We start from the raw sequence: 57,503 nt of genomic DNA on the forward strand, positions 1-57,503 counted from the left end.
CGTGTGGGTGACGTCGATGCTGTCCTCGCCGGTCGCCTTGCGGCCGGCGAGCCAGAATGCGGTGGGGGTGCTCACAGCGGCCCGGCCCTTCCGATGGGGTGGTGATCCCGATGGGTGGTGATCGATCACGTACGTCCACGGTAGGCCGGGCGGGGCGCGGGGGCGTTTGTCCACTGCGGAGTACCGCTCGTGGCGGGTACTCCGTTGTGTCACTCGCCGGGCGGCAGCGTCTTCATCGCCAGCCACAGCTCCATCCGGACGTCGGGATCGTCCAGCGAGCGGCCGAGGATCTCCTCCACGCGGCGCATGCGGTAGCGCAGGGTGTGCCGGTGAACGCCCAGGTCGGACGCGGCCGCGTCCCACTGGCCGTGCCGCGAGAGCCATGCCTGGAGGGAGGCGACGAGGTCGCCGCGGCTGGTCGCGTCGTGCTCGCGCAGCGGGCGCAGCAGCCCCTCGGCGAACGCCCGGACCGCGTCGTCGCCGAGCAGCGGGAGAACCGATCCTGCACCGACCTCGCCGTGCTCGACCAGGTTGCGGCCGCGCCGCAGCGCGACGGCCAGCGCCCGTTCCGCCTGCCGGTTGGCGTCCGGCAGCTCCGCCACCGGGACGGCCCCGGACAGCCCGGCGGCCAGGGTGTCGTCGGCCTCGGCGAAGTCGGTGCAGGCCTTGAGCACGGCCGAACCGTCGGCGGCGAGCACCACCAGCCGGGGGCCCTCCCGTACGGCGATGACCGGCTCGCCCGAGCGGGCGCCGGCGGCCTCCGCGCGCTCGGCCAGCAGCGCCACCGAGTCCAGCGCCACCGCCGGGCGGCCGGTACGGGCGGCGGGCCTGGCCGTCTTCACGGGCTTGGCGGTGAGTTCTGCGGGCTCCACGACGAGCAGCCGCACCGGCTGCGCCAGCAGGTCGCCGTAGAGCCGGCCCGCGACGGTACGGGCGTGCTCGCTCTCCCCGGTGAGCAGCATCCGCAGCAGGGCGGCCGCGAGCCGCTGCTCGGTGTCCTGGAGCGCCCGCGACTGCTCCAGGGAGAGCGTGAGCAGCGCGACGGCGGCGTGCACGACATAGCGGGCGGGGGTGTCGAGGCGCTCCTCGGTGCCGACGGCGAGAAACCCGCGGGCCCGGCGCGCGGTGCCCAGCGACTGCAGTTCGACACGGTCCTCGGTGCCCGCGGGGCCCGCCACGGCCGCGCTGGCGGGCGCCGGTTTGTCCCGCAGCCGGTCGATCTCGCCGGTCAGCCGGGCGGCGCGGCGGCCCGCCCACTCGGGGGCGGCGGCGAGCACCGCGCCGGACGCGTCGTAGAGCGCGGCCCAGCCGTTGAGGTGGTGCGCGAGCCGGCCGAGCAGCGCGGAGGTGCCGTCCGGGGCGAGGGCCGCCCGGGTCAGATCGCGCTGGGCCTCGAAGCCGGCGGTGACGGCCTGGTACTGGTCGGCCGCGACCGCCGCCGACACGGCCTTGCTGATCGCGATGAACGGCGTGCGGCGCGGCACTTCGAGCAGCGGCAGATCCAGTTCCGCTGCGGCGTCGACCAGCGCGGGCGGCACCGCGTCGTGCCCCACCCCGACGCCGAAGCCGAGCCCGACCACCCCGGCGTCCGCCAGCCGCCGCACGTAGCCGCGCAGGCTGTCCGGGTCGTCGACGGCGAGTTTGAGTCCGGTGGTGAGCAGCAGTTCGCCGCCTTCGAGATACGGTCCCGGGTCGTCCAGCTCGCTGGTGTGCACCCAGCGCACGGTGGCGTCCAGATGGTCGCCGCCGGCCAGGACCACGAGCTTGAGTGCCGAATGGTGGACGAGAGAGGCGAGAGTGAGGGGCATGACGCGCTGTCGCCTCCGGCGGGGGCTTCCGGCGGCGCCGGCGGGGTCGCGGGGACCCACCGGGCCCGGAAGGCCCAAAGGACTCGGGTTTTGGCCGACCGGTAGTGGTGACCGGTTCCGATTCTGCCTCACCGTCCAGATCCCGGCATCAGGCGTCCGATATCGGACGTGCGATGTCAGGAATCAGGTGTCGGACAGCCGGGAGCAGGCGTCAGGCGTCAGCCGCGGAGGTCGACCAGTATCGGCGGGGCGTGCTCGCCGTCGGTGGCGGTGAGCGAGACGACGGCATGCCCGGCCGGCACCGAATGGGCCAGCTCGGAGGCGGACCAGCGCTCACGCTCGACGCTGCGGACGGTCACCGACTCGGTGGTGACGGCCTCCCCGGTGAACAGCCGCCGCACCCCGCGGTTGAGGCGGCGCAGCAGACCGCCGGACTGGTCGGGCGTACGCGTCACGTCCCGGGTCTCGACCCAGGTGGTGCCCCAGGCCTCGGCGAACCGCTTCCCGTCCCACGTGGTGATCCCGGACAGCGCCATCCGGCAGCCGACCGCGCCGAGCAGCGCGGTGCGCAGCGCCTCGGGGACGTCGTCGAGCGTCCGCAGCGCCAGCACGGCCCCAGCGTTGGCGGACCGCAGCCGCTGCAGTCCGCGCACCGACTCTCCGGTGATGGTGTGCGCGGCGTCGTCGAGGACCAGGCAGGCGAAGAGCGACCGGTCGCGGCGGCCGGTGACCGCGGCGGTGAACTGGGCCAGCACGAGCCGCGCGAGGATCCGGGACGCCTCGGCGTGACCGCGTTCGGGCAGGTCGATACGGACCCGCAGCGGGTGCTCCAGGGTGTGCATGGAAAACGGCCGGGTCCGGCCGGTGACGTCGAAGAAGCCCGCGAAGGCCGGCCGGTCGAGCAGCGCGATCCGGTCGGCGAGCAGGGTGCCGATGTCGTCGGGCCGCCCCGCCTGCCGCTGCCGTGCCTCCAGCTCACGGACCGGACCCGGCTCCCCGGCCAGGTCCAGCGCGCCGCGCAGCGCGGCGAACGCGTGCGGGATGCCGTCGAGCAGCTCGCGCAGCTCGGTCACGGCGGGGAAGCGCCCGTGGGCGGCGCGGTAGGGGCCGAGCAGCTGGGAGAGCGCGGTGGCGGCCCGCCGGATGTCGGCCTCGTGCGTGGGGCCGTCGTCGATGAGCGCCTCGGCGAGGGTGCTCCCGGCCGCGTCCGGGTCGGGGCTGCCGCCGTACAGGTCCAGGTCGTAGCGCGAGGAGGGGTCGCCGAGCGAGATGACGACGTCGAACGCGTCGGCCGGTCCCAGGTCGGTGCCCGCGGAGCCCACGGCGATCACCGCGGCGGTGCCGGACAGCGCCTGCAGGCACAGCGACTCGACGACCGGCCGGACCAGCTGCCGGGTCTTCCCCGAGCCGGGCGGGCCGACGGCGACCAGGCCGGTGCCGAGCAGCGACGGGTCGAGCGCCAGCCCCGCGCCCCGGTGCTGGTACGGATTGCGGTCGTCGGCCGGCGCCAGGCCGATCCGCACCTGGCCGCCGAGCAGATCGTGCGTCGCGGAGCGGAACGGCAGATCGCGCGCGCCGGAAGGATGCAGACACGCCGCGGCGCCCTGCCGCAGCACGGTGTCGGCGAACGCGTCGATCCGCCGCGGGTCCGCCAGTACCGACGTCCAGGCCCGCTGGATCCGCGTGTAGTCGACGTCGTTCATCCGCCCGCTGCGGATCTCGCCCGCGAGCCGGTCCGCCACCGCGTGCTGCCCGGCCGCCCGCAGCTCGGGCCACTGGACGGGATCGTCCTCGACGGGCTGCCCGTCGGGCCGCAGCCCCGGCTGCGCCGGCTCGTCCCACAGCCGGCTCAGAGCGGGCGCGGCATACCGGCGCCAGACGTCCGGCCAGTGCCCGGCCCGGCCGAACACATAGGCCAGCAGACCGATCCAGATCAGGTAGTAGGTGTTGGAGACGATCGTGTAGGCGACCCGGTCGCCGGTGTACGCCCAGTCGTCCGGGATGAGCCAGAACATCGGCTTGAGCCAGAGGCTGCCGAAGTAGTTCCAGAGCAGCGACCAGACCAGCAGCCCGCACAGCAGGGCCAGCAGCGCGCCGCCGATCAGCCGGCGGCCGGCGAGCCGGCCCGGGTCCTCCGGGGGACGCGGGACGTGGCCGTACGCGAAGATCCCCGGGGCGTCGTGGTGGCGCGGGGTGCGCAGCCAGGTCTCCAGCGCGGACACCGGTGGCGCCTGTGGCATCGGCGGCGGTCCCGCCGGCCTCGGTACCGGGGTCGCGGGCGCGGCCTTCCGGAATCCCTGCGTACCCTCGATATCCACTACCGGCCGCCCCTCAGCCTCGTCGCCAGCGACGGAACTCAATGTAGTGGAGCGGACACCGGTCCATAAGGATCATGGCGCTTCGCGAGGCGCGGGTGCCGAAATCGGCCGCCAGGACTACGGTCTGCCGGGAAGCGGACTGTCCGCCGTGTCGAATGATCACCCGCCACTGCGCCCTATCGGAGTAAGCGGGTCCGCGCGGCCCCCGCTTAGCCTGCGGGAAAAGCCCGTGGACATATAAGAGGAGTACGCCCGCCATGACCGAACTGTCCCAGGAGCGCCGGCTCGTCACCTCGATCCCCGGCCCGAAGTCGCAGGAGCTGATGGCCCGCAAGGTCGCCGCGGTCCCCAACGGCATCGGCGTCACCCTCCCCGTCTTCGTGACGCGCGCCGGCGGCGGCGTGCTCGAGGACGTGGACGGCAACTCGCTCATCGACTTCGGCTCCGGCATCGCGGTGACCTCGGTCGGCAACAGCGCCGAGGCCGTGGTGCGGCGGGCGACCGCGCAGCTCGCGGACTTCACCCACACCTGTTTCATGGTGACCCCGTACGAGGGTTACGTCGAGGTCGCCGAGCAGCTCAACGAGCTGACCCCGGGCGACCACGACAAGCGCACCGCACTGTTCAACTCCGGCGCCGAGGCCGTCGAGAACGCGGTGAAGATCGCCCGCTCGTACACCAAGCGCACCGCGGTCGTCGTCTTCGACCACGGCTACCACGGCCGCACCAACCTGACGATGGCCCTCACCGCCAAGAACATGCCGTACAAGGAGGGCTTCGGGCCGTTCGCACCCGAGGTCTACCGCGTACCGCTGGCCTACGGCTACCGCTGGCTGACCGGCGCCGAGAACTGCGCCGAGGAGGCGGCGGCCCAGGCGATCGACATGATCACCAAGCAGGTCGGCGCCGAGAACGTGGCCGCGATCGTGATCGAGCCGATCGCGGGCGAGGGCGGCTTCATCGAGCCGGCCAAGGGCTTCCTGCCGAAGATCGCCGAGTTCGCGAAGGCGAACGGCATCGTGTTCGTCGCGGACGAGATCCAGACCGGCTTCTGCCGCACCGGCCAGTGGTTCGCCTGTGACGACGAGGGCGTCGTCCCGGACCTGATCACCACCGCCAAGGGCATCGCGGGCGGTCTGCCGCTCGCCGCCGTCACGGGCCGCGCCGAGATCATGGACGCCGCGCACGCGGGCGGCCTCGGCGGCACCTACGGCGGCAACCCGGTGGCCTGCGCCGCGGCGCTCGGCGCGATCGAGACCATGAAGGAGCTCGACCTCAACGCCCGCGCGCGGCGCATCGAGGAGGTCATGAAGGGCCGTCTGCACGCGATGCAGGAGAAGTTCGACGTGATCGGTGAAGTACGCGGCCGCGGCGGCATGATCGCCGTCGAGCTCGTGGAGCCGGGCACCAAGACCCCGAACGCCGCGGTGACCGCCGCCCTGGCGAAGGCCTGCCACGCCGAGGGCCTGGTCGTTCTGACCTGCGGCACCTATGGCAACGTGCTGCGTTTCCTGCCGCCGCTGGTCATCGGCGAAGATCTCCTGAACGAGGGCCTGGACATCATCGAGGAGGCCCTCACCCGGGTGTGACTCCCGGTGTAACTCTGGGTAAGGGGGCGGCATCGGTGAAGAAGGTGTGCGGGCCTGATGGCGGAGGGGTAATCGCTCTCCCGGCAGCCTCGCCGGTGACGTACGGTTTCCGCAGATACACCGCACCATCCCGCTCGTGGGTGACCATGGGCGACACCGCGCCGGCGACCCCCCATTGCCGGCACAGCAGTGCCCTCGCGCACGACAGCGCCGGAACGAAGCGTTTCGGCACTCTTCGCCGATCGATCGACCGCTCGTCCCAAACCCCCCGGGCCGAGCGGCACGGAGATCGACCTGGCCGCCTCGGAACTCTCCCCCCTGTTCCGGGGCGGCCGATTTTTGCCCTGAACCTGGTCCTGGCCGTCAGCCTGCTGCTCTTCGCGCTGATCACCTGGCAGGTCGTCGCCGGTGGCCCGTTGGTGGACGCCGACCGGTGGCTGCTCCGGCGTTTCCAGCACGCCGCCGCGCGGCACCGGAGCCTGCACGGCACCGGGCAGTTCTTCTGCGACCTCGGCAACGCGCAGATCGCGGTGCCGCTCCTCGCCGCCGCCATCGGCGCAAGCGCCTGGCGCGGCCGCCGGGCCGGGCTGTCGCGGTGGTGGGCGCGCCCGCTGGCCGCGGCGCTGGCCATGGCCGCGGTCCCGCTGATCGTCAGCGTCACCAAGACCCTCGTCGCCCGCCCCTCCCCCGGCCACCGCCGCCTCGGCCCCGGCTCCTACCCCGGCTTCTTCCCGTCCGGGCACACGGCGTCGGCGTCGGTCGCCCTCGGCGCCGCCGCCCTTCTCGTACTCCCGCTCGTCCGGAACGCCGCCCTGCGACGGCTGCTCGCCGCCGCGGTCCTGCTGGTGGTGGCCGCCGTCGGGGTGTCGCTGGTGTGGTGCGGGTACCACTGGCCGCTGGACGTCCTGGGCAGCTGGTGCCTGTGCGCGGCGCTGCTGTCGGGAGTGGCCATGACCCCGGCCGGCTCATCCGACAGCAGCGCCGGCCAGGCCCGGAGGACGGACCTGCCCGGCGCTGACGGCTAGCGAGCGGTTCAGCTGTTCGTCGGGAAGCCCAGGTTGATGCCGCCGTGGCTCGGGTCCAGCCAGCGCTGCGTCACCGCCTTGCCGCGGGTGAAGAACTTGACGCCGTCCTCGCCGTAGGCGTGCGTGTCGCCGAAGAGCGAGCTCTTCCAGCCGCCGAAGGAGTAGTAGGCGACCGGGACCGGGATCGGGACGTTGATGCCGACCATGCCGACCTCGACCTCGTACTGGAAGCGGCGGGCCGCGCCCCCGTCGTTGGTGAAGATCGCGGTGCCGTTGCCGTACGGGCTGCTGTTGATGAGCTCCAGACCCTCGTCGTACGAGTCGACCCGCACCACGGACAGCACCGGGCCGAAGATCTCGTCGTCGTACACGGACATGCCCGGCTTGACGTTGTCGAAGATCGTCGGGCCGAGCCAGAAGCCATCGGCGGTGTTTTCGCCCGAGATCGGGTGCTTGCGGCCGTCGACGGTGAGCGTGGCGCCGTCGGCGAGGCCCGCGTCGAGGTAGGAGGTGACCTTGTCGCGGTGCACGCCGGTGACCAGCGGGCCCATCTCGGAGTCGCCGTTGCAGCCGGGGCCGACCTTCAGACCGGCGATGCGCTCCTTGATCTTCTCGACGAGCTCGTCACCGACCGGGTCGACGGCGACGAGGACGGAGATGGCCATGCAGCGCTCGCCTGCCGCGCCGAACCCGGCGTTGACGGCGGCGTCGGCCGCGAGGTCGAGGTCCGCGTCGGGCAGCACCAGCATGTGGTTCTTGGCGCCGCCGAGGGCCTGGACGCGCTTGCCGTAGCTGGTGCCGGTCTCGTACACGTACCGGGCGATCGGCGTGGAGCCGACGAAGGAGACCGCCTTGATGTCCGGGTGCTCCAGCAGGCGGTCGACGGAGACCTTGTCACCGTGCACGACGTTGAAGACGCCGTCCGGCAGACCGGCCTCCTTCCACAGCCCCGCGATGAAGTTGGCGGCCGAGGGGTCCTTCTCCGAGGGCTTGAGGACCACCGTGTTGCCCGCGGCGATGGCGATGGGGAAGAACCACATCGGCACCATGGCCGGGAAGTTGAACGGGGAGATGATCGCCACCGGGCCGAGCGGCTGGCGGATCGAGTAGACGTCGACACCCGTGGAGGCCTGCTCGGTGAAGCCGCCCTTCGACAGCTGCGGGATGCCGCACGCGTACTCGACGACCTCGATACCGCGGGCGATCTCGCCCAGCGCGTCCGAGTGCACCTTGCCGTGCTCGGAGACGATGATCGAGGCCAGCTCGTCACGGCGGGAGTTGATCAGCTCGCGGAAGGCGAAGAGCACCTGGCTGCGCTTGGCCACCGACGCGCTGCGCCAGTCGGGGAACGCCTCGACAGCGGCGCTGACGGCCTGGTCGACCTCACGGATCGACGCGAAGTCCACCTGTCCGGTGACCGCCCCGGTGGCCGGGTCGTACACATCGCCGCGCCGCTCCGCGGTGCCGGTCCATGCCTGGCCGGCGATCCAGTGGGTGATGTTCTTGGTGGACACGGGGGGACCCTTCTCTCGTAAGCCTGCTGCCAGTCTTGCGAGGGCATGGCGAGGCGTACAAGCAGCAACGTGTCGGCGGCGCGTCGCGGGGCCTTACAGATCGTCGGACAGCCGGTGTCCGCGGAAGGATTCCGGGCCGGTTCCGGAGGGAACCCGAGCGGAGTCCAGGGGGAACCCAGGGGGGAATCCGGGGATCCCGGCGGGTCAGCCGTCACCCGCGAGCTGCGCGACGGCCTCGTGCATCGCCAGTTCCAGAATCACCGGATCGGTGAGGTGCCCGGTGCCGTCGGGCGGGATGAGCCAGCGGACGCCGCCGGTGGCCCGGCCGGGGTAGGGGACGACGATCCAGGTGCCGCGGCCCGCGCTGCGCACACCGGTGGCGATCCAGCGGGCGGCCGTTCCCGGAGGTACGAAGAACCCCATGCGGGAGTCCCCGAAGTCGGACAGGACCGGCCCGGGCCGGTCGACGAGCCGGGTGAGCACGTCCAGGGTCGGATAGCCGAGCTCGCCCGCCAGGATCAGAACGTCCCAGAGCCTGCCGGCGGGCAGCAACGTCACCCCGAGGGGGTTGCGTTCCCAGTCCCACCGGCAGGCCTCCGGATCGGGTGCCGCGGATACCAGCCATTCGACCGCACTCTTCGCACCGGCGCTGCCCATGCCGGTTCCTCCGTTCCGTGAAGCTGATACTGCTGACACGGAAGAGAGGGCCGGAAGCGCGGATCATTACGCGGGTTCGGCTACTGATTGGTAGTGCGGCGGCTCACGGCCTCCGGGCAGGGGTGCGCCTGGGGGGCGCGAGGCGCACACGACGAGTGCCCCCGGGCGCACTCCCCCAGGTCGTGTCGTCGAATGACCCGACGACGGTCCCTAGCTGTCGAAGCCCAGTCCCGCCTTGTCCATCGCCTTCAGCCACAGGTTGCGCCGGCCTTCGTTGCGGTCGGCGCGGTCCAGCGACCACTTCGTGAGGCCGATCCCGACCGAGGTGAACGGCTCGGGCGGGAACGGCATCGGCTTGCTGCGGACCATCTTCAGTTCGGTGCGTTCGGTGCGTTCGCCGGACAGCAGGTCGAGCATGACGTCCGCGCCGAAGCGGGTGGCACCGACGCCCAGGCCGGTGTATCCCGCCGCATAAGACACCTTTCCGCCGTGGGCGGTTCCGAAGAACGCCGAAAAGCGCGAACAGGTGTCGATGGCGCCGCCCCAGGTGTGGGTGAAGCGCACGTCCTCCAGCTGCGGGAAGCAGCGGTAGAAGTGCTGGGCGAGCTTGAGGTTGGTCTCCGGGCGCTGGTCGCGCTCGGCGGAGAGCCGGCCGCCGTAGGGGTAGATGGCGTCGTAGCCGCCCCACAGGATCCGGTTGTCGGCCGAGAGCCGGAAGTAGTGGAACTGGTTGGCGCTGTCGCCCAGTCCCTGGCGGTTCTTCCAGCCGATGGAGGCGAGCTGCTCCTCGCTGAGCGGCTCGGTCATCAGCGCGTAGTCGTACACCGGGACGATGTACGGCCGTACCCGCTTGACCAGCGACGGGAACACGTTCGTGCCGAGCGCGACCTGCCGGGCGAAGACCCGGCCGTACGGGGTGCGGACGGCCATGCCGGCGCCGTTCGCGGTGAGCGCGGTGGCGCGGGTGTGCTCGTGGATGCGGACACCCAGCCCGAGGCAGGCGCGCTTGAGGCCCCAGGCGAGCTTGGCCGGGTGCACCATGGCGACGCCGGTGCGGTCCCACAGCCCGCCGAGGAACGTCGGGGAGTCGACCTCGGCGCGCACCTGGTCCTGGTCGAGCAGTTCCAGCGCGATGCCGTGCTCCATCGCCTGCCCGGCGGCCTCGTGCAGTTCCTCGAGCTGGTGCGGCTCGGTGGCCACGTCGATCTCACCGGTGCGCTCGAACTCGCAGTCCAGGGAGTAGCGGGCGACCGCCGCCTCGATCTCGTCGAGGTTGCGGTCGCCCAGCTCCTCCAACCGGGCGAACTCGCCGGGCCAGCGGGTGAGTCCGTTGGACAGCCCGTGGGTGAGGCTGGCGGCGCAGAAGCCGCCGTTCCGCCCGGAGGCGGCCCAGCCGATCTCGTTGCCCTCGATCAGCGCCACGTCGCGCGACGGGTCGCGCTCCTTGGCGAGCAGGGCGGTCCACAGCCCGGAGTAGCCGCCGCCGACGACCAGCAGGTCGCAGTGCTCGTCACCGGTGAGCGCGCCGAGCGGCTGCGGCTTGCCGGGATCCTCCAGCCAGAAGGGTGTCGGCCGCGCGTCTGCGAGCGAACGGGCTGGGTCCATCTGTTCTCACACCTTTTGGTGATCGGTTCGGTTCCGGTCGATCGGGTACGGACGTGCGGTGTTACGCGCGGGCCTTGCGCCGGCTGCCGAGCAGCTGCCCGGCGACGACGACGAGGACCGCGATCACGAACATCGCGGTGCCGATCACATTGATCTGCACCGGGGTGCCGCGTTGCGCCGAGCCCCAGACGAACATCGGGAACGTCACCGTCGAGCCGGCGTTGAAGTTCGTGATGATGAAGTCGTCGAAGGACAGGGCGAAGGACAGCAGGGCGCCGGAGGCGATACCGGGTGCCACCAGCGGGAGGGTAACCCGCAGGAAGGTCTGGAGCGGGGAGGCGTACAGGTCCTGCGCGGCCTGCTCCAGGCGCGGGTCCATGCTCATCACGCGGGCCTTGACCGCGGTGACGACGAAGCTCAGGCAGAACATGATGTGCGCGATGAGGATGGTCCAGAAGCCGAACGGGACGCGCATGTTGAGGAAGAGCGTCCCCAGCGAGGCGGCCATCACGACCTCGGGCATCGCCATCGGCAGGAAGATCAGCATGTTGGTCGTGCCGCGCGCCTTGAAGCGGTAGCGGGCGAGCGCGAAGGCGATCATCGTGCCCAGCACCGTCGCGCCGATCGTGGCGTACAGCGCGATCTGCAGGCTGAGGCCGAGCGAGCCGCACATGTCGGCGACGTCGCAGGGGTGCTCCCAGGCGTCGGTGGAGAAGCGTGTCCACTCGTAGTTGAAGCGCCCGTTCGGCTTGTTGAACGAGAACACCATGACGACGAGGTTCGGCAGGATCAGGTACGCGAGGCAGAGCACACCCGCGAAGACCACCAGGTTCTTCCGTATCCAGCGCATCAGACCAGCTCCTCCGTTCCGGCCTTGCGGATGTAGAACATGACCATCGCGAGGATCACCGCCATCAGGATGAAGGACAGGGCGGCGGCCGTCGGGTAGTCGAGCACGCGCAGGAACTGGGACTGGATGACGTTGCCGATCATCTTCTGGTTGGTGGTGCCCAGCAGTTCGGCGTTGATGTAGTCGCCGGTCGCCGGGATGAAGGTGAGCAGGGTGCCCGCGACCACGCCCGGCATGGACAGCGGGAAGGTCACCTTGCGGAAGACTGTGAAGGGCTTGGCGTACAGGTCGCCGGCCGCCTCGTGCAGCTTGCCGTCGATGCGCTCCAGCGAGGTGTAGAGCGGCAGGATCATGAAGGGCAGGAAGTTGTACGTCAGACCGCAGATCACCGCGAGCGGTGTGGCCAGTACGCGGTCGCCCTGCGTGATGCCGAGCGAGGACGTCAGATCCAGGATGTGCAGCTGGTTGAGGGTCTGCACCACGAATCCGCCGTCGGCCAGGATCGTCTCCCAGGCGAGGGTGCGGATCAGGAAGCTGGTGAAGAACGGCGCGATGACCAGGATGAGGATGAGGTTGCGCCAGCGGCCGGCCCGGAAGGCGATGGTGTACGCGAGCGGGTAGCCGATCGCCAGGCACAGCACGGTCGCGATGGCGGAGTACTCGAACGAGCGCAGGAACTGCGGGTAGTACTCGGTCAGCGCGTCCCAGTAGGTCGCGAAGTGCCAGGTGACCTTGAAGCCCGCTTCCAGCGAGCCGGTCTGCACGGACGTGGACGCCTGGTAGATCATCGGCGCCACGAAGAACACCAGCAGCCAGGCGATGCCCGGCAGCAGCAGCCAGTACGGCACCCGGCGCTTGCGCCCGGCGGCCCGGCGCATCGCGGCCGGGACCGGCGCCGGGGTCTCCGGCGGGGCGGGCGGCCGGTCGGTGACGGTGCTCATGCGGCTTCCACCTCCTGCACACCGGCATCGATGTCCTGGGCCGCGTCGAGGCCGAAGGTGTGCGCGGGGTTCCAGTGCAGGACGACGGGGGCGCCGGGCACCAGCCGCGAGTCACGGTCGACGTTCTGCACGAAGACCTCCAGCTCCGGGCAGACCGGGCTGTCGATCACGAACTGGGTGGAGACGCCGATGAAGCTGGAGTCGACGATGCGGCCGGGTATCCGGTTGCGCCCGTCGGCGATCGAGTCCTCGTCGTCGCGGTGCGCGACGGATATCTTCTCGGGGCGCACGCCGGCCAGCACCCGGCCGCCCACGGCCGTCTTCGCCGAACAGCGCGCGGTGGGCAGCGCGAGCTTCTGGCCGCCCGCGACGAGCAGCAGATCGTCGCCCGAGGTGCCGGTGACCTCGGCCTCGATGAGGTTGGAGGTGCCGAGGAAGTTCGCGACGAACGTCGATCCCGGGTTCTCGTACAGGTCGGCGGGGGCGCCGAGCTGCTCCACCCGTCCGCCGTTCATCACCGCGACGGTGTCGGCCATGGTCATGGCCTCCTCCTGGTCGTGGGTGACGTGCACGAAGGTGATGCCGACCTCGGTCTGGATGCGCTTGAGCTCCAGCTGCATCTGGCGGCGCAGCTTGAGGTCCAGGGCGCCGAGCGGCTCGTCGAGCAGCAGCACCTTGGGGTGGTTGATGAGAGCGCGGGCGACCGCGACGCGCTGCTGCTGGCCACCGGAGAGCTGGTTCGGCTTGCGGCGGGCCATCGAGCCCAGCTCGACGAGCTCCAGCATGTCCTCGACCTGCTTCTTCACCGACTTGATGCCGCGCCGGCGCAGGCCGAAGGCGACGTTCTCATAGATGTCCAGATGCGGGAAGAGCGCGTAGTTCTGGAAGACGGTGTTCACCGGGCGCTTGTACGGCGGGAGGGCCGTGACGTCCTCGCCGGACAGGGACACGGTGCCGGAGGAGGGGTCCTCGAGGCCCGCGATCATGCGCAGGGTCGTGGTCTTGCCGCAGCCGGAGGCGCCGAGCAGGGCGAAGAAGGAGCCCTGCGGGATGGTGAGGTCGAGCGGGTGGACGGCGGTGAAGGCGCCGTACCGCTTGCTGATCCCGGAGAGGATGACCTCGCCGCCGGAGGAGTCGTGTGTCATGGGGTCGCTTCCCGTAAGTCGTCAGTCGTCAGGTGCGGTCAGGCGCCGATGAGTTTGGAGAACTTCTGCTCGTACGCGGTCTCCTCGGCGGAGGACAGCAGGCGGAAGGAGTGCGTCTTGGCGGCCATCGCGGCGTCCGGGAGGATCAGCGTGTTCGCGGCCAGCGCCGGGTCGATCTTCGCGAGTTCGTCGCGTACCCCCGCCACCGGGCAGACGTAGTTGATGTAGGCCGCGAGCTGGGCGGCGACCGGCGGCTCGTAGTAGTAGTCGATGAGCCGCTCGGCGTTCTTCTTGTGCCGCGCCTTGTTGGGGATCACGAGGTTGTCGGTCGACGAGAGGTAGCCCGCGTCGGGGAAGACGTACTCGATGTCCGGGTTGTCGATCTTCAGCTGGACGAGGTCGCCGGCCCACGCGAGACACGCGGCCATGTCGCCCTTGGAGAGGTCCGCGGTGTAGTCGTTGCCGGTGAAGCGGCGGATCTGCTTGGAGTCGACGGCCTTCTGCACCCGGGCTATCGCCGCGTCGAAGTCGTCGTTGGTGAAGGAGGCGGGGTTCTTGCCCATGTCCATCAGCGTCATGCCGACGGTGTCCCGCATCTCGGTGAGCATCCCGACCCGGCCCTTGAGCGTGGGGTCGTCCAGCAGCTGCGAGACCGAGGTGACCTTACGGCCGTTGGTCGCCTTCTTGTTGTAGGCGATGACGGTGGCGATACCGGTCCACGGGTACGAATAGGCGCGGCCCGGGTCCCAGTCGGGGCTGCGGAACCGCTGCTCCAGGTTGGCGTACGCGTGCGGCAGGTTGGACGCGTCGAGCTTCTGCACCCAGCCGAGGCGGATCATGCGGCCGGCCAGCCAGTCGGTGAGCACCATCAGGTCGCGGCCGGTGTCCTGGCCGGCGGCGAGCTGCGGCTTGACCTTGCCGAAGAACTCGACGTTGTCGTTGATGTCCTCGGTGTACTTGACGTTGATACCGGTGCGCTTGCCGAAGGCGTCGAGTGTCGGACGGTGCTTCCCGTCGTCCGTGACGTCGATGTACTCCGTCCAGTTGGAGAAGTTGACCGTCTTCTCCGACCCGGAGTGGTCCTCGGTCGTGGCGGCGGCGTCCTTCTGGCCGCCCGCGGCGGGGATGCCGCAACCGGTGAGGCCGGTCAGCCCTGCCGTCGCCACGGCGCCGAGTCCGGCGGCGCGCAGCAGCGACCGGCGGGCGAGCGCACCACGCCCGTTGGTCATGGTGCGCCGTATCGCCGCGAGCTGGGGAGGCGAGAGTGTCTCGTACTGCTCCATGCGCTGTGCCCTTTCACGGGAGGCCGGCCGGGAACCGCCTGGGGTCCGGCCGGAGTCCGGGGTCCGACCGGGTTATCGGTCTCCGAAGATCGTGCGGTGCCAGTCCTTGCGGACGATCGCGGTGTTGTCGTACATCACATGCTTGACCTGCGTGTACTCCTCGAAGGAGTACGCGGACATGTCCTTGCCGAAGCCGGACGCCTTGTAGCCGCCGTGCGGCATCTCGCTGAGGATCGGGATGTGGTCGTTGATCCAGACACAGCCCGCCTTCATCTCGCGGGTGGCCCGGCTGGCGCGGAAGACGTCGCGGGTCCAGGCGGACGCGGCCAGGCCGTACGGGGTGTCGTTGGCGAGCGCCAGGCCCTCGTCGTCGCTGTCGAAGGGCAGCACGACGAGCACCGGGCCGAAGATCTCGGACTGGACGATCTCGCTGTCCTGCGCGGCGCCCGTGATGAGGGTGGGGCGGTAGAACGCGCCCGCCGCCAGCTTGTCGCCGGGGGCCTCGCCGCCGGTAACGACGGTGGCGTACGCGCGGGAGCGGTCGACGATCGCCGCGACGCGGTCCCGCTGGAGGTGCGAGATGAGCGGGCCGAGGTCGGTCGACGGGTCGAACGGGTCGCCGAGCCTGATGCCCGCGAAGAGGTCGGCCACCCCGGCGACGAACGCGTCGTACAGCGGCCGCTGGACGTAGGCGCGGGTCGCGGCGGTGCAGTCCTGGCCGGTGTTGATCAGAGAGCCGGCGACCGCGCCGTGCACGGCCGCTTCCAGGTCCGCGTCGTCGAAGACCACGAAGGGCGCCTTGCCGCCGAGTTCCAGGTGCAGCCGCTTGACGGTGCGGATGGCGATCTCGGCGACGCGCTTGCCGACGCCGGTGGAGCCGGTGAAGGAGGTCATGGCGACGTCGGGGTGGCCGACGAGGTGTTCGCCGGCCTCCTTGCCCGCGCCGCTGACGATGTTGACCACACCGTCCGGGATACCGGCCTCGGTGGCCGCGCGGGCGAACATCAGCGAGGTCAGCGGGGTCAGCTCGGCGGGCTTGAGCACGATGGTGTTGCCCGCGGCGATGGCCGGCAGGACCTTCCAGGCCGCCATCTGCAGCGGGTAGTTCCAGGGCGCGATCGAGCCGACGACGCCGACCGGCTCACGGCGCACGTAGGAGGTGTGGTCGGCCGAGTACTCACCGGCGGCCTTGCCCTCCAGATGGCGGGCGGCCCCCGCGAAGAACGCGGTGTTGTCGACGGTGCCCGGTACGTCGAACCCGGCGCTCAGCCGCAGCGGCTTGCCGCACTGCAGCGACTCCACGAAGGCCAGGTCGTCGGCCTGCTCGGCCAGCACCTCGGAGAAGCGGTGCATCGCGGTGGAACGCTCAGCCGGGGTGGCACCGGACCAGCCGGGGAGGGCGGCCTTCGCGGCGGCGACGGCGGCGTCCACGTCCGCGGCCCCGGCGAGCTCGTAGGTGTACACCGCGTCACCGGTGGCCGGGTCGACCACGGAGTGCTGGTGGCCTGAGGTGCCCGGCCGCGAGGCTCCGGCGATGTACTGGGCCCCGTCCGCGAACCGGTTCTTCACGTCGAAACGGTGGTCCATGGTGTCTCCTCGCATCCGCTTGGCGCCGTGGCCGAAGACTGGATTGATGGCTGATCCTGGCAGAGTAGCCTTGGGCCAACAAGGGATTCCGTTGTTGCCTTTTGGTTACGCGACGAAATCTGTCTTCCGTGATCTGCCACACAGTGGCTTTCCCCGGCGTCCCGAGGCACGATGCCGGAGCGCTGCGCGCGGCGTAACCGTCACACCGCAACCGGTGGCGCGGAGAGCTTTACACTCTGCCCCCGGCAGTGGCGTCAGGCCACGCCGGACGCCGTCCCGACCGGAGGTCACACCGTGTTTCCCACCGTCGCCCAGGTCCTGGAACTCGACGCGCTGCGCCGCGGCGCGCCGCGGGTCGTCGCGGGCGCCGCCGGGCTGCACCGGCCGGTGCGCTGGGTGCACATCAGCGAGCTGGCCGACATCGCGGGGATGCTGCAGGGCGGCGAGCTGGTGCTGACGACCGGCGTGATGCTCCCGGAGGACAAGGAGTCGCTGGCCCAGTACATCGACGCCCTCGCGGACGTCGGCGCGGCCGGGCTGGTGGTGGAGTTGGGCCGGCGGTACGCCGATGTGCTGCCGCGGCCGCTGGTCAGGGCCGCCGAGCGGCGCGGCCTCCCGCTGGTGGCGCTGCGCACCGAGGTGCGGTTCGTGAGCGTCACCCAGGCGGTGCACGCCCATGTGGTGGACGCGCAGCTGACCGAGTTGCGCGCCTCGGAGGCCGTGCACCAGACCTTCAACGAACTGTCCGTCGAGGGCGCGGAGGCCGACGAGGTCGTCCGGGAGGTGGCCCGGATGGCGGGCGCGCCGGTCGTGCTGGAGAACCTCTCGCACCAGGTGCTGGCCTTCGACCCGGCCGGCCACGACCCGGAGGCGCTGCTGGACGGCTGGGAACGGCGCTCGCGCGGGGTGGCCCCGGCCGGCAGGACCGGGTACGACCGGCGGGCCGGCTGGCTCGTCACCTCGGTCGGCGCGCGCGGCCGCGACTGGGGCCGGCTCGTGCTGGTGGGCGAGCCCGGTCCGCCGCCGCGCACCTCGGGCGAGGGCCGCCCGGTCACGACGACCGGTCCGCACCGGCACGCGGTCCTCCTCGAACGGGGCGCCGCCACCCTGGCCCTCAACCGGCTGCTGGAGCGCGACCGCGAATCGCTGGAACGCCAGACCCACCGCACCCTGCTCTCCGGGATCCTCACCCACGCGCTGACCGTCTCCGACGTGGCGCTGCGCGCTCGGGCGCTGGGCGTGCCGCTCGAAGGGCGCCGGCTGGTCGGCGTCATGCTGCGGCTGCGCGGCGGGCCGGCGTCGGCGGCGCTGGAGGCGCAGTCCCGGCTGCGGGACTTCACCGAGAACGTGGCGCTCGCGGTGCGCGAGCGCGGGCTGACCGCACTGACCGGGGCGCTCGACGACGGCGCGGTCGGCGTCCTGGTGTCGCTGGGCCCGCACGACGAGGAGCACCGGTCGCTGGAAGGCTTCGCCGCCGCGCTCGACCGGATCGTCGACCCGGCGTCCGAGGCGCCCGCGTTCGTGATGGCGGCCGGCTCCTCGGTGGGCTCGCTGCGCGACGCGCGGCGCACCCTGCTGGAAGCGGCGCAGGTCGCCGACGCGGCGCTGCACGGTTCACCGGGGGGTGCGGAGCGGCGCAGGGCCGGGACGTACTACCGGCTGCCCGACGTGCGGCTGCGCGGACTGCTGCACCTGCTGCGCGACGACGCACGGCTGCAGACCTACGTCGAGCGCGAGCTGGGCCCGCTGCTCGCCCATGACGCGGAACACGGCTCCGACCTGGTCCGCATCCTCTCCGTCTATCTGGACAACGGCCGCAACAAGTCGGCGGCGGCCGATGCCGCACACCTGTCCCGCCCCTCGTTCTACGACCGGCTGCACCGGGTGGAACGGATCCTGGGCGTCGACCTCGACCAGGTGGAGTCGTGCCTGTCACTGCACGTCGCGCTGCTGGCCCTGGAGGCCGTACGCCGCTGACCGCGGTCCGCGTCAGGACCTACGAGGCGGGTACGGGAACGGGCACGTCCCAGTACGCGTAGTCGTAGGAGTCGCCCGGGGACACGTCGACCTCGACGGAATCGGTGGAGGGGTCGGGGACGACGACGATGAAGTCCAGCGACCGCTCGGCGCCCGGGGCGAGCTGGCCGCTGAAGCCGTCCTGTCCCGAGATGTCCTTGAGCGGGTTGTCCCCCGCCTGGTCCGCGTACGCGGACACGTCCGCGTAGTCCAGGTTCTGCGTGTCGCCGCCGGTGTTCTTCAGCGTGACGGTGAACTTCAGCGCGCTGTCACCGCCCTCGGCACCCGCGGCACCCTCGGCGCTCCCGGCGGTCTGCGCCGGGCCGGGGTCCTGCACATCGGCGACCGTGACCTGCAGCCCGCCGTCGTACTCGGCGGTCTCGCCGACGGACAGCGGTGATCCGTAGCTGCCCTGGTCGGGCTTGCGCATCCCGTCGCCCTCGTCCAGCCAGCCGTTCCCTATCGACACGCCTATGGTGATCAGCATTCCGGCGGAGAGCACGGTCGCGACGATGCCGAGGATCAGCCCGGCCAGGGCCTGCCCGGGATTGGTCGACTCGCCGCGCTTGGCGATCCGGCGTCCGACGATCCCGAAGATGATCGCGGCGATGCCCAGCGGAGCGCCGAGGACCGCGAAGAAGCACATGACCGACAGCACCGCGCCGACGATGCCCAGTACGAGCGCGGTGAGGCCGTAGCCGTTGCGCGGCGAGGGGGTCCAGCCGCCGTACGGGCCCATCGGGTACCCCGGGTAGCCGGGATAGCCCGGGTAGCCGCCGCCCGCGCCCGGGTACTGCTCGTACGGCGGGTACTGACCCGGGTGGGGACCCTGTTGGTCGTACGGAGGGCCGGCGGCGTAATGGTCCGTTCCCGGTGCCAGCGGCGGCAGCGGCGGGCCGGTGTCCGCCGGGCTCGGCCCCGGTCCGGCCTGCGGCGGGACGTCCGCGGGCGGCGCCCAGGGGTTGCGGGGCGCGGGGCTGTCGGGCTGGTCGGACATTGCGGCCTTCCTCTGACTACGTCCGGCAATGCTATGGCCTGCGTACGGCGGGGGAAGGCCCTCGCACGACCCGGGGCGCCGTCTACGATGGCTCCACCGCTGACTTGCCTGGAGGATCCGCATGACCGACACCGCAACCGGACGCGTACCCGGCCTCGACACCTTCATCGCCGGGCTGCCCAAGGCCGAGCTGCATGTCCACCATGTCGGATCCGCCTCGCCGAGGATCGTCGCAGAACTGGCCGCCCGGCACCGGGACTCCCGGGTCCCCAGCGATCCCGCCGCGCTGGCCGAGTACTTCACCTTCCGTGACTTCGCGCACTTCATCGACGTGTACCTGTCCGTCGTCGACCTGATCCGCGACGCCGAGGACGTGCGGCTGCTGACCTTCGAGGTCGCCCGCGACATGGCCCGGCAGAACATCCGCTACGCCGAGCTGACCGTCACGCCGTATTCCTCGACCAACCGCGGCATCCCGGACCGCGCCTTCGTCGAGGCGATCGAGGACGCCCGCAAGGCCGCCGAGTCCGAGCTCGGGGTCGTGCTGCGCTGGTGCTTCGACATTCCCGGCGAGGCGGGGCTCGCCTCCGCCGAGGAGACCGCGCGGATCGCGACCGAGCTGCGGCCGGAGGGGCTGGTCAGCTTCGGGCTCGGCGGCCCCGAGATCGGTGTGCCGCGCCCGCAGTTCAAGCCGTACTTCGACCGGGCGCGCGCGATCGGCCTGCACAGCGTGCCGCACGCCGGCGAGACCACCGGTCCGGAGACCGTCTGGGACGCGATCAACCTGCTCGGCGCCGAGCGGATCGGGCACGGCACCAGCTCGGTCCAGGACCCGCGGCTGCTGGAGCACCTGGCCGAGCACCGCATCGCGCTGGAGGTCTGCCCGACCTCCAACATCGCCACCCGCGCGGTCCGCACGCTCGAGGAGCACCCGCTGCGGCAGATGGTCGAGGCCGGTGTGCTCGTCACCATCAACAGCGACGACCCGCCCATGTTCAGCACCGATCTGAACAACGAGTACGCGATCGCCGCCCGCCTGCTGGACCTGGACGCGGCCGGCGTCGCCGGGTTGGCGAAGAACGCCGTCGAGGCGTCGTTCCTCGACGCGCCGGGCAAGACGCGGCTCACCGCCGAGATCGACGCGTACACGGCGGCGTGGCGCTAGGTCATGTCCGACACATGGCGGCGTCCGCCCGGAGGGCGGGGCCCGGGGCATCCGGTGCGTGCGATCGCAAGGCGGAGGGTCATCCTCGTACCGGGCGTACGTGGATGAGCCGACAACTGGGGGCACCTCCCAGCGGTAGCTGGGGGAGAGCGCGCGTGCCAGGCGCTCCGGGCCAGGCGGGATGGGTCGGACAGGGCCTAGCCGTCGCCCATCGCGGCGACCCGTTCCACCACCGCGAGAACACCCTGCCGTCGCTGCGCTCCGCCCTGCGGGCGGGCGCCGACGCGGTGGAGATCGATGTGCGCCTCACCCGCGACGGCGTCCCCGTGCTCCTGCACGACCCGACGCTGAAGCGGCTGTGGGGGCACCGGGACGCCGTCGCCGAACTCACCGCCGAGGAGGTGCGGCGGCGCACGGCCGGCGGCGTGCCGACGCTGCACGACGCGCTGACCGCCGTCACCGGGCACGGGACCGGCCGGGCGCTGCTCGACCTGACCGCCGCGGACCAGGCCGGGCCCTCGGTGGCCGCCGTACGGGACGCGGGAGCGGAGTCCCGCGCGTACTACTGCGGCGAGGCCGGCGCCATGCTCGCCGTGCGGCGGCACGACCCGGCCGCCGAGATCGCCCTGACCTGGAAGACCTCGGCGCTGCCCGGGCAGGCACTGCTCGACGCCGTCCGGCCGCGGTGGATCAATCTGCGGTTCGGGCTGATCGATCCGCCGCTGGTCCGCTGGGCGCACGAGCGGGAGCTGCTCGTGGCGGCCTGGACCGCCGACCTGCGCCGCACCATGGCGCGGCTGCTCGGCCTCGGCGTCGACTCGGTCACCACCAACCGCCTGGACGTCCTGCGCGGACTCCTCGACGGCCCGCCCGGATCACCGGCCCTGATCACAGGCCGACGATCAGGTTCCACCGGTTCTCGAACTCCGGGCGCTCCTCCGGCGTGATGTCGCGGGCCACCACGAGCCGCTTGCGCATCTCGTCGTCCGGGAAGATCAGCGGGTCCTCGGCGAGGGCTGCGGTGTCCTCGTCCTTGGACGAGGCGAGCACATCGCGTGCGGCCGGCACCGGGCAGACGTAGTTGACGTAGGCGGCGAGTTCGGCCGCGACCTCGGGGTCGTAGTAGTAGTCGACGAGCGCCTCGGCGTTGCTCTTGTGCTCGGCCAGGTTCGGGATCATCAGGCTCTCGGCCCACAGTTCCGCGCCCTCCTGGGGCACCACGAACTCGATGTCCGGGTTGTCGGACTGCAGTTGGACGACATCGCCCGAGTACGCCTGGCAGGCCAGCACATCGCCGGACGACAGGTCCTTGGTGTAGTCGTTGCCGGTGAAGCGCCGGATCTGCTTGCTGCGCACCAGAGAAGCCACCTGGTCCGTCATCCGGTGGAAGTCGTCCGCCGTCCACTTGGCGACGTCGACGCCCTGTCCCTGCATGAGCAGCGCGAACGCCTCGTCCATCCCGGACAGCAGCGTCACCTTCCCCTTGAGGTCCGGGGCCCACAGGTCCGACACGTGCTTGATCTCGCGGCCGAGCGCCTTCTTGTTGTAGGCGATGCCGGTGATCCCGGACTGCCACGGCACGGCGGACCGGCGGCCCCGGTCGAAGGCGGGGTTCCGCAGCAGCGGGTCGAGGTACTTGGTGACGTTGGGCTGCCGGGAGCGGTCCATCTGCTGCACCCAGCCCAGGCGTACGTACCGCGCGGCCATCCAGTCGCTGACGACGATCAGGTCGCGGCCGATGTCCTGGTGGTTCATGAGGGCCGGGCTGATCTTCCCGAAGAACTCGTCGTTGTCGTTGATCTCCTCGGTGTACTGGACCTTGATCCCGCTGCGCGCGGTGAAGGCGTCGAGGGTCGGACGCTTCTGCGCGTTCTTCTCGTCGACGTCGATGTAGAGCGGCCAGTTCGCGAAGTTCAGCTTCTTGTCCTGCGCCGAACGGTCGCGGGCCGCCCGGTCCGCCGCGTCTATGTGCGCCGGCGGTACACCGCATGCCGAGGCGGCTGCCAGCAGCCCTGCCAGCCCGAATCCACGCAGCACCGAACGACGGGAGAGATCACTCATGCGGCACACCCTCCCTTCCGCCGGATGCCCGGGGCAACGAGCGATCCGTCAGCCGTACCCCCCAACTGCCTGACACTGTGTCTCGCGGCCGGGACGTGCGACGGCCCCGGACGCGGCGTGCGCGTCCGGGGCCGGGGTGCCGCTGGGGCAGGGGCGGGTCAGCCGTCCAGGGACGTCATGACGTGCTTGATGCGGGTGTAGTCCTCGAAGCCGTAGGCGGAGAGGTCCTTGCCGTAGCCGGACTTCTTGAAGCCGCCGTGCGGCATCTCGGCGACCAGCGGGATGTGGGTGTTGATCCACACACAGCCGAAGTCGAGACGCTTGGACATCCGCATCGCGCGGCCGTGGTCCTTGGTCCACACCGAGGAGGCGAGGGCGAACTCGACGCCGTTGGCGTACTCGACGGCCTGCTCCTCGTCGGTGAAGGGCTGGATGGTGATGACCGGTCCGAAGACCTCGTTCTGGATGATCTCGTCGTCCTGCTTGAGGCCGGAGACGACGGTCGGGGCGTAGAAGTAGCCCTTGTCGCCGACCCGGTGGCCGCCCGCCTCGACCTTGGCGTGTGCCGGCAGCCGCTCGATGAAGCCGCTGACCTGGGCGAGCTGGTTGGCGTTGTTCAGCGGGCCGTAGAGCACGTCCTCGTCGTCCGCGGCGCCGGTCTTGGTGTCGGCGGCGGCCTTGGCGAGCGCGGTGGTGAACTCGTCGTGGATCGACTCGTGGACGAGCACGCGGGTGGCGGCCGTACAGTCCTGGCCGGCGTTGAAGAAGCCCGCGACCGAGATGTCCTCGACCGCCTTGGCGATGTCGGCGTCGCCGAAGACCACCACGGGCGCCTTGCCGCCGAGCTCCAGGTGGACGCGCTTGACGTCCTTGGCGGCGCTCTCGGCGACCTGCATGCCGGCCCGGACGGAACCGGTGATGGAGGCCATCGCCGGGACCTTGTGCTCGACCATGGCGCGGCCGGTCTCGCGGTCGCCGCAGACGACGTTGAACACGCCCTTGGGCAGCACCTCGCCGAGGATCTCGGCGAGCAGCACCGTCGAGGCAGGGGTGGTGTCCGACGGCTTGAGGACGACGGTGTTGCCCGCGGCGATCGCCGGGGCGAACTTCCAGACGGCCATCATCATCGGGTAGTTCCACGGCGCGACCTGCGCGCAGACGCCGACCGGCTCGCGGCGGACGATGGAGGTCATGCCCTCCATGTACTCGCCGGCGGAGCGGCCCTCGAGCAGTCGGGCCGCACCCGCGAAGAAGCGGATCTGGTCGACCATCGGCGGCAGTTCCTCGCTGGCGGTGAGGCCGAGCGGCTTGCCGGTGTTCTCACTCTCCACCGCGACCAGCTCGTCCGCCCGTGCCTCGATCGCGTCGGCGACCTTCAGCAGGGCCCGCTGGCGTACCGAGGGAGTGGCGTCGCGCCAGGCCGGGAACGCCGCCTCGGCGGCGGCCATGGCGGCGTCGACGTCGGCGGCGGCGGACAGCGGCGCGGTGGCGTAGACCTCACCGGTGGCAGGGTTCACCACATCCGTGGTCCGCCCGTCGGCGGCGTCGCGGAACTCTCCATTGATGTAGTTGCGCAGACGCTTGAGCTCGCTCACTGCACCTCTCCTGTCCTGTGTCCGATGGGTGAGACGCTTCCAGAGTAATCGAGCCTAGTCGCATCACTGCCGTGTTCGACATACCCGGATCCCCAGAACGATGGAATCAGTGAGATTCGAGCACCAGAACCACGAATTTCATCGTTCAGGGGTTGCGGGACCGTCGACCTCTCCTGCACAGTGGGACTCGTGGCCACTCGTAGTACGGATCCGAAGAGCACCACCGGCTCCGGAGTGCTCGACTCCGTCTCCAAGGCGATCATCGAGCAGCTCCAGGAGGACGGGCGCAGGCCCTACGCCGCGATCGGCAAGGCCGTAGGCCTCTCCGAGGCGGCCGTACGGCAGCGCGTCCAGAAACTGCAGGACCAGGGGGTCATGCAGATCGTCGCCGTGACCGACCCGCTCACCGTCGGATTCCGGCGGCAGGCGATGGTCGGCATCAACGTCGAGGGCGACATAGAACCGGTCGCCGACGCCCTCGCCGAGATGGGCGAGGTCGAGTACGTCGTCATCACGGCGGGTTCCTTCGATCTGCTGATCGAGATCGTCTGCGAGGACGACGACCACCTGCTGGAAATGATCAACAAGCGGATCCGCGCCCTGCCCGGCGTGCGGACCACCGAGAGTTTCGTTTACCTGAAGCTCCGGAAGCAGACCTACACCTGGGGAACCAGATAGCCATGAACGCGGACCTCTCGAAGACCGCGTACGACCACCTGTGGATGCACTTCACCCGCATGTCGTCGTACGAGAACGCCCCTGTGCCGACCATCGTGCGCGGCGAGGGCACGTACATCTACGACGACAAGGGCAAGAAGTACCTCGACGGCCTCTCCGGGCTGTTCGTGGTCAACGCCGGTCACGGCCGCCACGAGCTCGCCGAGACCGCGTACAAGCAGGCCCAGGAACTGGCCTTCTTCCCCATCTGGTCGTACGCCCACCCCAAGGCCGTGGAACTGGCCGAGCGGCTGGCGAACTACGCCCCCGGCGACCTGAACAAGGTCTTCTTCACCACCGGTGGCGGTGAGGCGGTCGAGACCGCCTGGAAGCTCGCCAAGCAGTACTTCAAGCTCACGGGTGAGCCGACCAAGTACAAGGTCATCTCCCGCGCGGTCGCCTACCACGGCACCCCGCAGGGCGCCCTGTCGATCACCGGCCTGCCGGCCCTCAAGGCTCCCTTCGAGCCGCTGGTCCCCGGTGCGCACAAGGTGGTCAACACCAACATCTACCGCTCCCCGATCTTCGGCGACGACCCGGAGGCCTACGGCCGGTACTGCGCCGACCAGATCGAGCAGGAGATCCTGTTCGAGGGCCCGGAGACCGTCGCCTGTGTCTTCCTGGAGCCGGTGCAGAACGCCGGCGGCTGCTTCCCGCCGCCGCCCGGGTACTTCCAGCGGGTCCGCGAGATCTGCGACAAGTACAACGTGCTGCTCGTCTCCGACGAGGTCATCTGCGCCTTCGGCCGCCTCGGCACCATGTTCGCGTGCGACAAGTTCGACTACATCCCGGACATGATCACCTGCGCCAAGGGCATGACCTCGGGCTACTCCCCGATCGGCGCCTGCATCATCTCCGACAAGCTGGCCGAGCCGTTCTACAAGGGTGACAACACCTTCCTGCACGGCTACACGTTCGGCGGGCACCCGGTCTCCGCGGCGGTCGGCATCGCGAACCTCGACATCTTCGAGCGCGAGGGCCTCAACCAGCACGTGCTCGACAACGAGGACGCGTTCTTCAACACGCTGAAGAAGCTGCACGACCTGCCGATCGTCGGCGACGTCCGCGGCAACGGCTTCTTCTACGGCATCGAGCTCGTCAAGGACAAGGTCACCAAGGAGTCCTTCACGGACGAGGAGACCGAGCGCGTCCTGTACGGCTTCCTGTCGAAGGCGCTCTTCGAGAACGGTCTGTACTGCCGGGCCGACGACCGGGGCGACCCGGTCGTCCAGCTCGCTCCGCCGCTGATCTCCACCCAGGAGACCTTCGACGAGATCGAGGGCATCCTCCGCGCCGTCCTCACCGAGGCGTGGACCAAGCTCTGACCGCTTCGCGGTGATCCACCCCGGCGCGCCGGGCGGCCCCTACGGGGGTCCGCCCGGCGCGCCGCCGCGTTTCCGGGGTCAGCTCCTGGGACGAGACGTCATATGCGGCCGTTCGGGCGACCCCGGCGCCGTGGCTCACCCGATCGGGTCCGGGAAATCCTTAGCCTGCCAACGCAGTGACCGGTCTCCCCCGCATTCGTTGACCGAGCCAGGGGGAACGACTCGCGGAGGTAATCGGCAATGGTGGCCCCGCCCGACAACGATGTGCTCTGGGCCCGCGCCCTGCGCCACTCCTTCCAGGGCTCTCCCGCGCTGCTCGGCGTCTCGCTGGGTGTGCGCGAGGGCGAGATCCTCGGCCTGCTGGGACCGCGCGGCTCCGGCAAGACGACCCTGCTGCGCTGCCTGGCCGGGCAGTTGCTGCCCGACCAGGGCGAGGTGTGGTTCAACAGCGCACCGGTGCACACCCTCCCGCTGGCCGCGCGCGAGCGGCTGCGCCGCGACCGCTTCGGCTGGATCGGCGGCACCCCGCAGCTGCTGCCGGAACTCACCGCCCGGGAGAACGCCGCCCTGCCGCTGCTGCTCTGCGGCATTCCGCACCGCACGGCCAAGACCACCGCACAGGAGTGGCTGGACCGCCTCGACGTCGGCTCGGTGGCCCGCAAACGGCCCGCAGAACTGCTCCAGGCGCAGCGCCAGCGGGTGGCCATCGCCCGCGCCCTGGTCACCCTCCCCGAAATCGTCTTCGCCGACGAGCCCACCGCGCCGCTGCACCGCGCGGACCGCGCCCAGGTCCTGCGGATGCTGACCAGCGCCGCGCGTTCGCACGGCATCACCGTGGTGCTCGCCACCATCGATCCCGAGGTCGCCGCCGTGGCCGACCGGGTCATCACCCTGGTCGACGGGCGGCCGGCGGCCGCCATGCCCGCCCAGGACCGGGAGGGTGCCGCGTCGTGCTCAGCCTCCGTGTAGCCCGCGGATCCGCCCCCACGGTCCTGCTCCGCCGGCTGCTGGTCGCCGCCACGTCCGCGGGTACCGGCTTTCTGCTGCTGGCCGCGCTCGGCTACGCCATGGGGCACCCCGGGAACCCGTCGGCGGCCGGCGCCCGGCTCGCCTGGTGCGTGGTCCCGTTCGCCGCCGCCCTGCAGCTCTCGGTGGCCGTCTCCCGGTCCGAGCCCAGCGGACGGCTGCACTCCGGGCTCGCCGCGGCCGGTCTCGGCCGCGGCGGGGTGCCGCTGCTGGCCGCCGCGACCACCGCACTGTCGTGCGCGCTGGGCAGTGTCGTCGCCCTGCTGGTCTTCCTTGAGGTGCGCGGCGGAACGGCCCCCGACGCGTTCGGCTCGGACCGTCCGCTGCCCGTCGCGGGCGCGCTGACGCTGCTCGCCGCCGTACCGCTGCTCGCCGCGGCGGCCAGCGCCGCCAGCCTGTGGCCGCGCCAGGCCGCCCCCTCGGCTCCGGCGTCGGCCGACGCGGAGGACCCGGGCACCCTCTCCGCGGTGACCGCCCCCGCCGGCCTGCCGTGGGGCGCCGCGCTCACCGCCATCGGTCTCGCCATCGAGGTGACCGCCGACAACCTGAGCCGCTCGACCGCGACGGACCTGCTGCCGCTGCCCGGCGGCCTCGGCAGCGCCGCCCCCACCGTGCTGGCCGGCTGGGCGCTGACCGCGGCCGGCATGGTCCTGGCCGGTCCCGGCCTCGTCCACGCCTGCGGACGTCTGCTGGCCCTCCACCGCCCTGGCGCCCTGCGGCTGCTCGCGGGCCGCACCCTCCAGGAGGAGTCGCCCCGGATCGGCCGCCCGGTCGGCGTACTGTGCGCCGTCACGGCCGGGGCGCTGGCCGCCCTGGAGCTCTACGGCACCGGCGACCGCGAACTCGGCCCGCTCACCGGCCTCGCCGCCGCCCTGATCACGATCTGCGCGCTCGGGACCGTGCTCACCGCCGCGCTCGAAGCCCGCCGCACCCGCGAGCACTCCACCGCCGCCCTCGTCCAGCTCGGCGTCCCCGCGAGCCTGCTGCGCGCCGCCGCCGGACTGCGCTGTGCGGTGGTGCTGGTGGTCGTCATCCCGCTGACCGTCCTCATCGCGCAACTCGCGGCGTCCCCGCTGGCGGTCTAGACCGTGTCGCGCGTTCGGTGCCTGCCGCTAGGGTGCAGCGGTGCTGACCGACTCCACGCCGCAGAGCGGCGCCCCTGACCACGAGATCGAATCGCCCGCGGAGTTCGACCGGGTGGCCGCCACCGGTTCGCTCGCCGGATACCGGCTGCAGGCCGTCGATCTGACGGACCGTACGGCCGCGCTGCTGGCCCTGGACCCGGTGGGGGCGGTGTTCCTGGGCTGCCCCATGGAGCCCGCTGCGCTCGCACATGTCCGGGCGTGCGGGGCGATGGTGTTCCCGCCGGTCCCGTACCTTCCGTTCGATCCGTACCGGGGCACGCTGTACACCCCCGAAGCGCTCTACGAAGGGCTGCCCGCCGGGTACGAAACGACTCCGGACGCCCGCGCCTACGAGTGGTTCCAGCGGACCAGGGCCGGCGGCGACATACTCGCGTCGATGCTGCGCAGCATCCACGACGACGCCGTCTCGGACGCGCTCGACGAACTGCTCACCGGTGAACGGGTGGTCGGTGTCATGGGCGGCCACGCGATGGCGCGCGGCAAGGACGCGTACGCGGGCGCCGCCCTCCTCGGCCGGACGCTCGCCCGCTCGGGACTGACCGTCGCCACCGGGGGCGGCCCGGGCGCCATGGAGGCGGCGAACCTGGGTGCCTACACGGCCCCGTTCGGGGACGAGGTGCTCGGCGAGGCGCTGCGGATCGTGGCGAAGGCGCCGTTGTTCACCCCGTCGATCGGCGACTGGGCGTCGGCCGCGTTCGCCGTCCGGGAGCGCTGGCCGGACGGCGGCGCGTCCGTCGGCATCCCCACCTGGTTCTACGGGCACGAGCCGCCGAACGCGTTCGCCTCGCACATCGCCAAGTACTTCGCCAACGCGGTCCGCGAGGACGGTCTGCTGGCGCGTTGCACCGCCGGCGTGATCTTCCTGCCGGGCGCGGCCGGCACCGTCCAGGAGATCTTCGACAACGCTACGCCGAACTACTACGAGTCCCGGGGCGTCCCGACCCCGATGGTGCTGGTGAACCGCGAGCACTGGACCCGTGACCTGCCCACCTGGCCACTGCTCGAAGCACTGGCGAAGGACCGCCCGATGGCTGCCCGTATCGCCCTGGTCGACTCCGTCGACGAGGCGCCGGAGGCGCTGGCCCGGCTCACCGCGTCAGTTACCGGTCGATGAGCCCGGCTGGACGCTGAGGACCACGACGTCCTGAGCGGTGAAGGTGACACCCACCTCGGTACCGGCCTCCGGGGCGTCCCGCAGCGAGCAGGCCGCCTCCAGCGGCGGCCCGTCCGCCGGGCGCAGCAGCAGGGTGACCAGGTCGCCGCGGAACGTCCTGGCCGTCACCGTGCAGGGCAGCCCGTCGCGGACGCCGGTCAGCCGCACCCCGGCGGGGCGGACCAGCAGCCGGCACGGCCCCTGGGGCGCGCCGGGCTGCACCGGCACCTTGCCCCAGGGGGTGTCGGCCGCCTCGCCGTGCACGGTCGCCTCGACGACGTTGTCGAAGCCGAGGAAGCGGGCGACGAACTCGGAGGCGGGCCGCTGCCACACCTCCAGCGGGGTGCCGGTCTGCGCGATCAGACCGTCGCGCATGACCACGACCCGGTCGGCGAGCGCGAACGCCTCGCCCTGGTCGTGGGTGACGGCCAGCACCGTCGTGCCGAGCCGGCCGAACAGCTGGCGCAGTTCGACGACGAGCCGCTCGCGCAGCCCGCGGTCGAGCTGGCCGAGCGGCTCGTCCAGCATCAGCAGCTTCGGCTCGGGGGCCAGCGCGCGCGCCAGCGCGACGCGCTGCTGCTCCCCGCCGGACAGCGCGGCGATGGCCCGCCGCTGCGCACCCGGCAGGCCCACCATGTCGAGCAGTCCGGCGACCGTGCGGTCCACCTCGTCGCGCCGGGTCCCCCGCATCCGCAGTCCGAAGGCGACGTTGCCGCCGACGTCCCGCTGCGGGAACAGCTGGTGGTCCTGGAACATCAGGCCGAGACCGCGCCGGTGGGTGGGAACGCCCGCCTGGTCACGGCCGTCCAGCAGCACCCGGCCGGCGTCCACCGCCTGCAGCCCGGCCACCGCCCGCAGCAGGGTGGACTTGCCGCTGCCGCTGGGGCCCAGGACGCACACCGTCTCGTGCGCGACGACCTCCAGGTCCACGGCGTCGAGCGCCGCGCGCTCCCCGAAGCGGACCGTCACACCGTCGAGCCGCAGCAGCGGAGTGGAGGACTGCGTCATCTAGAACTCTCCTGAACGGTCGGTGCGCAGCCGCTCCAGTGCCAGCAGCGCGCCCGCGCACACCAGCATCAGAACGGTGCTCAGGGCCATCGCCTGCCCGTAGTTGAGCTCCCCGGCACGCCCGAGGAGCCGGGCCACCGCCACCGGCAGGGTCGGGTTGTCGGGCCGCGCGATGAAGACGGTCGCGCCGAACTCGCCGAGCGAGACGGCGAACGCGAAGCCCGCCGCGATCAGCAGCGCGCGCCGCACCAGCGGCAGGTCCACCTCGCGCCAGGCGCGCCACGGCGAGGCGCCCAGCACCGCTGCCGCCTCCCGCAGCCGTTCGTCGACCGCGCGCAGCACGGGCAGCATCGTGCGGACCACGAACGGCACACCGACCAGCGCCTGCGCCAGCGGCACCAGCAGCCACGTCGACCGCAGATCCAGCGGGGGCTCGTCGAGGGTGATGAGGAAGCCGAAGCCGACGGTCACCGCCGAGGTGCCCAGCGGCAGCATCAGCAGCGCGTCGAAGCCCCGCACCAGCCTGCCCGCGCGCCGGGTCAGCGCGGCGGCGGCGAGGCCGCCCACCAGCAGCGCGATGAGCGTGGCCACCGCCGCGTACTGCAGGGAGTTCCAGACCGCCTCGATGGGCGCGACGACGAAGGTGCCGCCGGTCTCCGGGACCGAGAGCAGCGCCCGGTAGAAGGTGAGGCCGTAGCCGTCGGGCCCGTCCAGCGAACGCGCCACCAGGACGCCGAGCGGCACCAGGATCAGCAGCACGATGACGGCCAGCACCGCCCACAGCAGCGCCCATTGGGCGGCGCCGCGCGGGCGCCGCGAGGTGTGCGCGGCGTCGACGAGCTTGAGCGTGCTCTCCCGGCGGCGCACCGTCCACGCGTGCAGCGCGAGGATCGTGGCGACCGCCGCGAACTGCACGAGGGTGAGGACGGCGGCCGTCGGCAGGTCGAGGAACTGCGCGGTCTGCTGGTAGATCTCCACTTCCAGCGTGGAGTACTTCGGCCCGCCGAGGATCTGGATCACGCCGAAGGACGTGAAGGTGAAGAGGAAGACCATCAGCGCGGCGGCGGCCACGGCCGGTCCCAGCGCCGGCAGCGTCACCCGGCGCCAGGCCTCGAAGCGGCCGGCGCCCAGGACCCGGGCGGCCTCCTCCTGGCGCGGGTCGAGCTGCGACCACAGACCGCCGACGGACCGGACGACGACGCCGAAGTTGAAGAAGACGTGAGCGAGCAGGATCGCCCACACGGTGGTGTCCAGCCGGACGCCCCACAGGTCGTCGAGCATGCCGCCGCGGCCCAGCAGCGCCAGGAACGCCGAGCCGACCACGACCGTGGGCAGCACGAACGGCACCGCCACCACCGCCCGCAGCAGCCGCTTGCCCGGGAACTCGAAGCGGGCGAAGACATACGCCGCCGGGAGTGCGACCAGCAGCGTCAGCCCGGTCGAGACGACCGCCTGCCAGGCGGTGAACCACAGCACCCGCAGGATCTCCGGGTCGGTCAGCACCTCGCCGATCCGGCCGAACCGCCACCGGCCGCCCTCGCGCAGCCCCCGGGTGACGATGGCGGCCACCGGGTAGGCGAAGAAGACCGCGAAGAACGCGGTGGGCACCGCCATCAGACCGAGCCGCACCGCGGCGGCCCGCGGGGCGCGCCGCGGGCTCCTCGCCGGAGTCCCGCGGCGCGGCTCCCCGGGAGCCGCTTCGGGAGTCCCTACTTCAGGACGAGCGAGGACCATGTCTTGACCCACTGGTCACGGTTCTTGGCGATCTCGTCGGGCGCCACGGTGGGCGGGGCGTCGATCTTCACGCCGTACTTGGTGAACTCGGCGGGCAGCGCCGCGTCCTGGCGGGCCGGGTTCACGAACATCTGCAGCGGCATGTCCTGCTGGAACGTCTTGCTCAGCAGGAAGTCCAGCAGCGCCTTGCCACCCGCGTCGTTCTTGCCGCCCTTGAGCAGCCCGGCGAACTCGATCTGCCGGAAGCATGTACCGGTCGCTACACCGGTCGGCCCCTGGGCCGGCTGCGGCGTGACGCCCAGCACCTCGGCGGGCGGGCTGGAGGCGTACGAGACGACGAGCGGCTTGTCGCCCTTGCCCTTGCCGCCGGCCGAGCCGGAGAAGCGGTCGTTGTACGCCTGCTCCCAGCCGTCGACGACCTCGACGCCGTTGGCCTTGAGCTTCTTCCAGTAGTCCTGCCACCCTCCCCCAGAGGCTCCGCCCTGGGAGGTGCCCCCATCGCCGTACTTCGCGATCGTGCCGAGCTGGAAGGCCAGGCCCGGCGAGGACGTCGCGGAGTTCTCCGTGACCAGCAGGTTCTTGTACTCCGGCTTGATCAGGTCGTCGAAGGTCGCCGGCACGGCCAGCTGGTGCGCGGCGAAGTACTTGCGGTCGTAGTTGACGCAGACGTCGCCGGAGTCGACCGGGGTGACCCGGTGCTTGTCCTTGTCGAGCTGCAGCGCCGCCGGGACCTGGTCCAGGCCCTTGGCCTCGTACGGCGTGAACAGGTCGTTGTCGAGAGCCCTCGACAGCAGCGTGTTGTCGACGCCGAAGAAGACATCGCCCTGCGGGTGCCCCTTCGACAGGATCGCCTGGTTCACGGCCGCGCCCGCGTCACCGCCGGCCAGCACCTTGACGGTGTAGCCGGTCTCCTTGGTGAACTCCTTCAGCACCGCGGGCGAGGCGGCGAAGGAGTCATGGCTGACGAGGGTGACGGTCTTCGACGGCGTCGCCGTCTTCGAGCCGTCGGCCTTGTCGCCGGAGCCGCCACAGGCGGCCAGCGCTGTCGCGCCGAGGGCGGTGGCCACGACCGCTGTCGCGGCGCGCCGAAGGTTGGTGTTCATGAGCGGTTGACTCCCTACGCCGGCATTACCCGGATCAGGTCCGAGGGTCTGCGGCCGCACCGGCTTCGCCGGTGGCCGCACTCTCAGCGCTGGTGCGCTCCCCTGTCGGAAATGTTCATTTGTACGAATCTACGAGCGCCACGATAGCAGCGCGCCCGCCGACACCCGGCAGGCGTCTCAGCCTTCGGAGGCCGCCAGCTGCCCGCACGCTCCGTCGATCTCGCTGCCGCGCGTGTCACGGACGGTCACCGGCACCCCGTGCGACTCCAGCATCCGCACGAACGCCCGCTCGTCCTCCGGCCGCGAAGCCGTCCACTTGGACCCCGGGGTGGGGTTGAGCGGGATGAGGTTCACATGCACGCGCTTGCCCTTGAGCAGCCGCCCGAGCAGGTCCGCCCGCCACGCCTGGTCGTTGATGTCCTTGATCAGCGCGTACTCGATGGAGATCCGGCGGCCGGACACCTCCGCGTAGTGCCACGCGGCGTCCAGCACCTCGCGCACCTTCCAGCGGGTGTTGACCGGCACCAGGGTGTCGCGCAGCTCGTCGTCCGGGGCGTGCAGCGACACCGCGAGCCGGCACTTGAAGCCCTCGTCGGCGAACCGCAGCATCGCCGGCACCAGCCCGACCGTCGACACGGTGATCCCGCGCTGCGACAGCCCCAGCCCGTCCGGCTCCGGGTCCGTCAGCCGGCGGATCGAGCCGATGACGCGGTTGTAGTTGGCCAGCGGCTCGCCCATGCCCATGAACACGATGTTGCTCAGCCGGGCCGGACCACCGGGGATCTCGCCGTCGCGCAGCGACTTCATCCCGGCCACGATCTGGTGCACGATCTCGGCCGTCGACAGGTTCCGGTCCAGCCCCGCCTGCCCGGTCGCACAGAACGGGCAGTTCATCCCGCAGCCCGCCTGCGAACTGATGCACATGGTCACCCGGTCCGGGTACCGCATCAGCACCGACTCGACGAGCGTCCCGTCGAACAGCCGCCACAGCGTCTTGCGCGTGGTGTCGTCGTCACAGCTGATGTGCCGCACGACCGACATCATCTCGGGCAGCAGCCCGTCCGCGAGCTTGTCGCGCGAGGCCGCCGGAATATCCGTCCAGGCGGCCCGGTCGTCGTCGTACCGCGCGAAGTAGTGCTGCGACAGCTGCTTGGCGCGGAACGGCTTCTCGCCCAGCTCGACAACCGCCTCCCGTCGCTCGGCAGGGGTCAGGTCGGCGAGGTGCCGCGGGGGGTTCTTGGCCCCACGCGGCACGGCAAAGGTGAGTTCTCCGGGTACAGGCATGGTCCTACCAGTGTCGCAGACGCGCGGAGGTCAGCCGGTCCCCACGAAGACGACCATGAGCAGCCAGACCACCGGGGCCGTGGGGAGGAGGGAGTCGAGGCGGTCCATGATGCCGCCGTGGCCGGGGAGGAGGGTGCCCATGTCCTTGATGCCGAGGTCGCGCTTGATCATGGATTCGCCGAGGTCGCCGAGGGTGGCGCTGACTGCTGCGACCAGGCCCAGGATCAGGCCCTGCCACCATTTGCCGTCGTCGATCAGGTACTGCATCGACAGGGCGCCGGCCGTCATGGCGAAGGCGATGGCGCCGAAGAGGCCGGCGCGGGTCTTGCCGGGGCTGATGCGCGGGGCGAGGAGGCGGCGGCCGAAGCGCCAGCCGACGGCGTAGGCGCCTGTGTCGCTGATCACGGTGAGCAGCAGGAAGACGAGGACCCGCCAGGGGCCGTCGTCCGCGGCGAGCATCATCGACACGAAGGTGGCGAGGAACGGCACGTAGAAGGCGGCGAAGATGCCGGCGGTGACATCCCGCAGGTAGTTCTCCGGCGGCTCGGTCATCCGCCAGACGAGGATGGCGAGCGAGGTGAGCGCCATGGCGACCCACGCGCCCTCGGCGCCGCGCGCGTAGCCCGCGACGACCATGGCGACCCCGCCGACCGCGAGCGGTACGAGCGGGATGCGGATGGACGCCTTCTCCGCGAGCCGGGAGGTGAGCTCCCACAGGCCGACGACGACGGCGAGCGCCACCACACCGACGAAGGCGGCCTTGACGATGAACAGCGACGCGACGATGACCGCGCCCATGCCGACGCCGACCCCTATCGCGGCCCGCAGGTTGCGACCTGCGGACTTCTTCACGGGCGGGACGGGTTCCGGTTCCGGTGACGGCTCAGGCGGCATACGACGAGTCTGCGCTGCGTCGAGCGCATCCTGCGCGAAACCCGCCGAGCCGTCGCCCGGTCCCCCCGCCGGCGTTTCCCAGTGGCCGGAGCGCGGCGTGGCACTCCAGGAGGAGTCGTTCACTGAGTTTCGCCTCGCGTTGTTGTTCCGGACCAGGCGTCCGGCCTGGTGTTCTGGCGGGGGGTGCGGGGGTCACCCCCCGGGAGAACGAACGGTCGTACCGCGGTGTCGCAGCGGTCCGTCAGACCTCGAGCAGCTCGGCTTCCTTGTGCTTGAGCAGCTCGTCGATCTGGGCCGTGTACTTGCTCGTCGTGTCGTCGAGCTCCTTCTCGGCGCGACGCACGTCGTCCTCACCGGACTCGCCGTCCTTGACGAGCTTGTCGAGGGTCTCCTTGGCCTTGCGGCGGATCGCGCGGATCGAGATCTTCGCGTCCTCCGACTTGCTCCGCGCGACCTTGATGTAGTCCCTGCGGCGCTCCTCGGTCAGCTGCGGGAACACCACCCGGATGATGCGGCCGTCGTTGCTCGGGTTGACGCCGAGGTCCGAGTTGCGGATCGCCTCTTCGATGTTGCGCAGCGCGCTGACGTCGAACGGGGAGACCACGGCCATCCGGGGCTCCGGCACCGAGAAGGACGCCAGCTGGTTGATGGGCGTGATGGCGCCGTAGTACTCGGCCACGATCTTGTTGAACATCGCGGGGTGCGCACGGCCGGTGCGGATCGCGGCGAAGTCGTCCTTCGCGACGATGACGGCCTTCTCCATCTTCTCCTCGGCCTCGAGGAGGGTCTCTTCAATCACCATGTGCTCCTGGTTTTCAGAAGGCAGAGCCTGGCCCCTGCGCGCGTCTTTCCTGCACGGTGTCCGACCGGCAGCCTGTTGTCCATCCCCGGGTGCGGGCGGTTAGCCCCGCGTGCCCTGGTCGTTGACGAGCGTGCCGATCTTCTCACCCTTTACGGCTCGCGAGATGTTTCCCTCGGCGAGCAGCTCGAAGACGAGGATCGGCAGCTTGTTGTCACGGCACAGGGTGATCGCGGTGGCGTCGGCGACCTTGAGGTCCCGCGAGATGACCTCGCTGTACTCCAAGGCGTCGTACTTGACCGCGTCCGGGTTGTGCTTGGGGTCGGAGTCGTAGACCCCGTCGACCCCGTTCTTGCCCATGAGCAGCGCCTGGGCGTCGATCTCCAGGGCGCGCTGGGCGGCGGTGGTGTCGGTGGAGAAGTACGGCATGCCCATACCGGCGCCGAAGATGACGACGCGGCCCTTCTCCAGGTGCCGCACGGCGCGCAGCGGGATGTACGGCTCGGCGACCTGGCCCATCGTGATGGCGGTCTGCACGCGGGTCTCGATGCCTTCCTTCTCCAGGAAGTCCTGGAGGGCGAGGCAGTTCATGACGGTGCCGAGCATGCCCATGTAGTCCGAGCGGGCCCGGTCCATGCCGCGCTGCTGGAGCTCCGCGCCACGGAAGAAGTTGCCGCCGCCGATGACGATGGCGATCTCGTAGCCCTCTTGGACGACGGCCGCGATCTCGCGGGCGATCGCGTGGACGACGTCCGGGTCGACGCCCAGTCCGCCGCCTCCGGCGAAGGCCTCGCCGGACAGCTTCAGCAGGTACCGGCTCCGCGGAACCCCGGTGCCGGACGCGGTGCCGGTCCCGGAGTCGCTGGCCTTGTCGGCGGCCTTGTCGGCGCCCTCATCCATGGAGATCTCCTCATGCGCGTACGAAGAAGGCCATTGCCGTGGGTCCACATGGGTTCCCTCTACGGCAATGGCCTCCTCGTCACTACTGCGGTCGGCCGGCGGGCGGCCGACCGCGTCCGACCCTAGCGGGGTCGTCGGTCATTCGCTGGCTGGCTCAGACACCGACGCGGAAGCGCGCGAAACGCTTCAGCGTGACACCGGCCTCGTCCAGAACCTTCTGGACGGTCTTCTTGCTGTCCTTCGCGAAGGACTGCTCGAGAACGGAGTTCTCCTTGACGTAGCCCGTCACACGGCCCTCGACGATGCGGGCGAGCGCGGCCTCCGGCTTGCCCTCCTCGCGCGCGGTGGCCTCGGCCACGCGGCGCTCGTTCTCGAGCACGTCGGCGGGGATGTCCTCGCGGGACAGGAAGAGCGGCGAGAACGCGGCGATGTGCTGCGCGACGTCCTTCGCGACCTCGGCGTTCTCCTTGTCCAGCTCGACCAGCACGCCGACCTGCGGGGGCAGGTCCGGGCTGGTGCGGTGCAGGTAGGAGGCGACGTAGCCGTCGGTGAACTGCGCGAAGCGGCTCAGCACGATCTTCTCGCCGAGGGTGGCGTTGGCCTCGTCGACGAACGCCTGGACGGTCTGGCCGTCCTTGATCTCGGACGCGAGCAGCGTCTCGAGGTCGGCGGGCTTGGTGGCGGCGACGTGCGCGGCCAGCGCGTCGGCGACGGTGACGAACTTGTCACCCTTCGCGACGAAGTCGGTCTCGCAGTTGAGCTCGAGGAGCACGCCCTCGGAAGCACCCTCGGCGATCAGGGAGACGACGGCACCGTTGGAGGCCGAACGGCCTTCGCGCTTGGTGACGCCCTTCTGGCCCTTGACACGGAGGATCTCGACGGCCTTGTCCAGGTCGCCTTCGGCCTCTACGAGAGCGTTCTTGCAGTCCATCATGCCGGCGGCGGTCAGCTCGCGGAGCTTCTTGACGTCAGCGGCGGTGTAGTTCGCCATGGTCGTTGAGTCTCTTCCCGATGAGAGTCGGTTGATCTACGGGTGAACGGCGGGGGCCGGAGCCCCCGCCGTCGTCACACGTACTGGAAGGCGGAGCCTCAGGCCTTGTCAGCCTCAGCGTCGGCGGCCGGGGCCTCGACGGTCTCGGCGGCGTCGGCCACCGGGGCCTCGGCCTCGGCGACAGCCTCGACGACGGTCTCGGCCGCGGCGTCGGCGACGGCCTCGGTCTCAGCACCGGTCTCGACCGGAGCCTCGGTCTCGTCCTTGGCCTTCTCGCCCTCGAGGAGCTCGCGCTCCCACTCGGCGAGCGGCTCGGCGGCGCCTTCGGCCTTCTTGTCACCGGTGGCGGCACCGGAGCGGGCGATGAGGCCCTCGGCGACGGCGTCGGCGATCACACGGGTGAGCAGGGTGACGGAGCGGATCGCGTCGTCGTTGCCCGGGATCTTGTAGTCGACCTCGTCGGGGTCGCAGTTGGTGTCGAGGATCGCGACGACCGGGATACGCAGCTTGCGCGCCTCACCGACGGCGATGTGCTCCTTCTTGGTGTCCACGATCCAGACGGCGCTGGGCACCTTCTGCATCTCGCGGATACCACCGAGGGTCTTCTCGAGCTTGTCCTTCTCGCGGGAGAGGACCAGGAGCTCCTTCTTGGTGAGGCCGGAGGCGGCCACATCCGTGAAGTCGATCTCCTCGAGCTCCTTCAGGCGCTGCAGGCGCTTGTAGACGGTCGAGAAGTTCGTGAGCATGCCGCCCAGCCACCGCTGGTTGACGTAGGGCATGCCGACGCGCGAGGCCTGCTCGGCGATGGCTTCCTGCGCCTGCTTCTTGGTGCCGATGAACATGATGGAGCCGCCGTGGGCGACGGTCTCGCGGACGAACTCGTAGGCGCGGTCGATGTACGACAGCGACTGGAGCAGGTCGATGATGTAGATGCCGTTGCGCTCCGTGAAGATGAAACGCTTCATCTTCGGGTTCCAACGACGGGTCTGGTGACCGAAGTGGACGCCGCTTTCCAGCAGCTCCCGCATCGTGACGACGGCCATGGCCGCGCTCCTTGAGGACTCGGTTATCGCGGCGGCCGGACGGCCGTCGCGCCTGACGCCCCGACGCGCCGTGCCACGAGGGACCGAGGGGCGCGGCCACCCTTCACGAGGAAGTCGGTGGCGGGGCGTGCGAAGTCGACCCGGTGACCCGGATCGCCAGAGAAAGTGTACGTGACCGGCGGAGTGCGGAACGACAGCTTCTTCGGCCACCGGTTTATCCACAGGCCGCATTCATGATCGTCTTTCGCGGCCGGAATACGGGACCGTCGGAGCATGGTCGCTTCCCCGGTTCTTCCTTTCGTTCTGCCCTTGTGGCTCTCGCTCCTCGCCTCGCTGGCCTTCGCCGTACCGCTGCCGGTCGCGAGTCCCGGCGGGCCCGCCGGGGTGGCGTCGAACGGGGCGGCCGGGGTGCCTTCGCCCGGGGCGCTCGGGGAGCCTTCGCCCAGCGCCCGGAGCTGGCCGGTCGACGGCGGCTCGGGTGGGGCGGGGAGTGGGACGGCGGGTGGGGCTGCGGGCGGGCGGCCGGTGGTGGAGCGCGCTTTCGAGCCACCCGCGTCTCCGTGGGGCCGTGGGCACCGAGGAGTGGATCTCCGGGCGGGACCGGGCACTCCGGTGCGGTCAGCCGCGCCGGGGAGGGTGTCGTTCGCCGGCCGGGTGGCCGGCGTCGATGTGGTCTCGGTCCTGCTGCCGGGCGGTCTGCGCACCACCTATGAACCGGTACGGGCCCAGGTCGCGGTGGGTGACGAGGTGACCGCGGGCCAGGTGGTGGGAGTGCTGGAGCGCGGGCCGTGGCACTGCCCCGCGGGCTGTCTGCACTGGGGGCTGCTGCGCGGGGACGTCTACCTCGACCCGCTGACCCTGCTGCCCGACTGGATGAAGCGCGCCGGCCGGTCCCGGCTGCTGCCGGTGTTCGGCGTTCCCGAGCCGGCGGCCGGAACGGGAACTACAGCTGTTCCACGAGGGGGCTCGTGGCCGAATCCGATACCGAATCCGATACCGAATCCGATACCGGGGCCGGTTCCGGGGTCAGGGCCGGTTCCGGGGTCGGGGCTGAGGTGGTGGCCGGGCTCTGCACTCCGCGCAGGGCCATAGCCACCGCGGCGTCGACGATCCGCTCAGGGACCTCGGCGGCGCCCAGCTCGATCCGGCGCACCGCGGCGTCCACGACGCCCTGCAGCAGCATCGCCGTCAGCCGTGGCTCCTCGTGTCCGAGGTCGCCCAGCGCCTCGACCACCATGGCGACCAGACCGCCGTGCGCCGCGCGGATCTTCTCGCGGGCCCCGGCGTCCAGCTCGCCCGCCGAGATGGCCACCACGGCCCGGTGCCGCCGGTCGCCGACCAGGGTGAGCTGGCTGCGGACATACGCCTCGATCTTGGCCGCGGCGCCGTCGGCGGCCTCCATCGCCGCCTCGACCTCGGCGGCCCAGACCGGGAAGTCGACGGAGCACAGTTCCTCGACGACAGCCGCCCGGGAGCGGAAGTACTCATAGACGGACGACCGTGCGAGGCCGGTGCGTTCGGCCAGGGCGGGGAAGGTCAGCGCCTCCGTGCCGCCCTCGGTCAGGAGGGATCGGGCGGCGTCCAGCAGGGCGTCGCGCTGCATCGTCCGGTGCTCGGCCACCGAGGCCGCTCGAATCCTGGGCACCCGTCCACTGTAGGCGGTGACCGGCGTCAGCGGCCGACGTCCGCCAGCTTCGCGCGCAACTGCAGCACCGATTTGGTGTGGATCTGGCTGACCCGGCTCTCGGTGACACCGAGCACCTGGCCGATCTCGGCGAGCGTGAGCCCCTCGTAGTAGTAGAGCGTCACAACGGTCTTCTCGCGCTCCGGGAGGGTGTTCACCGCGCGGGCCAGCAACCGGCGCAGCTCGCGGTCCTCCGCGACCTCCACCGGGTTGTCGGCACCGGTGTCCTCCAGGGTGTCGACCAGGCTGAGCCGGTCGCCGCTGTCACCGCCGACGTGCAGCAGCTCCTCCAGCGCCACCACGTTGGCCAGCGACAGGGCGCTGAACACTCCGTGCAGTTCCTCCAGTCCGACGCCCATCTCGGCAGCGACCTCGGACTCGCTGGGGGTGCGCCGCAGCGAGGCCTCCAGGGTGGCGTAGGCGCGCTCCACTGCACGCGCCTTCTGCCGTACGGAGCGCGGGATCCAGTCCAGTGCCCGCAGCTCGTCGATCATGGCGCCGCGGATCCGGGTGATCGCGTACGTCTCGAACTTGATCGCCCGTTCCGGGTCGAACTTCTCGATGGCGTCGATGAGCCCGAAGACCCCCGAGGACACGAAGTCCGCCTGCTCGACGTTGGCCGGCAGACCGACGCTGACCCGTCCCGCGACGTACTTCACCAGCGGCGAGTAGTGCAGGATGAGCTGCTCCCGGAGCTTCGCGTCCGCCGTGGACTTGTAGGTCCGCCACAGCGCGTCGAGCGAGGTGGGGGCGGCGGGACGGGGGGCACTGCGCGCGGCGGTGGCCGCCGTGGCCCGGTCCGGCCCGGGGGTGTGCTGGGGCATGCGTCGTCTTGTGCCGTTCTGCCGAGACGTGGGCGGAAAATGGGGTCAATGGGAGCGTAGCGTGACCATAGTGTCGCTTATTGCTACGACTTCCGTATGGGGCATGCGCAGATACGTTCCGCTGGGGGGTTCGGGGCTGCGAGTCCGCCGCGAGTCTCCCGCGAGGGAATGTTGAGCAATCATGCATTCCCCACGCCGACTCCAAACCTCTTCACCCGATTGCCCCAGGTCAACCACCTTCCCCCGAGGTGCTCCGTGTTGACCGGGTCACTCTGCTCGGGGAACCGTCCGGTCCTGGGTGAATCGCGTCAACTTCCATCGTTCTCCGTCCCGTTCCACGAAGCCGAGTGCCTGCAATTCGTAGAGGCGTCCGAGCGTGTCGTCCTTTCCGGTGGCCGAGGCGCGGGCGATCTGCTCGACGCCGGCGCCGCCTTGGGCGGGCAGCGCCTCCAGCACCCGCGTGGCGGCGGCCTCCAGCAGATCCCTGGCCAGCACTGGACCACGTCGCTCGGGCGCCAGGTCGCCGCCGATCCGGCCGACCATCTCGACGACCTCCGCCGCGTCGGTGACCAGCGCCGCCTCATGGCGCAGCAGTTCATGCACACCGGCCGAGAGGCCCGAGGTGCACGGACCCGGCACGCCCATCGTCAGCCGCCCCAGCTCCCGGGCGCACCGCGCGGTGATCAGCGAGCCGCTGCGGTGCTGTGCTTCGACCACCACCGTGCCGCGGGTGAGGGCGGCGATGACGCGGTTGCGGAGCACGAATCTGCTGCGGGTCGGATGGGAGCCCGGTGGCAACTCCCCGACGACCAGGCCCTGTTCCGCGATCCGGGAGATCAAGTCGGCATGCCCCGGCGGATAGGGCACATCCGCTCCGCAGGCCAGCACCGCGATGGTCGCCCCGGCCGCCGACAGCGCGCCCCGGTGGGCCGCGCCGTCCACGCCGTACGCCGCGCCCGAGACCACCACCCAGCCGGCTTCGGCCAGCCCCGCGCCCAGCCGGGCCGCCATATGGGCGCCGTAGTCGGTACAGGCCCGCGCGCCCACCACGGCGACCGACCGCAGGGCCCACATCCGCAGCTTCGGCCGCCCCCGCACCCACAGGCCGTAGGGCCGCGCGGCGCCGAGATCGTCCAGCTGCGCCGGCCAGTCGGTGTCGCCCGGGCAGACGAAGCGCCCGCCGAGCGCTTCCATCGCGGCCAGATCCGCGGCGGGGTCCAGCGCTCCGGCGCGTATCCGGTACCCGGCCATCCGCCGCTCGCTCGCCCCCGGCAGCGGCACACCGGCCAGGATCTCCCGCACCACTTCCCGTGGATCACGCTCCCGCAGCCATCCGCCGACCGTCTCGTCACCCGGATCGGCGATCCGGGTCAGCGCGGCGCGGGCGAGCCGCTCCTCCTCACCGACGGCCATCAGCCACCGCCCACGACGGCCGGCACCCCGCGGGCGACACCGGTGCGCAGTTGCAGGGCCTCCGCCATCTCCCGCGGACCGGGCCGTTCGACCCCGGCGAGATCGGCGATCGTCCAGGCCACGCGCAGGACGCGGTCCAGGCCCCGGGCGGTGAGCAGTCCGCGCTCCATGTCCCTTTCGGCCTCCCGCAGTCCGGCCGGGCCCACCTGCCAGCGGGTGCGCAGCTCATGGCCGGGCACCTCGCTGTTGGTCCGCCACGGGGTCTCCGCGTACCGGACCGCCGCCCGTTCCCTCGCGAGCCGCACCCGGTCCGCGACCCGCGCGCTCGGCTCGGCGCCCGAGGCGCCCTCGATCAGCTCCGTACGGGTCACCGCCTCGACCTGGACGCGGAGGTCCACCCGGTCCAGGAGCGGCCCGGACAGTCTCGCCTGGTACCGGCGAACCGCCGCCGGCGAGCAGTCGCACCCCAGCCCCAGCAGCGAATACCGTCCGCACGGACAGGGGTTCGCGGCGAGGGCGAGCAGGAAGCGCGCGGGCAGCCGCATCACTCCCGCGGAGCGGGCCACCACGACGTGCCCTGACTCCAGCGGCTGGCGCATCGCGTCGAGCACCCGGCCGCTGAACTCCGGCGCCTCGTCCAGGAAGAGCACCCCGCGATGGGCCAGGGAGACCGCGCCCGGCCTGGGCAGACCGCTGCCGCCGCCGATGATGGAGGGCATGGTCGCCGAGTGGTGCGGGGCGCAGTACGGCGGGGTGTCGATCAGCGGTTTGCCGGGCGGGAGGATCCCGGCGACCGAGTGCACCGCGGTGACCTCCAGCGACTCCTGTGCGGTGAGCCGTGGCAGGAGCCCGGCCAGCCGCTCGGCCAGCATCGTCTTTCCGGCGCCCGGCGGGCCCTTCAGGTACAGGTGATGGCCGCCGGCCGCGGAGATCTCCAGGGCACGCCGGGCGGTGTGCTGGCCCGCGACGTCCGCGAGGTCGGGGACCACCTCCCGGCCGGAGACGCCGGTGCCCATACCGGCCCCGGGCACCGCGAGCCCGGCGAACAGCGGGTCGGGACGCCCCTCGTCCCGGTCCTCCTCCTCTTCCGGGACCGTCTCGTCGTTGAGGATCGCGACGAGCTGGCGCAGGGTGCGGATGCCGAGCACCGAGACTCCCGGAACGAGCGAGGCCTCGGCCGCGGTGCGTTCCGGAACCACGACGTGCCGGTACCCGGCGTCGGCCGCGGCGAGGACGGCGGGCAGCACACCGCGGACCGGCCGCACCCGGCCGTCGAGGCCCAGCTCGCCGATCATCATCAGATCGGCGATGGCCCGGGGCGCGATCCGTTCGTTGGCGGCGAGGACCGCGCACGCGACCCCGAGATCGAAGCCGCTTCCGCTCTTGGGGACCGAGGCGGGGCTGAGGCCCACGGTGAGTTTCTTCTGTGGCCAGGTCTCTCCGCTGTTCACCAGTTCCCTGATGATCTGATGTGTTCAAGCGCGTCAGAAGGGGCTCCCGTTGAGCGAGTGGCATGTGGTGTGGGTACCGGATCCGGGGCAGTGGCGGGGAACGCTGTCGGCCGAGAGTGTCCTGGGGGTACAGAACCTGCCGGAGGCGGTGGCCCGAATAGGTCTACTGCCGGGCGACCCGGTGTACGTAAGACCCGGCGGAATGGTGGATGGGGATTTCCTGAATTTCGTGCGGTCCGAGGTGTTCCGGAATCTTGAAAGGGAGACCAAGCGGAATTACGGAACGGATTACCGGCCGCTGCTGAATTTTCTGTCTTCGCGCGGGCTGTCGTGGTGGCAGGCGACGCCGCAGGAGTTGGCGGATTACCGGCACTGGCGGTGTGACGCTCCGGAGAACCCGGGCCGGATCAGCGGGACGAAGTGGGACCGTGAGGCGGCAGCTTTCACGAAGCTGTTCAAGTGGGGAAAGGTCCATCCACTGCCGGTGGACATCTCCCGGCGGGAGCACCAGGCAGCGGACTCAGTCAGTGCACGGGTGTCTTGGCTGACGCCGCGGACCTGGGGGTTGTGGTCGGACATCGGGCTGCGCGGCCACACCCTCGTCAGGGTCGCAGCTCCGGGGTGGGAGTCACGTACGGAGCTGCGGAACACCGCCTTCGTGCAGTTGCTGCTCAGTTCAGGACTGCGGCGGCAGGAAGGCGGGGGCCTGTTGCTCTTCGAGCTGCCGACCCAGCGTCTGCGCCACGGACGGTACATGCACGGTCGCCTTGCCGGTGCATTGACGCGTTCGAAGAACAGCCGGACGTTCTACGCCTCGGTGGACGCGGTGGGCCAGGTCGAGGCCTACATTCAGTCCGAGCGCGCCTGGGCGATCCAACGGGCCCAGAAGGCGGGCCGCTACGAGCGACTGCCGGTGATGCGGCTGGTCACGAAGGTGACCCATGGTTTGAAGCCGAAGTTGGAGTGGGTCGACCGCGATGGTGTGGTCGGGTCGCAGTCGCTGAGCCGTCTGAAGTGGCGTGAGCGGCAGTGGTTGTTCCTGGAAGGCCCGGACGGGCCGGAGCCGGCGTGGTTGTGGTTGACCGAGGAGGGATTGCCGATGCTCCCGGACCGGTGGAACGGCGTGTTCAGGATGGCGAACCTGCGCTGCGAGAAGGTGCTCCTCGCCGAGGAGGAACAGAGGATCACCCGGGATCTGCGACTGGCGGAGGTGCAGAGCAAAAGTCCTTATGCCACCCCGCACTCAGCCCGGCATTCGTTCGCGCTCTTCATGCTGATTCTGCTGAATGACCTGTTTGAGAAGCGCTACGGGCTCACCGGCAAGGACCGCCGGGACTTTGCCCTGCTGTTCGGCGACCCGTGGTGGCTGGTGAAAACGCTGCTGGGGCACGCGGACGTGGAGACGACAAAACGGCATTATCTGGCGCCTGTCGCTCATCTGCAGCTGGAGTCGATCCTCGCCGCCGCGGACACCGCGGATGAGAGTCAGGACATTGAGAACATGGACGGGATGTTCGCCCGGCTGGCCCGGGAGACAGCCGGCATCCAGGACATCGACACGCTCCTTGGGGCGACGTCGTGAGCGGGCGGGGTCGCAAGGCCGTCCCGCCGCCGCCCGACCACCGCGTCGATCCACCGCTGGCCCCGGACGGCCTCGTGGTCACGGTCACGAACAAGGCCGGCTACGCGAAGGAGTTCGATTTCGCCGAGCTGCCGGCTGCCGGGCCGATGCAGGGGGCGCTTGCTGCGGCATTCGCCGCCCGGTCCCGCGGTTGGACCAGCCACCGGACTGCCACGAGCTGCTGGACCGCCGTTGAGATGTTCACGAAGTTCGCCGCTGAGCTGGAGAGTCCTCCAGATGATCTCGACGGTCTCAGCGTGACCGCCCTGCAGAGCTGGCGGGATCTGCACATCGACACCAACAGTGGCAGGACCACACTGCGCATCGTCCGCGGCCTGCTGCAGAGGGATGCCCGACTGGCGGGTGGGCCGATCGCAGAGGAACTGGCCCGCCGGATTCCGCGGCCCGTGCCGAGCAAGCAATCCTACGAGAACAGCGAGCGGGACCGGGTTGTACTGACGGCTCAGCGTCAATTCCGCTCGGCTTGGCTGCGGATCACCGAGAACACGCGCCTGCTGCACAGATGGCGGGCAGGTGAGACCACCGAGGGCAGCCGTGAATGGAAGATCGGGAGAGTTCTCGACCACACTGCGCGCACCGGCGATGTTCCCCGCACGCTCATTCCGAGTGGTCAGTACCACGTGACGCACCACAGGGCGCTCGGCGGCACGGGTCCGGAGAACACGTGGGGGCGGCTGTTCCTGACCCGCAGGGAAATCACGGCGCTGGCCGTACTGCTGACTGACCGGTTCGCATGGAATCTGTCGGTCTATGACCGCATTCCGGTCCCGACGACGCGACCGTCGGTCGGGGAGACCGCTTCGGTGACCTACCAGATCCAGGTCGAGAAGCGCAGGGGTGGCAGCGGATGGTGGTTCTCCACGGAGAACGTTACGGACTCCGGGGCTGATTCTCCCGGGCGACTGATTACTCAGGCCATGGAAGCCACCGCTCACGCACGCGCGCTCGCCAACGATCTGAAACCGGGGGGCGATCTGTTGATGGCTGCTCGCGCCTACCAAGCCGAGCTGGAGCACACGGATCTGGACCGGCCCGCCCCGGTGGGCCCAGTGTCCTTCGGTGTCTCCTACGACATGGCTCAGGCGTGGGCCAAGAGCCATGGGCTGGGCGGGTCACCGTTCGGGCGGGTCCGCCGGACAACGGTGACTGATGAGGGCCGTCCCCTGCAGCACACTCGGGGCACCCACGAGAGCGTTTATGTTCTGCCGGACAAGCGGGTTCAGCGTGCTTCCCGGGATGTCTTCGAGGCTGGGGCCAGCGAGGCCCTGGAGCTGGCCCGGGCTTCTGTCTTCGGCGGGAAGATCACAGACAAGCCGGACCCTGGGCATCAGGAGACGGCGACGGCGGACTGCGAGGACGAGAAGGCCAGCCCGTGGCCGGCTGCCGAGGGAGGCTGCGGGGCGGATTTCCTGCTCTGTCTGGCCTGCCGTAACGCACATGTCCACCCTGGCCACCACCCCCGGCTCGCGCACTTGCACCAGCAGATCTTGAGCCTGCGGTCCGCTACGGACGACCGGACGTTCCATGAACGCTGGAACGATTCTCTGCTGCGGCTGGAGGACCTGCGCGACGACGACAAGAAAGTGGGCCCGGCAGCCTGGGAGGCGGCCCTGGCCCGTGTCAGCGATTCCGACCGCACTGTTGTCCACCTCCTGTTGAGAGAAGATCTCGCCCCGTGACTGTCCTCGCTGCCGAATACGACCCGTACATCCTGGCCATGCCCGGCCCGGACAGCTCGGTGGTGCTGCCCCAGTGGAGCAGCCCCGGCAATACGCACTACAACGCCCGCTACCGGGAGTCCGTCTGGCCCCTGGCACCGCTCATCGACAATCCCAGCACCAGTCTGTTCGAGATCCTCTGGAGGAAGTGCCCGTCCTCTCTGCTCGACGAGGTAAAACTCGTGACCTGGACGATGCTCAATGGCCAGCTCCGGCCCACCTACCTCAAGGACCGAGGGGTCCGGGCACGGGGCAGGACGTCCGCCGCCGTCATGCGGGATACCTGCAACGAGTGGATGCGGCTGGCACGTTGGCTGCATGAACGTCGCTTCACCAGCCTCGGCGACTGCACCGACGAGGTATGGCGAGCCTACATATCCGAGCGTTGGCAGGATGATGTCTCCCGCAACTACGCGGAGAAGATATGCGCTTTCTTGTCGGATCTATGGGCTTTTGACCAGATCAGTGCTCGCCACGCGAACGTCACCCGGCCCCCGTGGGAGGACGAGGGTCTCGATGACTTCCTCCCCGCGGCCGACGGCTCCGCATCCGGAGAGAACAGCAGGGAGCCGCTGGACCCTCAGACCCTAGGCCCGCTGCTGATCTGGGCGATCCGATTCGTCGACGACTTCACTGACGACATCCTCGCGGCCTGGACTGAAAGACGACGGCTGGTCGCCACGGCCACCGCCAACAAGAGTGTCCCCCAGGGACTGGCTGCCCTTGCAGGGACCCTGCTGCCTCTCGTCCGGGCGGGTGAAGCACTGCCCGCAATCCGGATGCACGGCAAGATGGCCCTGGCCCGCACCTACGTCGCCGCCGTCACCGGCGCGAGTCTCGGTCAGGTCGGCCGCTTCTCCGACCGGCACCGGCTCTCGGACCTGACCAACGAGCAGCCCGGCCCGTGTCCTTTGCAGGTGCCGGTCACCGGACAGATCAACGGGAAGCCCTGGCGCACACACATGGACTTCGACGAGGCCGCCGAACTGATGCGACACCTGGGCACGGCTGCAACGATCATCTGCCTGTATCTGACCGGTATGCGCCCGCAGGAAGTACAAGGTCTGCGGTCCGGCTGCTGCCCCGATCCCGAACCTGCCCCCGACGGCACGCGCGGTCGGCACCTAATCCGCAGTCGGCACTACAAGAACGTCACCGACCACGACGGCAACCTCATCTCCGCAGGTGCGGAACGCGAGGTCCCCTGGGTTGCTATCAGCCCGGTCGTCCACGCCATCCGCGTCCTCGAGCGGATGGTGCCGCCTGGAGAACTCCTTCTCAGTGCCACCCACCATGACTTCATGCAGCAGCGCGGCCACCACGGGGCACTGAAGCACCAGTGCCTGAACACCCGGATCGAGGACTTCGTGAGCTGGGCGAACCGCGAAGCGAAGGCCCAGGGCATGCCCGATCAGATCATCCCCGCGGACCCACACGGGGCAATCGGACTGGCCCGGTTCCGGCGAACGCTGGCCTGGCACATCGCACGGCGCCCCGGCGGACTGGTCGCGCTCGCGATCCAGTACGGACACATGCGGACGGTCCTGGATGCCCGAACCTCCAGCGGCTACGGTTCCCGCAGCCGCGGGGGTATCCACAGCGTGCTCGATGTCGAGACCGCTCTCGCTGCTGCGGACACCGCCGCCCATCTGCGCGACCGCATGGCCGCGGGGGAGAAGATCTCCGGGCCGGCGGCCCGGCGGGCTGTCACCGCCGCCGCGACGACGCCACGGTTCGAGGGCAGGATCGTCCCCGCGACGTTCGCGAGGAAGGCCGCCAAGTTCCTCGCGCGGGACGGCGTCGTGCTCTATGACAATCCGGACGCCTTCCTAATCTGCGCGTTCAAGAACGAGAACGCGCTCTGCGAGCCCGATCCGGGCGCCCCCGCGCCGAGGCAGTACGCCTGTCAGTCCGGCTGCGGCAACACAGTCCGCACCGACACCCACGCCCTCCAGATGCGACAGCGGGCCGACGAGATTGACGAGCTGGCCGCGCATGCCCCCGGTCCGGTCGGCAAGCGCCTGCGAGTCAATGCCGACCGGCTCCGCAAGAAAGCCGACACCCACGACGCGACCGCCCAACCCGCCGAGTCTCTGACATGAACCATCAGCACCAGGACGAGCGCGCCCGCATCCTCGAGGCCATGGACCGGCTTTTGGCCGGAACGGCCACCGCTTCCAACGGCAGCTTCACCGTCGTGGCCCTCGCCGCTGAGGCCGGCGTCCACCGCATGGCCCTCATGAAGCGGCATGCCGACCTGAAGAACGAGTTCTACGAACGCGTCCGCAACGAGACCCGGCAGGTCCCAGAAGCCGAGAAGCGACTGCGGGAGACCGTCACCAAGCTCAAGAAGACCATTGCCAATCAGAACAATGATCTTGAGAAGCTCCGCCAACTGGTGACCAACCTGACCCTCGCCAGCGCCGTTCTCACTCAGGAGCAGGGCTCCTCAACAGGCTCTTCCCCCACTCCCGACAATGTCGTCCCGCTCCGCCCGCCGACCACCTGAGCAGACTGGGCACGGGTGAGGATGCCGACGGACCCGTTGCCCAGTTCCAGGCCGTTGTCGAGGTCGCGGGCCTGGAGGTGGGAGGTGGCGACGATGGCTAGGCGCATGCCGACCGACTGGGTGAACACCCCGGTCGGCATGGCAGTGGCCTGCCGATTCCAGGCCAGAGCGGCCTTCGGGTTCTTCAGGTCGCGATAGACCTCGGCGGCGTCCGCCGACAGACGCGCGTGGTTATAGAAGTCGATCCACCCGGGCTCGTCGGCGCGGTCGCGGGCCCAGCCCAAGATCATCGACGGTCGGAGCACCCTCGACTCCGGCTGGTGCCGCGGAGCCGGATGGACCTACCGCGCGCTCGGCTGCTCCTGAGCTGCACTCCTTCGCGGCGCCCGGTCCCCCGGAGCGGCCGCGACGGTGCTGGAGCGACGTCTTTGTCAGATCCCCTCGCCACACTGAGGCCATGGAGTTCTCAAACACGCTGCCAGACAGTGGAGTTGACGCGAACACAGAAGCACTGACTCCAAACGGTTGGCGTGATCACGACAGTTTGAACCCCGGCGACTACATCCTGGCCATGGACCCCGTCGAGAAGCAGATCCGATGGAAACCGCTCCTGGGCATCAATCGACGTCAGTGGGACGCTGGCCGGCACGGTCCGTTGGTCCGATGGAAGCACAGGTCCGTCTCAGCGTTGACCACACCAGGACACCTATGGATGGAACGGAACGATCAGGGCCGGAAGAATGGAGACAATAGGCCCCACCAGTGGTCCACCACGAAGAATCTCCAAAAGCGGACCTGGGCCAGACTCGTCTTCGGCGGTGGAACACCCAGCGCCTTCTCAGACTCCTCGCCCTACTCCGACGAATTCGTCGAACTGCTCGGCTGGATCATCACGGAGGGCTGCTTCCCCAAACCACCGGGCGACGGCACCTGGAACCACGTGTCGCTCTCTCAGTCCGAGCGAGTTAACCCGGAGAAGACACAGCAGATTCGACGCCTTGCCGCTCACTTCACTGGCCGAGGCTTCACCTTCAAGGAACACAAGGCGAGACCCGACGGCGTCATCCCGTTCTACATCGGCGCCGACCTTGGAGCTGAGATCCGCGCCGCCCTCCCCGAGAAGCAACTGCCGCCACTGTTGATCGCTTCACTCACCCTCAGCCAGGCCGAGATCCTCTACGAGGCGCTCATTGACGGCGACGGGAACAGACACGTGGGAGGAGGCGACTACTGGATCCAGGTCGATCAAGGTCGCATCGACAGCTTCCAGATGCTCGCCGTCATGTTCGGCAGCCGCACTTCCCAGAAGACCTGGGAGGCCCTGAATGGCGTGTTCCGCATGACTGTCTACACACGTGACGGCGGCACATCGGGCAGTACCAAACCCACTCTCGAGGACTACACGGGAACGGTCTGGCACCCAGAACTGAACAATGCCTCGGCCTGGGTCGCTCGACGCGAGCGCACCACCTACTGGACCGGATCATCAGGGCTCCGCCAGGACCCGGCCCTCAAGCTGGCCGATCTTCGAACCGCCCTGAAGGCGACCGAACAGAGCGCGCTCTTCTGACCGATACCACGACTGTGGGAACGCAGCCCATGTCAGCGATCCGCACCAGTTGCCAGTGAGCCGGTCTGCCGACGGGTCGGACCGAGCGGGGTGACCTCGCCGAATGCTTCACCGCGATACGTCAACACGGTCCCTGTGCCGGGTTTCCGTCGGGGTGATGTTGGATCGAGGACAGGCCTCCGAGATCGAGGCGGCTGCGTGTCCGGGTAACGGCGACGTAGGCAAGGCGTGCTTCCGTGTCGTCGATCGACCCAAGCAAGGGACGCCCGTCGGCGCCTCTTTGGTCGCCGTCCTTGGGCGGGGTGAAGTCGTCGGCGATCCTCACATTGGCCCATTCGCGGCCCTTTGCCTTGTGGGCGGTGGAGATGGTGATCTGAGCGTGGTCTTCGTGGGCGAGTTGGTCCACAGCGGCCAGGACGGCACCGCTGCCGCGCTGGTCAATGAAGTCCACGAACGGCTTCAGATCCCGGCCGACGGGGTCATGACAGCGGGTTCCCGCACCTTTCCGCCACCGCCAGCATGTTGCAGGGCGCCCCCCGCATTGCGCAGCGACCTGCGAGACAGTGTCGATCTAGGAATGAAGCAATGCGAATCGCATACCTAACATTTCGTCCCCTTCGGTCCTCTTGGCCAGGGGACAGAAAGGGCAACCACCAGGATGAGTGACGAGCGGGCTGGCAGGGCACCTCGATTGATAGGCGCTATCACGCGTCAGGGGGCGGCCCGGCCGGACTGGAGGTAGCAGTGCTAGGGCCACGGAGCGTATGAAGATCGCTTCGGGTGGGCTGACGGACGAGTGCGTACAACTCGTCGAGGGATAGCCCCAACTCCACGGCGAGGGCAGCGACGGTGAAGAATTCCGGTGTGAATGTGCGGCCCTTTTCGATACTGCGCACGGTTTCGACGGAGATCCCCGCGCTGCGGGCCACGGCCTCGGCCGAGCGTCCGGAGGTGCGGCGGGCCTGGGTCAGGCGGAAGGCGAGCGCCTGCCCGCGGAGTTGGGCGGCGGGATCGAGCCTCCTTCGTGGCATGGGTGTAACTATACCTGTAGGGTTACACCCATGACGGCGACCGCAGCGGCCCCTTCCCCCAGTCGGCCCGAAGATGTGCTCCGGCTGAATGCCGTCTGCCCGTACTACACGATGTTTCCGCTGGACTTTCCGCTCCAGCAGCTTGCCGCCCGTCCCGATGCCACTCGTGTACTGGATCCGTTCTGCGGACGGGGAACAACTCTTTATGCCGCGCGTCTGGCCGAGCTGCCGTCGGTGGGCATCGACATCAACCCAGTGGCTGCCGCCATCGCCCAGGCCAAGCTCGTCCAGGTCACACCCGGCGCCGTGGTTCGTCTCGCGCGGCAAGTCCTCGACGGCGGTATGCGAGGAGAGGTGCCCGAGGGCGATTTCTGGCAGTGGTGCTTCGAGCGTCAGACGCTTCGCGAGCTGGTGGCGCTGCGTGAGGCCCTACTGGGGATGACCACCTCGACGGCGGCGATGCTGCGGGCGGTTCTGCTGGGCATCCTGCACGGCCCGCGTAACAAGAACCTCCCGTCGTACCTGTCGAACCAGATGCCGCGTACTTATGCTTCCAAGCCCGCATACGCGGTGAAGTTCTGGAAGAAGAGCGACATGGAGCCGGTGCGTGTTCCGACGCTGGAGGTCATCGAGCGGCGGGCTAAGCGCCTGTTGGATGCGGCTCCGTTGGCTCACGGCGGCCGGGTCTACCTCGGCGACTCCGTCGAGACTCTCGGCGGCCTGCGACAGAAGTTTGACCTGGTTGTCACCTCGCCCCCGTACTACGGCATGCGCACCTACGTGGCCGACCAGTGGTTGCGCTCATGGTTTCTCGGAGGGCCCCCCGAGGTCCTTTACGGAACGCACGGCCAGATCGCCCGCCAGCCGAACCAAGAAGCCTTCATCCAGGCCCTGGCCGAAGTGTGGGGGGCAACCGCCCGCCGCTGCCACCAGGGTGCCCGGCTTGCGATCCGCTTTGGAGCTCTGCCCTCAGCCCGTACCGACCCGGAGCAAATGCTGCTGGCCTCCGTGAGGGAGGCGAAGGCCGGGTGGGTTGTCAAGGAAGTCCGGCAGGCCGGCACACCCCCCAAGCGCACCCGGCAGGCGGAGCAGTTCGGCAAGGCCGGCTCTGCCATCGACGAGATCGACCTCATCGCCGAACTGATCGGACTGCCCCACTGATCAGGTAACCCAGTTACTTTCCACAACTTCATAACGGATTGTCAGCACCCCATGCCATGCTGTGTAGACCAGGCGAGTGAATTACTTGCTTGTGGCAGCACGCGCGCGGTGTGGGGAGACGCATGTTCGACGCGGATCAGATCAAGCAGCTCAAGCAGTTGATCGGTGACCAGGTCGAAGACGGTCGCGCGGAGCTGGACAAGCTGGTTGAGCAGGCCCATGCCATCCGCTCCGAGGTCAAGGTGATCAGGCCGCGGTCAGCGACATCGGTCGCGCTGATGTCCTCCGACGGCGGCAATAACAAGGTCGCCTTCAACCCCTTTTACCTTCAGGTCGTTCGTGTCGTGGACTCGAACGGCAAGGAGCTGTGCATGGAGGTGGTCTCCCCGATCGCCGACATTGACGGCCTGAGCCGCCGGCAGTTCGACGAAGAGGGCAACCCGTGTACGGCCCTGGGCAGGATGATGCACGGGTTGGGTGTCGAAAGGCTCCAGAGCCTATCGCCGATGATGTCCGGCAAGTCGCCCAGTTGGGTGCAGGTCTTCCGGGATCTGTGCGAGTGGGCGACGCTGTATGACCTGATCTGCCATCGTGACTACGCAGTCGACACCCTGATCGTCCGCGACGGCCTGCTGCGTAGCAAGATCTTCACGGGTGAGCTGTTCGTGAAGATGGGCGAGCAGATCTACGAGGCCATCGAGCGGATCTGGCACCAGGACCGTCGCAAGGTGTGGCTGGTGGGACTGGCGAAGAAGACCCAAGTCCTGGAGTACTACCGGCTGGCGATCTCGTTATCGGGCGTGTTTAACAACGGCGCCGCCTGTTTTGCCAAGGTCCCGGCCGAGATGCTGGAGAAGGCTTACCTGTGGGACGAGTACACCCGCGACGTCAGGGACGATTCCCCGGGTGAGAAGCCAAAGTTCAACATCGGATCGATGTATTTCGTGCGCTTCGGCCCTTACTCCGGCGACCCCATTTGGACCGTAGACCTCATGTCCCGCCAGGACAGGGAAGCCCAGGCGATCTTCGGATACCTGCAGGCCGACGCGGTGGCTGGCTTCCCCATCCCCCTCTATCCCAACTGCATCCAACAGGCTGATAGTTACTCCCGCGTCGCCGACCTGGACATGGACATCATCGAAGACCAGCTCGTCGACGCCGTCCGCGACCAGGTCGGCGATGACAAGGCGCACATCATCGATGCCTTGCGGTTGGCCTCCGACGTAGCCGCCAATCGCTACGAATAGCACTCCTCACTGTCCGCACCGCACCCTGTGGAGTAAGAACCGTCATGAGCCTGTTCGAGCGCGACAAAGTTGTCGGCACCTTCCGCGGTTTCTCCGAGGGCGGCATGGAGTTCCACGCCGACCTGGTGCTGCCGCACCACGACGACTTCCAGACCATGGCCATGCACGGCCAGTTCGTCCTCGTCCAGCTCGAACACGAACGGGAGGCTATCCTCGGGCGGATCACCACCATCGCCTCCCAGGGGCGCCTGGTATCTCCCATCGGCGAGGACTACGCCACTCGCGCGGTGCGCGACCAGCGGCCCATTCCCGACGAGCTGCGCGAACGCTACCTGAAGTACAAGGTCGACATCCGCATCCTCGGCGTCCTACGCATGGAGGGCGACAAGCACATCTTCGTCCCCAGCCACCGGCGCCTCCCGCATGTCGGCGCCCAGGTCGCGCTCTTGGGTGACGACCTGCTCGCCGAGGTTGTCAACGCGAAGGACACCGACGACGGCGCGGTGCCCATCGGATACCTCGCCTTCGGCGAATTCGTCTATGCCGGAAACGACAAGCGTGTGGGCGACACCTCCTGGATGCAGGTCCAGCAGCCCGCAATCATGCCGACATTCCAGATTGACAAACTCGTGGCTCGCCGCAGCTTCGTCTTCGCCCGCGCAGGCTTCGGTAAGTCGAACCTCGTCAAACTGCTCTTTTCCGCCCTCTACGAAGGCCAGCCCACTGTGCCGCGCCGCTCCGGCGCTGCCCCCGTCGGAACAATCATCTTCGACCCGGACGGAGAGTACTTCTGGCCTGACTTCAAGGGCCGCCCTGCCCTCTGCGACGTGCCGCACCTGCGCAACAAGCTAGTCGTCTTCACCAACCGCAAGGGCCCCAGCGAGTTCTACCAGTCCTTCGTCGTCAACGGCGTCAAACTGAACATCAAGGAACTGCAGGCGTCGCGCGTGCTGGGTATCGCGCTGCCACCGGAGAAGCAGGACCAGCAGAACGTCGTCAAGCTCAAGTCCCTCGACGGGCCCAGGTGGAGTCGGCTTGTCGACCTGATCCACCGGGACAAGTACGGCGCCGATCGCTCACAGGTCCAGGAGATCCTGAACCTCGATGCCGGCCAAGAGGCCGAGACTAACGCCGCAGTCAGCAATATGACCCGCGTCGTCAACGCACTGCACGACCCCGACAGCCAGCTCCTCAGCAGCCTGAAAGACTGCCTATCGCAGGGCAAGCTCTGTGTGGTGGACATCTCGCAGATGCGCGGCTCCCAGGGGCTCCAGCTCGCCGGTGTGATCCTCGGCGACATCTTCGAGCACAACCAGACCCAGTTCACCGAGGCCGACCCGAAATCCATCCCCACCATTGCTGTCATCGAAGAGGCCCAGTCTGTCCTCGGTGGCTCCAGTCAGAGGGAGGACGGCCCCTTCATCTCGTGGGTGAAGGAAGGTCGCAAATACGATCTCGGTGCCCTGCTGATCACCCAGCAGCCAGGCAGCCTGCCGCAGGAACTACTCAGCCAGGGCGACAATTTCTTCGTCTTCCACCTGCTCTCCCAAGGCGACCTGCTGTCCCTCAAGAAGGCCAACGCCCACTTCTCCGAAGACCTGCTGGCCACCCTGCTCAACGAGCCGCTCGTTGGCAATGGCATCTACTGGTCCAGCGCCCCCGGCACCGACCGCCATGCGCGCCCCTATCCCATCTCTGTGCGTGTCCTCAGCTTCGAGGACTCCTACAAGATGGCCGACCCCGACTACTCCCTCCCAGCCCCCGACAACTTCGCCACCCAGTCCCGGGCCGCCGTCGAGGAACGACGTGCCGAAGCCCGGGTTGCCACCGCCAGCCTCGCGGCTAACAGTCCCCGCGGTGCCGCTAGCACGCCAGATGGGGAAGACGCCTCGGTGGACGACAGTGCGATCGCGATCGTCCACCTGCGGGACAACAAGCCCAACTTCCACAAGCTGATCAACAGCAGTCGTGGCAT

The 57,503-nt window shown here is 69.9% G+C and carries 47 protein-coding genes, 1 pseudogene and 1 riboswitch (1 of these 49 running past the window's edge); of the genes and pseudogenes, 19 read left to right on the plus strand and 29 right to left on the minus strand.

Going from position 1 to position 57,503, the window contains the following annotated elements; all coding sequences use genetic code 11:
• Window positions 1-209: 209 nt before the first annotated feature.
• Together O3W51_RS32320 and O3W51_RS32325 are read right to left on the minus strand one after the other, a co-directional pair.
• Window positions 210-1,808, minus strand: a complete 1,599-nt coding sequence (locus tag O3W51_RS32320; RefSeq protein ID WP_138356708.1) for a PucR family transcriptional regulator — start codon at window positions 1,806-1,808, stop codon at window positions 210-212.
• Window positions 1,809-2,026: 218 nt separating this feature from the next.
• Window positions 2,027-4,048 carry an ATP-binding protein gene (locus O3W51_RS32325; RefSeq protein WP_232485857.1) on the minus strand — a complete coding sequence of 674 codons (2,022 nt, stop codon included), beginning with the start codon at window positions 4,046-4,048 and terminating at the stop codon, window positions 2,027-2,029.
• A 335-nt stretch (window positions 4,049-4,383) separates the two neighbouring features.
• On the opposite strand from O3W51_RS32325, the gene gabT reads away from it, so the two are divergent.
• Entirely contained in the window at window positions 4,384-5,715 is a 1,332-nt protein-coding gene (gene gabT, locus O3W51_RS32330) for a 4-aminobutyrate--2-oxoglutarate transaminase (RefSeq protein WP_138356710.1), read from the plus strand.
• A gap of 146 nt (window positions 5,716-5,861) precedes the next feature.
• The gene (locus O3W51_RS32335) at window positions 5,862-6,740 is read left to right on the plus strand and encodes a phosphatase PAP2 family protein (protein WP_138356711.1); all 879 of its coding nucleotides are present in this window, start codon (window positions 5,862-5,864) and stop codon (window positions 6,738-6,740) included.
• Between the two features lie 8 nt (window positions 6,741-6,748).
• Here the strand turns inward: O3W51_RS32335 and O3W51_RS32340 are convergent, their stop codons facing one another.
• From O3W51_RS32340 to O3W51_RS32375, 8 genes are all read right to left on the minus strand, one after another.
• Entirely contained in the window at window positions 6,749-8,254 is a 1,506-nt protein-coding gene (locus O3W51_RS32340; RefSeq protein WP_138356712.1) for a CoA-acylating methylmalonate-semialdehyde dehydrogenase, read from the minus strand.
• Between the two features lie 204 nt (window positions 8,255-8,458).
• The gene (locus O3W51_RS32345; RefSeq protein ID WP_138356713.1) at window positions 8,459-8,911 is read right to left on the minus strand and encodes a hypothetical protein; all 453 of its coding nucleotides are present in this window, start codon (window positions 8,909-8,911) and stop codon (window positions 8,459-8,461) included.
• Window positions 8,912-9,121: 210 nt separating this feature from the next.
• Window positions 9,122-10,516, minus strand: a complete 1,395-nt coding sequence (locus O3W51_RS32350; protein ID WP_138356714.1) for an NAD(P)/FAD-dependent oxidoreductase — start codon at window positions 10,514-10,516, stop codon at window positions 9,122-9,124.
• A gap of 61 nt (window positions 10,517-10,577) precedes the next feature.
• Complete coding sequence (locus O3W51_RS32355) at window positions 10,578-11,366, minus strand: ABC transporter permease (protein WP_138356715.1); 789 nt, start codon at window positions 11,364-11,366, stop codon at window positions 10,578-10,580.
• Window positions 11,366-12,307 carry an ABC transporter permease gene (locus tag O3W51_RS32360; RefSeq protein ID WP_138356716.1) on the minus strand — a complete coding sequence of 314 codons (942 nt, stop codon included), beginning with the start codon at window positions 12,305-12,307 and terminating at the stop codon, window positions 11,366-11,368. Before O3W51_RS32360 ends, O3W51_RS32355 begins: the two co-directional genes overlap by 1 nt.
• Window positions 12,304-13,452, minus strand: coding sequence for an ABC transporter ATP-binding protein (locus O3W51_RS32365; RefSeq protein ID WP_138356717.1), 1,149 nt, complete (start codon window positions 13,450-13,452; stop codon window positions 12,304-12,306). Before O3W51_RS32365 ends, O3W51_RS32360 begins: the two co-directional genes overlap by 4 nt.
• Before the next feature lie 38 nt (window positions 13,453-13,490).
• Window positions 13,491-14,735: a polyamine ABC transporter substrate-binding protein gene (locus tag O3W51_RS32370; protein ID WP_138356718.1), complete on the minus strand. Its 1,245-nt coding sequence runs from the start codon at window positions 14,733-14,735 to the stop codon at window positions 13,491-13,493.
• Between the two features lie 72 nt (window positions 14,736-14,807).
• Complete coding sequence (locus O3W51_RS32375; RefSeq protein WP_138356719.1) at window positions 14,808-16,322, minus strand: gamma-aminobutyraldehyde dehydrogenase; 1,515 nt, start codon at window positions 16,320-16,322, stop codon at window positions 14,808-14,810.
• Between the two features lie 294 nt (window positions 16,323-16,616).
• Here O3W51_RS32375 and O3W51_RS32380 point away from each other — a divergent pair, with 294 nt between their 5' ends.
• Window positions 16,617-18,299 carry a PucR family transcriptional regulator gene (locus O3W51_RS32380; RefSeq protein ID WP_164298103.1) on the plus strand — a complete coding sequence of 561 codons (1,683 nt, stop codon included), beginning with the start codon at window positions 16,617-16,619 and terminating at the stop codon, window positions 18,297-18,299.
• Window positions 18,300-18,318: 19 nt separating this feature from the next.
• Here O3W51_RS32380 and O3W51_RS32385 read toward each other — a convergent pair whose 3' ends face one another.
• Entirely contained in the window at window positions 18,319-19,335 is a 1,017-nt protein-coding gene (locus O3W51_RS32385; RefSeq protein ID WP_198358632.1) for a DUF4190 domain-containing protein, read from the minus strand.
• A gap of 121 nt (window positions 19,336-19,456) precedes the next feature.
• On the opposite strand from O3W51_RS32385, the gene O3W51_RS32390 reads away from it, so the two are divergent.
• Together O3W51_RS32390 and O3W51_RS32395 are read left to right on the plus strand one after the other, a co-directional pair.
• On the plus strand, window positions 19,457-20,500 hold the full coding sequence (locus O3W51_RS32390; protein WP_198358633.1) for an adenosine deaminase: 1,044 nt from the start codon (window positions 19,457-19,459) through the stop codon (window positions 20,498-20,500).
• Between the two features lie 155 nt (window positions 20,501-20,655).
• Window positions 20,656-21,447, plus strand: coding sequence for a glycerophosphodiester phosphodiesterase (locus tag O3W51_RS32395; protein WP_244809455.1), 792 nt, complete (start codon window positions 20,656-20,658; stop codon window positions 21,445-21,447).
• Here the strand turns inward: O3W51_RS32395 and O3W51_RS32400 are convergent.
• Window positions 21,389-22,561, minus strand: coding sequence for a polyamine ABC transporter substrate-binding protein (locus O3W51_RS32400; RefSeq protein WP_138356724.1), 1,173 nt, complete (start codon window positions 22,559-22,561; stop codon window positions 21,389-21,391). The genes O3W51_RS32395 and O3W51_RS32400 overlap by 59 nt on opposite strands.
• A 158-nt stretch (window positions 22,562-22,719) precedes the next feature.
• Complete coding sequence (locus O3W51_RS32405) at window positions 22,720-24,156, minus strand: gamma-aminobutyraldehyde dehydrogenase (protein ID WP_138356725.1); 1,437 nt, start codon at window positions 24,154-24,156, stop codon at window positions 22,720-22,722.
• A gap of 180 nt (window positions 24,157-24,336) precedes the next feature.
• Here O3W51_RS32405 and O3W51_RS32410 point away from each other — a divergent pair, with 180 nt between their 5' ends.
• The 5 genes from O3W51_RS32410 (at window position 24,337) to O3W51_RS32430 (ending at window position 29,483) form a co-directional block, all read left to right on the plus strand.
• Complete coding sequence (locus tag O3W51_RS32410) at window positions 24,337-24,834, plus strand: Lrp/AsnC family transcriptional regulator (protein WP_381586315.1); 498 nt, start codon at window positions 24,337-24,339, stop codon at window positions 24,832-24,834.
• A 2-nt stretch (window positions 24,835-24,836) separates the two neighbouring features.
• Complete coding sequence (locus O3W51_RS32415) at window positions 24,837-26,198, plus strand: aspartate aminotransferase family protein (protein WP_138356727.1); 1,362 nt, start codon at window positions 24,837-24,839, stop codon at window positions 26,196-26,198.
• 240 nt (window positions 26,199-26,438) lie between these two features.
• Window positions 26,439-27,167 (plus strand): ABC transporter ATP-binding protein, encoded by a 729-nt coding sequence (locus O3W51_RS32420; RefSeq protein ID WP_138356728.1) that lies wholly within the window; start codon window positions 26,439-26,441, stop codon window positions 27,165-27,167.
• A complete protein-coding gene (locus tag O3W51_RS32425; RefSeq protein ID WP_269287968.1) occupies window positions 27,149-28,309 on the plus strand; it encodes a hypothetical protein in 1,161 nt (386 codons plus the stop codon). The genes O3W51_RS32420 and O3W51_RS32425 overlap by 19 nt, the downstream gene beginning before the upstream one ends.
• A gap of 43 nt (window positions 28,310-28,352) precedes the next feature.
• On the plus strand, window positions 28,353-29,483 hold the full coding sequence (locus O3W51_RS32430; protein WP_187145334.1) for an LOG family protein: 1,131 nt from the start codon (window positions 28,353-28,355) through the stop codon (window positions 29,481-29,483).
• On the opposite strand, the gene O3W51_RS32435 is transcribed toward O3W51_RS32430, so the two are convergent.
• The 9 genes from O3W51_RS32435 to rpsB form a co-directional block, all read right to left on the minus strand.
• On the minus strand, window positions 29,466-30,530 hold the full coding sequence (locus tag O3W51_RS32435; RefSeq protein WP_138356731.1) for an ABC transporter ATP-binding protein: 1,065 nt from the start codon (window positions 30,528-30,530) through the stop codon (window positions 29,466-29,468). The genes O3W51_RS32430 and O3W51_RS32435 overlap by 18 nt on opposite strands.
• On the minus strand, window positions 30,531-32,144 hold the full coding sequence (locus O3W51_RS32440; protein WP_138356732.1) for an ABC transporter permease: 1,614 nt from the start codon (window positions 32,142-32,144) through the stop codon (window positions 30,531-30,533).
• Window positions 32,145-32,239: 95 nt separating this feature from the next.
• On the minus strand, window positions 32,240-33,367 hold the full coding sequence (locus O3W51_RS32445) for a thiamine ABC transporter substrate-binding protein (protein WP_138356733.1): 1,128 nt from the start codon (window positions 33,365-33,367) through the stop codon (window positions 32,240-32,242).
• A riboswitch (TPP riboswitch) is annotated at window positions 33,362-33,481 on the minus strand. (Overlaps the previous gene by 6 nt.)
• 63 nt (window positions 33,482-33,544) lie before the next feature.
• Window positions 33,545-34,651: a 23S rRNA (adenine(2503)-C(2))-methyltransferase RlmN gene (rlmN, locus tag O3W51_RS32450; RefSeq protein ID WP_269287970.1), complete on the minus strand. Its 1,107-nt coding sequence runs from the start codon at window positions 34,649-34,651 to the stop codon at window positions 33,545-33,547.
• 30 nt (window positions 34,652-34,681) lie between these two features.
• Entirely contained in the window at window positions 34,682-35,668 is a 987-nt protein-coding gene (locus O3W51_RS32455; RefSeq protein WP_269287971.1) for a phosphatidate cytidylyltransferase, read from the minus strand.
• Window positions 35,669-35,786: 118 nt separating this feature from the next.
• Window positions 35,787-36,344 carry a ribosome recycling factor gene (frr, locus tag O3W51_RS32460; protein ID WP_138356740.1) on the minus strand — a complete coding sequence of 186 codons (558 nt, stop codon included), beginning with the start codon at window positions 36,342-36,344 and terminating at the stop codon, window positions 35,787-35,789.
• A gap of 102 nt (window positions 36,345-36,446) precedes the next feature.
• On the minus strand, window positions 36,447-37,244 hold the full coding sequence (gene pyrH, locus O3W51_RS32465) for a UMP kinase (RefSeq protein WP_138356736.1): 798 nt from the start codon (window positions 37,242-37,244) through the stop codon (window positions 36,447-36,449).
• 154 nt (window positions 37,245-37,398) lie between these two features.
• Window positions 37,399-38,235, minus strand: coding sequence for a translation elongation factor Ts (tsf, locus tag O3W51_RS32470; RefSeq protein WP_138356737.1), 837 nt, complete (start codon window positions 38,233-38,235; stop codon window positions 37,399-37,401).
• Between the two features lie 98 nt (window positions 38,236-38,333).
• Window positions 38,334-39,278, minus strand: coding sequence for a 30S ribosomal protein S2 (gene rpsB, locus O3W51_RS32475; protein ID WP_138356738.1), 945 nt, complete (start codon window positions 39,276-39,278; stop codon window positions 38,334-38,336).
• 273 nt (window positions 39,279-39,551) lie between these two features.
• Here rpsB and O3W51_RS32480 point away from each other — a divergent pair, with 273 nt between their 5' ends.
• Window positions 39,552-40,370: a M23 family metallopeptidase gene (locus O3W51_RS32480; RefSeq protein ID WP_381586300.1), complete on the plus strand. Its 819-nt coding sequence runs from the start codon at window positions 39,552-39,554 to the stop codon at window positions 40,368-40,370.
• On the opposite strand, the pseudogene O3W51_RS32485 reads toward O3W51_RS32480, so the two are convergent.
• The 4 genes and pseudogenes from O3W51_RS32485 to O3W51_RS32500 form a co-directional block, all read right to left on the minus strand.
• Window positions 40,348-40,899 (minus strand): annotated as a pseudogene (locus O3W51_RS32485) (TetR/AcrR family transcriptional regulator); the annotation flags it as partial. The gene O3W51_RS32480 and the pseudogene O3W51_RS32485 sit on opposite strands and share 23 nt — an antisense overlap.
• Before the next feature lie 50 nt (window positions 40,900-40,949).
• A complete protein-coding gene (whiG, locus tag O3W51_RS32490; protein ID WP_250977969.1) occupies window positions 40,950-41,786 on the minus strand; it encodes an RNA polymerase sigma factor WhiG in 837 nt (278 codons plus the stop codon).
• Between the two features lie 267 nt (window positions 41,787-42,053).
• A complete protein-coding gene (gene dprA, locus O3W51_RS32495; protein ID WP_198359010.1) occupies window positions 42,054-43,199 on the minus strand; it encodes a DNA-processing protein DprA in 1,146 nt (381 codons plus the stop codon).
• A complete protein-coding gene (locus tag O3W51_RS32500; protein WP_443048362.1) occupies window positions 43,199-44,650 on the minus strand; it encodes a YifB family Mg chelatase-like AAA ATPase in 1,452 nt (483 codons plus the stop codon). Before O3W51_RS32500 ends, dprA begins: the two co-directional genes overlap by 1 nt.
• Before the next feature lie 49 nt (window positions 44,651-44,699).
• Between O3W51_RS32500 and O3W51_RS32505 the strand changes: the two genes are divergently transcribed.
• The 4 genes from O3W51_RS32505 to O3W51_RS32520 are packed head-to-tail and all read left to right on the plus strand — an operon-like array spanning window position 44,700 to window position 50,519.
• Window positions 44,700-46,232, plus strand: a complete 1,533-nt coding sequence (locus O3W51_RS32505; RefSeq protein WP_269287974.1) for an integrase — start codon at window positions 44,700-44,702, stop codon at window positions 46,230-46,232.
• Window positions 46,229-47,971: a hypothetical protein gene (locus O3W51_RS32510; RefSeq protein ID WP_269287976.1), complete on the plus strand. Its 1,743-nt coding sequence runs from the start codon at window positions 46,229-46,231 to the stop codon at window positions 47,969-47,971. Before O3W51_RS32505 ends, O3W51_RS32510 begins: the two co-directional genes overlap by 4 nt.
• Complete coding sequence (locus O3W51_RS32515) at window positions 47,968-50,112, plus strand: integrase (RefSeq protein WP_269287977.1); 2,145 nt, start codon at window positions 47,968-47,970, stop codon at window positions 50,110-50,112. Before O3W51_RS32510 ends, O3W51_RS32515 begins: the two co-directional genes overlap by 4 nt.
• Entirely contained in the window at window positions 50,109-50,519 is a 411-nt protein-coding gene (locus O3W51_RS32520; RefSeq protein ID WP_269287979.1) for a hypothetical protein, read from the plus strand. Before O3W51_RS32515 ends, O3W51_RS32520 begins: the two co-directional genes overlap by 4 nt.
• Here the strand turns inward: O3W51_RS32520 and O3W51_RS32525 are convergent.
• The gene (locus O3W51_RS32525; protein WP_269287980.1) at window positions 50,444-50,809 is read right to left on the minus strand and encodes a hypothetical protein; all 366 of its coding nucleotides are present in this window, start codon (window positions 50,807-50,809) and stop codon (window positions 50,444-50,446) included. The genes O3W51_RS32520 and O3W51_RS32525 overlap by 76 nt on opposite strands.
• A gap of 422 nt (window positions 50,810-51,231) precedes the next feature.
• Here O3W51_RS32525 and O3W51_RS32530 point away from each other — a divergent pair, with 422 nt between their 5' ends.
• Entirely contained in the window at window positions 51,232-52,089 is an 858-nt protein-coding gene (locus tag O3W51_RS32530) for a hypothetical protein (RefSeq protein WP_269287981.1), read from the plus strand.
• A 121-nt stretch (window positions 52,090-52,210) separates the two neighbouring features.
• Here the strand turns inward: O3W51_RS32530 and O3W51_RS32535 are convergent, their stop codons facing one another.
• Both O3W51_RS32535 and O3W51_RS32540 read right to left on the minus strand, forming a co-directional pair.
• A complete protein-coding gene (locus tag O3W51_RS32535; protein WP_443048363.1) occupies window positions 52,211-52,540 on the minus strand; it encodes a 3'-5' exonuclease in 330 nt (109 codons plus the stop codon).
• Window positions 52,541-52,793: 253 nt separating this feature from the next.
• Window positions 52,794-53,120, minus strand: coding sequence for a helix-turn-helix domain-containing protein (locus O3W51_RS32540; protein ID WP_269287982.1), 327 nt, complete (start codon window positions 53,118-53,120; stop codon window positions 52,794-52,796).
• A gap of 30 nt (window positions 53,121-53,150) precedes the next feature.
• Between O3W51_RS32540 and O3W51_RS32545 the strand changes: the two genes are divergently transcribed.
• From O3W51_RS32545 to O3W51_RS32555, 3 genes are all read left to right on the plus strand, one after another.
• Window positions 53,151-54,281 (plus strand): site-specific DNA-methyltransferase, encoded by a 1,131-nt coding sequence (locus O3W51_RS32545; RefSeq protein ID WP_269287983.1) that lies wholly within the window; start codon window positions 53,151-53,153, stop codon window positions 54,279-54,281.
• Between the two features lie 122 nt (window positions 54,282-54,403).
• Window positions 54,404-55,528, plus strand: a complete 1,125-nt coding sequence (locus O3W51_RS32550) for a hypothetical protein (RefSeq protein WP_269287985.1) — start codon at window positions 54,404-54,406, stop codon at window positions 55,526-55,528.
• 44 nt (window positions 55,529-55,572) lie between these two features.
• A protein-coding gene (locus tag O3W51_RS32555; RefSeq protein ID WP_269287986.1) for an ATP-binding protein crosses the window boundary here: on the plus strand, window positions 55,573-57,503 show its 5' portion. The gene runs 286 nt beyond the window's last position; only the first 1,931 of its 2,217 coding nucleotides appear in the window; it begins with the start codon at window positions 55,573-55,575; the stop codon falls past the right edge of the window.

The organism is Streptomyces sp. H39-C1, from assembly GCF_027158125.1.
Taxonomy (GTDB): Bacteria; Actinomycetota; Actinomycetes; order Streptomycetales; family Streptomycetaceae; genus Actinacidiphila; species Actinacidiphila fildesensis.

What these genes read in the sequence shown, in the direction of transcription:
- O3W51_RS32400 (WP_138356724.1), bottom strand. Translation starts at nt 22,561, where the DNA reads ATGAGTGATCTCTCCCGTCGTTCGGTGCTGCGTGGATTCGGGCTGGCA.
- O3W51_RS32440 (WP_138356732.1), bottom strand. Translation starts at nt 32,144, where the DNA reads ATGGCGGTGCCCACCGCGTTCTTCGCGGTCTTCTTCGCCTACCCGGTG.
- dprA (WP_198359010.1), bottom strand. Translation starts at nt 43,199, where the DNA reads ATGGCCGTCGGTGAGGAGGAGCGGCTCGCCCGCGCCGCGCTGACCCGG.
- O3W51_RS32390 (WP_198358633.1), top strand. Translation starts at nt 19,457, where the DNA reads ATGACCGACACCGCAACCGGACGCGTACCCGGCCTCGACACCTTCATC.
- whiG (WP_250977969.1), bottom strand. Translation starts at nt 41,786, where the DNA reads ATGCCCCAGCACACCCCCGGGCCGGACCGGGCCACGGCGGCCACCGCC.
- O3W51_RS32435 (WP_138356731.1), bottom strand. Translation starts at nt 30,530, where the DNA reads ATGACGCAGTCCTCCACTCCGCTGCTGCGGCTCGACGGTGTGACGGTC.
- O3W51_RS32385 (WP_198358632.1), bottom strand. Translation starts at nt 19,335, where the DNA reads ATGTCCGACCAGCCCGACAGCCCCGCGCCCCGCAACCCCTGGGCGCCG.
- O3W51_RS32545 (WP_269287983.1), top strand. Translation starts at nt 53,151, where the DNA reads ATGACGGCGACCGCAGCGGCCCCTTCCCCCAGTCGGCCCGAAGATGTG.
- gabT (WP_138356710.1), top strand. Translation starts at nt 4,384, where the DNA reads ATGACCGAACTGTCCCAGGAGCGCCGGCTCGTCACCTCGATCCCCGGC.
- O3W51_RS32520 (WP_269287979.1), top strand. Translation starts at nt 50,109, where the DNA reads ATGAACCATCAGCACCAGGACGAGCGCGCCCGCATCCTCGAGGCCATG.
- O3W51_RS32550 (WP_269287985.1), top strand. Translation starts at nt 54,404, where the DNA reads ATGTTCGACGCGGATCAGATCAAGCAGCTCAAGCAGTTGATCGGTGAC.
- O3W51_RS32375 (WP_138356719.1), bottom strand. Translation starts at nt 16,322, where the DNA reads ATGGACCACCGTTTCGACGTGAAGAACCGGTTCGCGGACGGGGCCCAG.
- O3W51_RS32365 (WP_138356717.1), bottom strand. Translation starts at nt 13,452, where the DNA reads ATGACACACGACTCCTCCGGCGGCGAGGTCATCCTCTCCGGGATCAGC.
- O3W51_RS32325 (WP_232485857.1), bottom strand. Translation starts at nt 4,048, where the DNA reads ATGCCACAGGCGCCACCGGTGTCCGCGCTGGAGACCTGGCTGCGCACC.
- O3W51_RS32480 (WP_381586300.1), top strand. Translation starts at nt 39,552, where the DNA reads ATGGTCGCTTCCCCGGTTCTTCCTTTCGTTCTGCCCTTGTGGCTCTCG.
- O3W51_RS32415 (WP_138356727.1), top strand. Translation starts at nt 24,837, where the DNA reads ATGAACGCGGACCTCTCGAAGACCGCGTACGACCACCTGTGGATGCAC.
- O3W51_RS32335 (WP_138356711.1), top strand. Translation starts at nt 5,862, where the DNA reads ATGGGCGACACCGCGCCGGCGACCCCCCATTGCCGGCACAGCAGTGCC.
- O3W51_RS32350 (WP_138356714.1), bottom strand. Translation starts at nt 10,516, where the DNA reads ATGGACCCAGCCCGTTCGCTCGCAGACGCGCGGCCGACACCCTTCTGG.
- O3W51_RS32320 (WP_138356708.1), bottom strand. Translation starts at nt 1,808, where the DNA reads ATGCCCCTCACTCTCGCCTCTCTCGTCCACCATTCGGCACTCAAGCTC.
- O3W51_RS32360 (WP_138356716.1), bottom strand. Translation starts at nt 12,307, where the DNA reads ATGAGCACCGTCACCGACCGGCCGCCCGCCCCGCCGGAGACCCCGGCG.
- rlmN (WP_269287970.1), bottom strand. Translation starts at nt 34,651, where the DNA reads ATGCCTGTACCCGGAGAACTCACCTTTGCCGTGCCGCGTGGGGCCAAG.
- O3W51_RS32525 (WP_269287980.1), bottom strand. Translation starts at nt 50,809, where the DNA reads ATGATCTTGGGCTGGGCCCGCGACCGCGCCGACGAGCCCGGGTGGATC.
- O3W51_RS32345 (WP_138356713.1), bottom strand. Translation starts at nt 8,911, where the DNA reads ATGGGCAGCGCCGGTGCGAAGAGTGCGGTCGAATGGCTGGTATCCGCG.
- O3W51_RS32420 (WP_138356728.1), top strand. Translation starts at nt 26,439, where the DNA reads ATGGTGGCCCCGCCCGACAACGATGTGCTCTGGGCCCGCGCCCTGCGC.
- rpsB (WP_138356738.1), bottom strand. Translation starts at nt 39,278, where the DNA reads ATGGCCGTCGTCACGATGCGGGAGCTGCTGGAAAGCGGCGTCCACTTC.
- O3W51_RS32540 (WP_269287982.1), bottom strand. Translation starts at nt 53,120, where the DNA reads ATGCCACGAAGGAGGCTCGATCCCGCCGCCCAACTCCGCGGGCAGGCG.
- O3W51_RS32445 (WP_138356733.1), bottom strand. Translation starts at nt 33,367, where the DNA reads ATGAACACCAACCTTCGGCGCGCCGCGACAGCGGTCGTGGCCACCGCC.
- O3W51_RS32370 (WP_138356718.1), bottom strand. Translation starts at nt 14,735, where the DNA reads ATGGAGCAGTACGAGACACTCTCGCCTCCCCAGCTCGCGGCGATACGG.
- tsf (WP_138356737.1), bottom strand. Translation starts at nt 38,235, where the DNA reads ATGGCGAACTACACCGCCGCTGACGTCAAGAAGCTCCGCGAGCTGACC.
- pyrH (WP_138356736.1), bottom strand. Translation starts at nt 37,244, where the DNA reads ATGGATGAGGGCGCCGACAAGGCCGCCGACAAGGCCAGCGACTCCGGG.
- O3W51_RS32355 (WP_138356715.1), bottom strand. Translation starts at nt 11,366, where the DNA reads ATGCGCTGGATACGGAAGAACCTGGTGGTCTTCGCGGGTGTGCTCTGC.
- O3W51_RS32530 (WP_269287981.1), top strand. Translation starts at nt 51,232, where the DNA reads ATGGAACGGAACGATCAGGGCCGGAAGAATGGAGACAATAGGCCCCAC.